A 54,662-nucleotide genomic window follows, 5' to 3' on the forward strand; every position below is an offset into this window, starting at 1 on the left:
CCCCACACAAACTACCTTAGTCGGGGCGGCGGGGGCGCCAAGTCTAACTAACCCCCCCCGCGGGGGGGGGGCCCCCGGGGGGGGGGGGGGGCCGGGGGGGGCGCCCCCCCCCACCACTGGACTCAGTTCGGCCAGCTGCTCTCGATGCCCTGGAGGACCGTGGCGGTGTCCCGCCCGTTGATCCACTCGACCATGCCCTTCCAGAAGGTGCCGTTGCCGACGGCCGCCGGCATCAGGTCGGACCCGTCGAAGCGGAAGACCGAGCTGTCGTCCTGGAGGAGTTCCGCGGACAGCTTGTCGATCGGGTTCGCGACGTTGGCCAGGTCGAGCTTGTTGTTCGCCGACACCCAGTCGCCGATCTTCGCGCGGCTGTTGGCGTGCTCACCGGAGGCGAGGTACGTCTGCACCGCCTGCACCTCGGGACGGTCGTTGAACGCCGTCACGAACTCGCCGCCGCCCAGGACCGGCTTGCCCTTGGCCGGGTCGATGGCCGGGAAGTAGAACGCGAACACGTCGCCGTCCTCGGCCACCCGGGTGCCCTGCGGCCACTGGTTGGCGTAGAACGAGGCCTGCCGGTGCAGCGCGCACTTGCCGGCCGTGATCGGCACACCGGCCTCCTGGAACGAGGTGGTGGCGATACTGCGTACGCCGCCGAAGCCGCCGTTGACGTACTTCTCGTTCTTCAGGATGGTGCCGGCGCGGTCGAGCGCCTCGGCGACCCGGGGGTCGTTGAAGGGGATCTCGTGCTTGGTCCACTGGTCGTAGACCTCAGGCGTCTGCGTACGCAGCATCAGGTCTTCGATCCAGTCGGTGGCCGGCCAGCCGGTGGCCTCACCGGACTCGATCCCGGCGCACCACGGCTTGGTGCCGCTGTCCGCGATCGTGTCACTGAGCTTGATCATCTCGTCCCAGGTGTTCGGGACGGCCCAGCCCTTCTCCTGGAACATCTTCGGCGAGTACCAGACGAAGGACTTCACGTTCGAGCCGAGCGGCGCGCCGTAGAAGGTGCCGTTGACCGTGCTGTAGGTCAGCCAGTCGGCCGGGTAGTTCTCCTCGGCCATCGCCTTGGTCTCGGCGCTGGCGGCCTTGATCTGGTCGCGCTCGGCGAACCGCTGGATCAGACCGGGCTGGGGGATGAACGCCAGGTCGGGGGCGTTGCCGCCGTCGACGCGTACGGGCAACTGCGCCTCGAACTCACCACTGCCCTCGTGGTTGATGTCGATGCCGGTGCACTCTTCGAACTGCTTCCACGACTCGTCCAGCCGGTCGGCCTCGATGTCCCGGATCGACGAGTAGATCGTCACCTTCTTGCCGTCGTGGCCCTGGTACTTCTCGTACGGGGCGCACTCGGCGGAATCGGCGTTGGTGTTGTTGCCGCTACTGCTGCTGCTACCGGTACCGCAGGCGGTGGCGCCGAGCGCCAGCCCGAGCGCGCCGGCGATCACGAGGGCCTGGCGTGGCCTGGCAAAGACTGCCATGCCGTCCTCCTTCCTAGCCGGCGCCGGCCGGGATCGCATCCGGTGACCTGGCGCCGGTCCGATGGGCGTTTTCACATGTAAGCGCTTGCATCTCGCGCGGTCCAGCCCTGGGCGGGACACGACCGAGTAACAATCCCGAAACCTGTCGTCCCTGCCTGGGCGCACCCCCACCGGGCCCGGTCTGCTCAGAGTTGACCAAGGGGTTTGCGCCCTCAGAACTGCCCTTCGGAGACCAGAACCTCTTGATCAACGCGGGTGTCGCGCGCGGTACCGGCTTGATCTGGAACCGGAGCCCGGACGGGGTCAGCCGTTCAGTCGCCAGATCGAGTAGTTCAGCGCTGCGGCGAAGGTCACCCAGGCCCAGTAGGGCAGCAGCAGGGCGGCTGCGGCGGTGCTGACCCGTCGGAACAGCAGGACGGTCACGCCGATCGCCAGCCACAACAACACGATCTCGGCGAAGGCCAGGCCGTACTGCCCGGCGCCGAAGAACAGCGGGGTCCAGGCGGCGTTGAGCACGAGCTGCACCGCCCAGGCGAGCACGGCCGGGCCGAAGCCCACCCGACGCCAGACCAGCCAGCCGGCCAGCGCGACGGTCACATAGAGCACCGTCCAGACCGGGCCGAACAGCCAGGACGGTGGTGCCCAGGCGGGCTGCTCGATGCTGCGGTACTCGTCCGCCGCGCCGACGGCGGCGAGGTTGCCGATGACGGCCGCCGCCGTCACCGCCGCTGCGAAGCCGGCCAACGCCCACCACTGCCGGGCACCGCCTCGCGGGGTGTCGCTCGCACTCGTCCGCATGCGCACAGCTTCTCCACGGGTCGGGACGGCAAACTTGCCGGGGCGGGCCTCCCCGTGGGCTGGCGAGACCTGCCGGCGGGGAGGCGCGCGACGCAACCCGGATCGGAAGGAGCCTGCCAGCGGGGAGGCGCGCGACACGGCCGGGACCGGAAGGGGCTACCGGCCGAGCGGCGCGCTATGCAACCCCGGATCGGAAGGGGCCTGGCAGCCGAGCGGCGAGCGACGCGGCCGGGGCACCCAAGCGCCGGGGCACTCAAGCGCCGGGACACAAGTACGCCGGGGTCGCCGTGGCCGGTGGCTCCTGTCGGGAGGACGGAGTTCCGGTCACGACGACCCCGGCGGGTCCGGGACAGGCGACGCGTTGCGCCGCCACGTCAACTGAAGATGCTCACACCACCCGGGCCGACCAGAAGCCCGACGACGATGAGGACGATGCCCCAGAGAATCTGCCGGCGGAACAGCGCGAGGATGCCGGAGACGACCAGTACGACTGCGAGAATCCAGAGAATCAGCTCCATGTTTGCTGAATACCCCCCACTCCTACGCCGGAAACCTGCGGCTGATCAAGGTCGTCACCGAGATGGAAGACGCTGTACGCCTGCTTGATCACCGGGTGCGCGACGTTGCGTACGCGTACCCCGCCGGGCGTGGTCCCGCGCTCGGAGCCGTGGTGCGCGTGCCCGTGCAGGGCCAGCGCGGTGGGCGCCGAGTCGACCGCCTGCCCGAGCTGGTAGCAGCCCAGGAACGGGTAGATCTCCAGCGGCTCCCCGGCCAGGGTGTCCGGCACCGGCGAGTAGTGGGTCAGCGCCACCAGCGTGTCGCAGTCCAGCGCGCGCAGCGCGGCGGCCAGTCGATCCGCGCTCTCGGTCGTGGTGCGGACGAACGCCTTCATCTCCGGCTCGCCGAAGTCACTGGCACACCGCCCGGCGAACCCGCCACCGAAGCCCTTCACCCCGGCGACGCCGAGCCGACCGCCGGGACAGTCGAGCACCACGCCGTCGCCCTCCAGCACGGTGATCCCCGCCTCCTGCAACACGCCGACCACCTGCGGCACCTGGTCGCACTGATGGTCGTGGTTGCCGAGCACGGCGATCACCGGTACGCCCAGTCCGCCGAACTCCCGTGCCACGCACCGGGCCTCCGCCTCGGTGCCGTGCCGGGTCAGGTCACCGGCGAGCAGCAGCGCGTCGGCCTTGTCCGGCAGTTCCTCCAGGGCCGGCCGGAAACGGCCGACCACGTCCTCGTCCACGTGTACGTCGCCCACCGCGGCGATCCGGATAGCCATCGCGCCTCCCTCAGGGCAGTTGCTCGATCTCTGTGGGCGCCTGCGCGCGAATCACCCCGATGTCGCTGGTGACCGGTTCCTCGGGGAAACGCTCGGCCACCCGGCGCAGGATCTCGTCCCGTCGGTGGGCGCTCTCCACCTCACCCATGAGCACCAGACCGCGCTCCGTACGGACCACGGAGATGCCCTGCTCGGCGACGGCCGGATCCTCGGCGAGCAGCCGGTGGATCTCCGCCTCGACGTACTCGTCCGGCGGCCCGGCACCGGGGTCGCGGTACGTGGTCACGGTGTTCCCCTCCCGTCGGCCGTGCCGGCGTCGGGCACGACGTCCAGCCTGTCCAGCAGCACCAGGAACGCCTCCGCGTACGGCGAGTGCTGCGTCTCCTTACGTACCCGTTCCCAGTCGATCTGCTCCCGCAACGACCGGGCCAGCGGCAACCCTCGCGCGAAGTCGCAGTAGTGCTGCGAGAAGCTGAGCAGCTTGTGCACCATCAACTGGGTGGCCGACAGCACCGGCATGTGGATGGCGTCGACCGGCCGTACGACCGTGTCGCCGAAGGTCTCCTCGGTCACCGGCGTCTCGATCGGGCGGTGGATCAGGTCCACCATCCGTCCGCCGTCGAAGACCTTGACCAGCCAGTCCTCCGGGGGCCGCTCGGCGGTGAACCCGGCCGCCACGAGTGCCTCCAGGGCGGCGTCGACGTCGGGCTCACGGATCAGGAAGTCGACGTCGTGCTCGCTGGAGTGTCCGCCGTGCGCGTACACGGCGAAGCTGCCGCCGAGCGCGAACGGGATGTCCGACTGCTTGAGCACGGCGGCGACCTTCTTCAGTGTGTGCAGGAGAGTCTCGTCGTCGCGCTCGGCCATGTCGCCTCTCCCGTCGAACTCGTTCAGTCGCTACCGGTGGGATGCCGGATCGGTACCCGGCAATCCGGTCGCCCACACCTGCATCGCTCGTGCAAGGGCGCGATCAGTCGCATACCGGGACGAACCTTCCGGTCGCCGTGCGAGGGTCGGATATCCTGTCGAGAGTGGCCAGATCGACGGGTACCCGGTGCGGCACGGCCCGACTGCGCACCGTGGCCCTGATCGGCGTGGACGGCTCGGGCAAGACCACTCAGGCGCACCGGCTCGCCGAGGCGCTCACCGCCGCCGGTCACCCGGCCACCTACCACCGCAATGCCGGTGGGCGCCGCTGGCTGGGGCGGGCCGCGAACCGACTCGGTCGGGCGGACGCCCAGGGACTGCTCGGGCGCGACGCGATGCTCCTGCTGGAATCCGTGCTGCGCTGGCTCGCCATCGCGATGGCCCTGCTCGGCAGCCTGTGCACCGGCCGGGTGGCGGTGATGGACCGCTACGCCGCCTGCCAGTACGCCAGCCTCCGGGCGCACGGGGGTCGGCGTTGGGAACGGCTGGTGCGGGCCGCGTACCGGGTCTTCCCGCAGCCGCAGGTGACGTTCCTGCTGACGGTGCCGCCGAACGAGGCGTACCGGCGGATCGAGCGGCGCGGCACCGACGAGGAGAGCCTGCCCTACCTGACCGCCGCGGACCTGGCGTACCGCACGTTGCCGGAGTCACCGAGCTTCGTGCCGGTCGACGGGGACCGACCGGCGGACCAGGTGGCCCGGGACATCCGCGACCATCTCGCCGCGTGGCTTCCGGCCGACGACGAGCCGGACGAGCCGGGTCCGCAGCGGTACCGACCGTGGCTGCCCGGACCGGTGACCGCGCTGGTGCCGATCCAGGCCCTGCCGTGGGCGGCCGGGTCGGCCCCGGTGCAGGTCCGGCCGTGGTCGATCCGACCGCCGGCGATTCAGGCCCGGCCGTAGACCGGTACGGCGGCGCCGCTGGTCGGGGCGGACTCGTCGGAGGCCAGGAAGCGGACCACGGAGGCGATCTCGGTCGGCTCCACCCAGCGGGAGTGGTCGGCGTCCGGCATCGCGGTCCGGTTGGTGGGCGTGTCGATGACGCTGGGCAGCACGGTGTTGCAGCGCACGCCCGCCGCCCTGTACTCCACCGCGACGGCCGAGGCGAAACCGAGCACGGCGGCCTTGGCGGTCACGTAGCCGGAGACTCCCGGGAACGGCGCGAGAGCTGCCCGGGCCGCCACGCACACCACCGCGCCGCCGCCGGCCGCGACCAGGTGCGGCAGGGCCGCCCGGGTGACCAGGTGGGTCGGTCGGAGGTTGAGGGTGAGCATCCGCTCGAACTCCTCGATCGGCGTCTCGTGCACCAGGCCGCCGCTGGCGTACCCGCCGACCAGGTTGACCAGGGCGCGCAGCGGCGCCTCGGGGTCACCGGCGGCCACCTCGACGACGCGGGCGACGTCCTGCGGGTCGGTCAGGTCCGCGACCGGGCGTACCGGCGCGTCGCCGTCGGGCCCGGCCTCGGGCGACGGCGCCCGGCGTTGCGGCGCGACCACCCGCCAGCCTGCCTCGATGAACACGGTGGTCACCGCCCCGCCCAGCCCGCCCGTGCCTCCGGTGACCAGCACACTGCGTCGCGTCATGACCCCACGCTAGTGCCGCCGTCCGGTCGGCCCCCGGCCGGCCCCACCCGACCGGACGGACCCGGCCCGCCGGGGGAGGCGGCCCCCTCGGACGGGTGGGAGGCTGTGGGCGTACGCCCGGCACGTGTCGTCCCTCGGATGGGCGCGTCGTGGTTGACGCTCACGACTTGTGAAAGTAAGTTTCATACGTGGGGAAGAGTTCGAAGATTTCCGCAAGTCACGAGCCGGGTGGACTGATCGTCCACATCAGCGGCCTGCTCCCGTCGCTGTCACCGGCCGAGCAGCGGGTCGCCCGCCTGGTGGTCGCCGACCCCGCCGACGCGGCCCGGCGGACCATCACCGACCTCGCCACCGCCGCCGAGACATCGGAGGCCACCGTCATCCGGTTCTGCCGGTCGGTCGGCATGGACGGCTACCCGCAACTGCGGATCCGGCTCGCCGCCGAGGCGGCCCGGCGGATCGAGCCGCCGGACGCGCGGGTGGTCGGCGGTGACATCCCGCCCGGAGCCGACTTCGCCCAGATCATCGCGACCATCGCGTTCAACGACGCGCGGGCCGTGGAGGAGACCGCCGAGCAGCTCGATCCGGCGGTCTGCGAGCGGGTGGTGGACGCCATCGTCGGCGCCGGCCGGATCGACATCTACGGTGCCGGGGCGAGCGGCTTCGTGGCCTCGGACTTCCAGCAGAAGCTGCACCGCATCGGCCGCACCGCCTTCTACTTCCCGGACGTGCACACCGCGCTCACCTCGGCGGCCCTGCTCGGCCGGGGTGACGTCGCGGTCGGCATCTCGCACACCGGCACCACGTCGGACGTGGTGGAGGTGCTGGAGCAGGCACGGGCCCGGGGCGCCACCACGGTGGTGCTGACCAACTTCCCCCGCTCACCGGTCACCGAGGTCGCCGACCACGTCCTGACCACCGCGGCCCGCGAGACGACCTACCGTTCCGGTGCCACCGCCAGTCGGCTCGCCCAGCTCACCGTGGTCGACTGCCTCTTCGTCGGGGTGGCCGCGCGCAACCGCCCCCGGGCGCGCAAGGCGCTGGAGGCGACCGCCGAGGCGGTCCGCTCCCACCGGGTCGGGTCCACCCGGAGGCGCACATGACCGCCGGTGCGGTGGAGCCCGACGCGGCACCGGCCACCGTCCGTCCGACGGTCCGGGTCGGCGCGCCGACCGAACGACGCAACCCGCTCAGCGTCGACCTGGACCTGATGTCCACCCGGGACGTCCTCTCCGTGATCAACGAGGCCGACCGGCGGGTGTCGACCGCGGTGGCCGCCGTCCTCGACCGGATCGCCGAGAGCGTCGACCTCGCCGTGGAGGCGCTGCGCGGCGGACGCCGGGTGCACTACTTCGGGGCCGGCACCTCGGGTCGGCTGGGCGTGCTGGACGCCGCCGAGCTGGCCCCCACCTTCAACTCGCCCCGCGACTGGTTCTGCGCCCACCTGGCCGGCGGCCCGGACGCCGTGTGGCGGGCGGTGGAGGACGCCGAGGACGACGACACCCGAGGTGTGGCCGAGGCGAGCGACTGCGTACGTCGCGGTGACGTGGTGGTCGGACTCACCGCCAGCGGTCGTACCCCGTACGTCCTCGGGGCGCTCGCCGCGTCCCGGTCCGCAGGCGCCTCGACGGTGCTGCTCTGCGCGAACCCGGACGCCCCGGCCGCCCGGTCGGTGGACGTCTTCATCGGCCTGGACACCGGGCCGGAGGTGGTCGCCGGGTCGACCCGGATGAAGGCGGGCACGGCCCAGAAGATCGTGCTGAACAGCTTCTCCACCGCGGTCATGGTGCGCCTGGGCCGGGTCTACTCGAACCTGATGATCGACATGGTGGCGACCAACGCGAAGCTCCGGGGACGAATGCTCTCGATCCTGGTCGAGTCGACCGGTTGTGCCGAGGACCGGGCCCGTCAGGCACTCGACGAGGCGGACGGCGATCTGAAGACCGCCCTGGTCAGCCTCGTTTCGGGGGTGGAGGTGACCACCGCGCGGGCGGCTCTGGCCCGTTCCGCCGACCAGGTGCGCGGCGCGCTCGCGCTCCTCGCGTCCTGATTCCGCCCCGGTTCTATGCCCGTCCCGGGCCCCGGCACGGGCCGGGCATAGAACCGGGGCACGGATTGTTCATCTGGGCGTCGGGTAATACCACCGGCGTGGATGAACCGACTGGTCCGCGTACGCGTATCAGCCAGTGACCAGGATCGCAGCACGGCGGTGACCCGGGTCGCTGTGTCGGTCGGCCAGGCAGTGTTGCCATGGACCGGTACGGACGGCGATCCGTCTATCCGTCCACCTCACGAGGTGCCTGCCGACCCCAGTCAGGCAGGGTGCTGACAGCAAACGTGGACCGTGCTCTCAGCGGATTATCAGGCATTCGTGACACTTTCGACCCACGACATGGAATCCCTGACACGTCTCATCTGTTGTGTAGATGCCGGCTCCGGTGGGCACAGCGGAAGTGCGGGGAGGGCCGATGGGCGTGGGGATGGCAAGGAACCGGGCAACCGGCGCGAGCGAGGGGACCGTGGGCAACGTGGACAAGAACATCGGAATGCGCACCGACGAGGTCGCCGAGGAGCGCGACCTGGTCGGAGTCTACCTGCACGAGATCTCCCGGACGCCACTGCTGGACGCCGCCAAGGAGGTCGATCTCTCCAAGGCGATCGAGGCCGGCCTCTATGCCGAGCACCTGCTCGGTGAGGACCGGATTCCCGACGGTGCCACCCGGGACGACCTGGCCCGGCTGGTCGCCGAGGGCGAGCGGGCCAAGGACCTGTTCATCCGGGCCAACCTCCGGCTCGTCGTGTCGATCGCCCGCCGTTACGTCCGCTCCGGGATGCCGATGCTCGACCTGATCCAGGAGGGCAACACCGGTCTGGTCCGGGCGGTCGAGAAGTTCGACTACGAACGCGGCTACAAGTTCTCCACCTACGCGACGTGGTGGATCCGTCAGGCGATCAGCCGGGCGATCGCCCAGCAGGAGCGCACCGTGCGACTGCCGGTGCACCTGGTGGAGGACGTCAACCGGATGCGCAACGTGGCTCGCCAGCTCACCCGTGAGCTGGGCAGCGACCCGGAGCCGGAGCAGATCGCCAAGGCACTCGGCGTGACCGTCGAACGGGTCAACGAGCTGGTCCGCTGGTCGCAGGACACCGTGTCGTTGGACACGCCGGTCGGCGACGACGGCGACACCAACCTGGGTGACCTGGTCGCCGACAGCGACGCACCGTCGCCGGAGGAGATCGTGCTCACCGGGCTGGAGCGGCAGCGGATCGAGGGGCTGCTCAACCACCTCGACGACCGCTCGGCCGGGATCATGCGGGCCCGCTACGGGCTGGAGGACGGTCGGGAGCACTCGCTCACCGAGGTGGCCTCGCGGTTCTCGCTGTCCCGTGAGCGGATCCGGCAGTTGGAGATCCAGGCGCTCGGGCGGCTGCGCGAGCTGGCTCGCGCGGAGGGCCTACAGGCCGCCTGAGCTGGTAAGAATGACGGCGAACGGCCGGCGTCCGATAGGGGGACGCCGGCCGTTCACCGTCTGTGGGTACGCCGGGTCGACGACTCAGCGCACCCGTCCGTAGCCGTACGGGGGCATCAGGTCGACGGAGCGCTTCTCCACGTTGCGACCGAAGGTGGGGGCGTGGATCACCTGACCACTGCCCACGTAGATCGCGACGTGCCCGAGACTGCGATAGAAGACCAGGTCACCGGGGCGTAGGTCGCCACGGCTGATCTTCGCCACCGTGCCCCACTGCATCTTCGTGTTGTGCGGCAGCGACTTGCCCGCCGCCCGCCAGGCGGCCGAGGTCAGCCCGGAGCAGTCGTAGCCGTTCGGCCCGTCCTGCCCCCAGGCGTACGGCTTGCCGAGCGCCCCGTACGCGAACCGGACGGCGACACCGGCCTGCCCTGACACCGACGGCGCGTCGTTGGCGCTGCCGGAGTTGTTGGTCGGGCGTTCGGTCGCCCGGCCGTACGCCTGCCGGCGCATCTCGTACAGCTTGGCCAGATCCCGCTCGATCCGCCGTTTCGCGGCGGCCAACTCCCGGGACTGGGCGGCCTGCCGGCTGAGCGTGACGTCCAGCCGGGTCTTCTCGTCGAGCAGCCGCTGCTGGTCGGCGGTGTAGCTGGCGACCGTCGCCTGCCGTTGCCGGGTCAGGTGGTCCAGCGTGCCGAGCCGGTCGAGCATGGACGTCGAGTCGTCGGTGCGCAGCAGGGCCTCGGCGGCGCCGAGGTTGCCGGTCTTGTACGCGGTCACGGCCAGTCGGCCGACGTCCGCCCGGCTCTGTGCGGCCTGCTGCTCCAGCGGACCGATCCGCTCCTGTAGCCGTTCGACGGCGGTCCGGTTGTCCTTGATCTTCTCGCGCAGCTCGTTGTGTGACTCCACCACGTCCTGCAACTCGGCGGAGGACTTGTCGATCCGCCGGGTCAACTCGGCGGTCGACGGTTCGGCCCGGGCCACCGTGGCGGGCGCGACCAGCGCCAGCGAGCAGGCGGCCACGGCCAGGGCGCGCAGCGTGTTCGTCAGGGACGACAAGAGCTCGATGCTCCTCTCCCAGGGCCGGCGCGGGCCTGCTGACGCTCCGCGACGGCACCGGACCGGTGCCGTCCGGGTGGACGGCGGTCGACCGGGCCGACCTGCCCAAGGTAGTACGGGAACAGAGTTACCGGCAGGGATTGTCGGGACATGTGAGGAGCGTGTGGCGAATCTGATTCGCCCTGAGGGCGTATGTAGGCTTATCTGGGCAGATGCCGTACTGGTCGCTCTCGGCATATGACGTCGGTTCCGTCGGCGCTATAACCGATAAGACGGACTTGGACGGCTCTTTCCGGCGACGGTCGCCCGGTACAGCGGCGTGACCACCGGAAACAGGCCGGTGCGGCGGGCGTGCCCGGTCGACAATGGGCGCACAGCCGGGATTCCCGTCAGCCGGCGTCGTGGATCGGTGGACCGGTCCGGCGACGCCCGGTGGTGGGGGAGGAGGGGCCGTGAATCCGGACGGTACGACGACACGACCGCCACGTTCCGCGCCCGGTGACCCCGGCCCGAACCCGCGTCTGCTCTACGCCCGACCCGGGATCGTCGTCACCGCCGACCGGTTCACCGTCGGGCGCAGCAGTTGGCGGGTCGCCGAGCTGACCCATCTGCACACCACCCGGGGGGACCAGGATCCCGTGGCGGCCCGGGCCGTGCTGGTCTCCACCGTGGTGATCGGCGGCATCGGTCTGATGCTCGGCTTCACCGGCGGGCTGCACCGGCTCACCGCCGAGGCGTACCTGCTGTTGGGGGCGGTGTTCCTGGTGCCGGTGCTGCTCGCGGTGGCCGGGGACCGCTGGCGCCCGCCGCCGTACGAGCTGTGGGGGCGGCGTGGTGAGTCCGAGGAACTGCTGTTCAGCAGCGACGACGAGCAGCAGTTCGGCCAGGTGAGCCGGGCGTTGCGCCGGGCCCGGGAGATGCACGGTTACGGCGGGTGGGAGGACCCGCTGGCGAGCGCCGACCCGTGGCGGCCACGCCGTTGAGGGCCATGCCACGCCGTTGAGGGCCCTGCCGCGCGGCTAGCCGGCCACCGGCTCCGGCGTCTGCTGCTCCCGCTCCTGCTGCTCGGCCAGGTACAACGCGCTCACCTTGCGTTCGGCCCAGAAGGAGACGAAGGGCACGGTGCCGGCCAGCATCACCAGGACCATCCGCTTCAGCGGCCAGTTGACCCGCCGGGACAGGTCGAACGCGGCGACCAGGTAGAGCATGTAGAGGAAGCCGTGCGCCTGGCCGACGGTCTCCACCAGGATCGGGTTGTCGAAGCCGTACTTGAGCGGCATGCCGATCACGACGAGCAGGATCAGCACCACGCCGACGATCCAGGCGATCACGCGGTAGCGGGTGAGGGCAGCGCGCACGTCCGTCAGTCCTTCCGGCCCGGCTCAGCCGGGGTAGTCACCGGGCTTGGCGCCCGGATTGGCGTTCAACCATGACAGGTAGCGGTTGTAGGCGGCCAGGTCGGCGTCGTCGGAGACCTCGCCGACGGCGGTGGCGCGGGCCACCCGTACCGGTCGGCGGATCCCGGGTCGCGGCCGATCCGGCTCCGGCCCGGCGCCGACGGCGCCGGCCTCGTCGGCGCCGCACGCCGCGTCGGCCGAGGTGTCCGGTGCGGCCGTGGCGTCGCCGGCCTGCTCGACGGCGGTGTCCTGCTCCCGCAGCGTGTGGCGCACCTCGCGCCACCACACGAAGACCACGAAGCCCGCGAAGATCGGCCACTCCACGGCGTAGCCCCAACTGATGGCGTTGCCGGCGGCGGCCCGGCTGACCTGCCACCAGCCGAGGCCGAGGAAGGTGGTCACCAGCACGACCATGGCCACGTGGCGGGCGATCCACGCCGGGGTCCAGAGCCGCTTCATGGCAACGAGGGTACCGGGACCGACCGCGCTCTCCGACGCGGTGTCGTAGTGGCGGCCCTGGTTTGGCCGCATCCGACGTGGGCAACCGTACAGACGCCAGCCCAGCACGGACGAGGGGGCGCGAGATGACCGCATCAGGACGATCGGACGGGTTTCCCACCGGAGGCACCGAGGTGAGCCCCGAGCAGCGGATCCCCGAATGGGGCGACGACGACCGGGCGACCACCGCCCCGCTCGACGGGGACCTGCCCGGCGTCGACCCGGCCGAGCTGAGCGAGGACGACCTGATCCGCGAGGTGCAGAGCCTGCACCGCACCCGCCTGGACACGTTGCGGCACGCCACCGACTCGGCGTTGGCCAACCACCTGCGGCGTACCGCCGAACTGGAGACCGAGTACCTCGCCCGGCACCCCGGGCGGGAGGTCGACCCCAGCCGACTGCGGGACGCGTGATGGCGTACGCGGAACGCGGGGTCTCCGCACCCCCCGAGGTGGTCTTCAACACCGCGACCGATCCGGACCGGGTCGCCGCCTGGCTGCCCGAACCCCTGCTCGCCGGCGACTCGTCCGACCAGGGCGACGGGGACCGGATGCGGGCCCGCTGGGACGGTCACGGCACCGACTGGTGGGCCGAGCTGCGGGTGGAGCCGGTCGACGCCGGTGGTGCCCGGGTCCGTCTGGACATCTCCGGCGGCGGTGCCGAGACCGACCGGCTCGCCGACGAGGCCCTGACCAAGCTGGCCCGCGAGGTGGACGACAACCTCCAGGCCGGCTGACCCGGCCGGACACCGAACGACCGAGCCGTCCCGACCGGGGCGGCGCACCCCCGCATGAGACGAAGGAGGCCGGGTGAGCGAGCTGAAGCAGAAGGTGGCGCGGTTGCGTCAGGCGTACGCCCCGCACGAGCACCGCCCGCTGGGCGGGTACCTGGCGGCGATGGGCACCTACGCCGCGGTGACCGGGGCCATCGCCGGGCTGGTCAAGGCGACCGGGCGTCCGGTGCCGGAGCGGCCCGCCACCTCCGACGTGGTGCTCCTGGCCATCGCCACCCACAAGCTCAGCCGGCTGCTGTCCAAGGACGCGGTGACCAGTCCGCTGCGCGCGCCGTTCACGCAGTACGACCGGCCGATCGGCAGCGGCGAGGTGATGGAGCAGGTACGCGACTCCGGCAGCTCCACCCGGCACGCCATCGGCGAGCTGTTGAGCTGCCCGTTCTGCCTGGCGGTCTGGGTGGCCACCGGGTTCACCGGCGCGTTGGTGCTCACGCCGAGGCTGACCCGACTGGTGGCCACGGCGCTGACCGCGGTGACCGCGTCGGACTTCCTCCAGATGGCGTACGCGATGGCACAGCGGGGAGCCGAGGGCGACCACCGGGAGTGACGTCCGGCCCGGTGTCCGTCGGTGGCGTGTGCCACCGGCGGACACCGGGCCTCGTCAGCGACGGTGTCGGAGCGGATACGTCAGCGCTGCATGCCGGACCAGCCGCGCGGGGACTCCGGTTCCCGTTCGTCCTCGTCGGCGCCGGTGATGATGTCCCGGTCCACGGCCGTGCGGTCGTGCTCGTTGGCGAAGTCCGGCTCGGGAAGGGTGTCGGTGCCCTCCGGGGGTTGGCCGAGCGCGGGCATCCGGTCGTCCTGGTCTTCCTCGGGCTGCGACATCGCGTTCCTCTTCTCGTCGGCGGCACCGGCCGGGGCGGTGCCGGACGTCATCCCGCCGTACCACCCAGCAGGTCGGTCACCTCGTCGACCGCGTACTCGCCCTGAGGCAGCGCGTTGAGCCGGGAGAGCAACTGCGCCGGCAACTCCGCGGCGACCGCCCGCCGGTAGATGTCCACCTGACTGATCCGCTCCTGACCGTGGTAGAGGTCGTCGAGCAGGTCGACGAGGGGGCGGGTGTCCACCTCCTCCGTCTCCACCTCGTCCGGTACGGCGGCAGCCGTACCGGGCAGGTCGGTGACGGCCGGGTCGATGCCCGCGGTGTCGACCACGGGCACGTCGGCCAGGATGGCGTCGGGCAGCCGCGCCTCGGTCGTCGGTGCCGTGGGCGCCACGGGCGCCCCGGTCACGGGTACGTCATCGGTCACGCCCGCCACCTACCCCCGCCCCACCCGGCCAAACTCCCACCACACCGTGGCGATCATGAGGTCGGCGGCGTTGTCGCCGGTCGCGCCGCACGCCGACCTCCGATCGACGGGTGCGGGTCAGGCGGGGGCGGGCAGGGTGCGCGAATGGTGGGCGCGGCGGGTACGCACGGCGGTGGCCAGCGCGTCGAGCACCTCGTCGGTGGTGTCCCAGCCGATGCAGGCGTCGGTCACCGACTGGCCGTAGGTCAGCTCGCGGGTCGGGTCCAGGTCCTGGCGGCCGGGCTCCAGGAAGCTCTCCAGCATGATCCCGACGATGCCCTGCTGACCGGTGGCGATCTGCGCGGCCACGTCGGCGGCCACGACGGGCTGGTTGCGGTGGTCCTTGCCGCTGTTGGCGTGGCTGGCGTCCACCACCAGCCGCTCCGGCAGCCCGGCGGCCCGCAGCAGCTCCAGCGCTCCGGCGACCGACTCGGCGTCGTAGTTGGGGCGACCGCCACCGCCGCGCAGCACCAGGTGGCCGTCCGTGTTGCCCCGGGTGTGCATGATCGCCGGGGTGCCGGAGACGTCGATACCGGGGAAGACGTGCGGTACGCCGGCCGCCCGGATCGCGTCCACCGCCGTGGAGATGCTTCCGTCGGGGCGGTTCTTCATGCCGATCGGCATGGACAGGCCGGAGGAGAGCTGGCGGTGCACCTGGCTCTCCACCGTGCGCGCCCCGATCGCGCCCCACGCCACCGTGTCGGCGATGTACTGCGGGGTGATCGGGTCGAGGAACTCGCAGCCCACCGGCAACCCGAGCCGCAGCACGTCGAGCAGCAGTGCCCGAGCCAGCCGCAGGCCGGTGTTGACGTCGCCGGAACCGTCCAGCCCCGGGTCGTTGATCAGGCCCTTCCAGCCCACCGTGGAGCGCGGCTTCTCGAAGTAGACCCGCATCACCACCAGCAGGTCGTCGGAGACCCGGTCGGCCGCCTCGCGCAGCCGGTGCGCGTAGTCCAGGGCGGCGGCGGGGTCGTGCACGGAGCACGGCCCGACCACCACCAGCAGGCGGTCGTCGGCACGGTCGAGCACCTGTCCGACCGCGCGTCGCCCGGTCAGCACGGCCGAGGTGAGGCCGGCGTCCAGGGGCAGCTCGTGCAGCAGCAGGGCCGGGGTGGTCAGCGGCACGACGCGGTCGATCCGCTGGTCGATGACCCGGTGGTTCTCCGGGGTCGTCACGGTGGGCATCCTCTCGCCGACCGCACCCGGGGCCGGTGCCCAGGTCGAGCCGGCTGCTCGTACGCGAAAGGGCAGGAACGAAAGCTCCTGCCCGGCCGGCTCGAATTCGGTGACGTCAGATCATGGTGAGGTCACCGGCCGAGCCGGCTGCCTAAACCATCGATACGACCGCGTCACGGCGGTAAGAGTACCTGACGGTGCGCGGATGCTCACCTTCTCGTCGCCGAAGTCTCGCCTCAGGTTCACCCTCATCGATGGAGCGCTCGGTAGTTTCGGCGCGACCGACAGCCGTCTCCCGAGGGGTTCCGATGGATCGTCGTACCGTTCTGCGTACCGCCGTCGCCGGTGGCGCCGCCGCCTTCGCCGGCGGCCTCTGGGCCGGCGCTGCCGTCGCCGCCCCTGCTCAACCCGGTGTCGGGCCGTACGGGCCGCTGCGCGCCGCCGACGCCAACGGCATCATGCTGCCGACCGGATTCACCAGTCGGGTGATCGCCCGATCCCGACAGGTGGTACCCGGCACGTCGTACGTGTGGCACGACGCACCGGACGGCGGCGCCTGTTTCACCGCCGGTGCCGGCTGGATCTACGTCTCGAACTCTGAGATCACGCCGGGCGGCGGGGCCTCGGCGGTCCGGTTCCACGCGGACGGGAGCGTCGCCTCGGCGTACCGGCTCCTCTCCGGCACCAACCAGAACTGCGCCGGGGGTGCCACCGGTTGGGGCACCTGGCTCTCCTGCGAGGAGGTCAGCCGGGGACACGTCTACGAGACGTACCCGCAGGGCGGCACCACGGCGGTGCGGCGGGCGGCGATGGGCCGCTTCAAGCACGAGGCCGCCGCCTGCGACCCGGACCGGCGGGTGATCTACCTGACCGAGGACGAGACCGACGGCTGCTTCTACCGGTTCCGACCGACGACGTGGGGCGACCTCTCCGCCGGCACGCTGGAGGTGCTGGTCGCCGGCAGTGGCACCAGCGGCCCGGTCACCTGGGCCCGGGTGCCCGACCCGGCGGCGTCGACCACACTCACCCGTCGCCAGGTCTCCGGCGCCAAGGGCTTCGACGGCGGCGAGGGCTGCTGGTACGCCGACGGCACCTGCTGGTTCACCACCAAGGGCGACAACCGGGTCTGGGCGTACGACGCGGTGCGGCAGCGGATCGACCTGGCGTACGACGACTCGCTGGTCTCCGGCACCGCCCCGCTGACCGGGGTGGACAACATCACCGGCACCCGGTCGGGTGACCTGTACGTCGCCGAGGACGGCGGCGACATGGAGGTCTGCGTGATCACCCCGGACGAGGTGGTCGCGCCGTTCCTGCGGATCACCGGCCAGTCCTCCTCGGAGATCTGCGGGCCGGCCTTCTCGCCCGACGGCACCCGGTTCTACCTCTCCTCGCAGCGCGGCACCTCCGGCTCCTCCTCCGGCGGCATCACCTACGAGGTCCGTGGGCCGTTCCGCACCCGATTTTTGTAAGGAAGGGTCCCCTGCTATCGCCTCGTGCATAGCAGGGGACCCTTCCTTACATCCACGCGTGCGCGGGATGGGCCGGGGGTAAGGAAGCGACATGACTGACGCGCAGAGCGACCAGGAGCGAATCGAGTCGCGGGCCCACCTGCTGCCGGAGGAGGCAGCGGTCGGCAGCGACGACCCCCAGGCACAGGCCGACGCGATCCTGACCGAGTCGGACCTTCGCGAGGCCGACCGCAACGCCGCACCGGACACCGTCCTGGAACGGCGTACCTCCGAGCAGACGGTGACCCCGATCGAGCCGCCGGACTGACCGCGCCGGGACGCGGCCGTCCGCGACACGGTCGCGCCGCGTCCCACCCCCGCCCGAGCCCGGAGATCGGATAGCGTCGGGGCCATGCCCGACAGTGGTTATCCCTGGCCCATCTCGACGACCCGACTGGACAACGGCCTGCGCGTGGTGGTCAGCGAGGACCGCACCGCCCCGGCGGTCGCGGTCAACCTCTGGTACGACGTCGGCTCGCGGCACGAGCCGGCCGGTCAGACCGGTTTCGCACACCTCTTCGAGCACCTGATGTTCGAGGGCTCGGTGAACGTCGCGAAGACCGAGCACATGAAGTTGGTGCAGGGCGCGGGCGGCTCGCTCAACGCCACCACCAACCCGGACCGCACGAACTACTTCGAGACGGTCCCCGCCGAGCATCTCGAGTTGGCGCTGTGGCTGGAGGCCGACCGGATGGGTGGCCTGGTGCCGGCGCTGACCCAGGAGACGCTGGACAACCAGCGGGACGTGGTCAAGAACGAGCGCCGTCAGCGCTACGAGAACGTGCCGTACGGCGACGCCTGGCTGCGACTGCTGCCGCTGCTCTATCCGCCGGGGCATCCCTACCACCACGCCACGATCGGCTCGATGGCCGACCTGAACGCCGCCGACCTGGCCACCTTCCAGGCGTTCCACCGGACGTACTACGCGCCGAACAACGCGGTGCTGACCGTCGTCGGGGACACCAGTGTCGACGAGGTCACCACGCTGGCCGAGAAGTACTTCGGTGCCATCCCGCCCCGGCCGGAGATCCCGTCCGCACCGGACGGCCTGGTCGTCGCGCACAGGGGCGAGCCGGTGGCGGAGACGGTGGTCGCGGACGTGCCGGCCCCCCGGGTGTACGTGGCGCACCGCACGCACCCCTTCGGCACCGCCTCGTACGACGTGGTGACGGTGCTCGCCACCGTGCTCGGCAGCGGCCGGGGCAGCCGCCTCTACCAGCGGCTCGCCGACGGTGAGCGGATCGCCCAGCCGGATCTGGTCGGGGCGTACGGGGTGGACCTGGCGCACGCGCCGGCACCGCTGATCGCCACCGCCACCGCCCGCCCCGGCGTGGACGCCGAACGGCTGGCCGCCGGGCTGGCCGAGGTGATCGACGAACTCGCCACCGTGCCGGTCACCGCCGCCGAACTGGACCGCGCCAAGGCGCTGCTGACCACCGCCTGGTGGCGGCAGATGTCCACGGTGGACGGACGGGCCGACGCGTTGGGCCGGTACGCCACCCAGTTCGGTGACCCCCGCGTGCTCGCCGACCGGCTGCCGGGCTGGCTCGCGGTGACCGCCGAGCAGATCGCCGAGGTGGCCGCCGACGTACTCGCCCCCGCCGACCGGGTGACCCTTACCTACGTGCCCGAGGAGAACCGGTGAGCGCGAGGAGTGAGCGGCGCGGACCGGTCAGGTGCCGTGGCCTGGTGTGCGCGAGCCCCGCAGTCGCGAACGAAAGGAAAGCCCAGTGACCCTGATCGCGGATCGTCCGGGACCGGGTGCGGCCCGTCCGTACCGGTTCCCGCAGGTGGTGCGTCGGAGTGTGGCGGGCGGGCAGGTCGTCGCCGCGCACCTGCCCGGGCAGAACCTGGCCGTCGCGTTGCTGCTGCTCGACGCGGGCGCGGGCCGGGAGCCGGTGGGCAAGGAGGGGCTGGGCGGGGTACTCGCCAAGGCGCTGGAGGAGGGCACCGGCCAGCGGGACGCCACCGCGTACGCGTTGGCCATCGAGGCGCTCGGCACCGAGTTGGTGACCGGGCTGGACTGGGACACCTTCCAGGCCAGCGTGCAGGTGCCGGTGGACCGGCTGGGCGCGGCGGTGGAGTTGCTCGCCGAGGCGGTGCGGACGCCGAGGCTGGACCCGGACGACGTACGGCGGGTCCGCGACGACGAGGCGACCGCGTTGCGGATGGACTGGGCGAATCCGGGTCCCCGGGCCGACGCGGTGCTGCGCGCCGACCTGTTCGGTGCGGACAGCCGGTGGGGCCGCCCGATGTACGGCGACCCGGATTCGGTGGCCGGACTGGACGTGGAGGACGTCACGGTCTTCCACTCGGAGTGGTTCATCCGTCCGGGAACCCTGGTCGTCGCCGGTGACCTGGACCGGCTCGACCTGGACGCGCTGGCCGCGACGGCGTTCGCCGGCACCGGTGGCGGACCGGTGGACCGGGGCGCGCCGATCGAGGTGCCGCTGCGTGCCGGTCGCCGGGTGATCCTGGTGGACCGGCCCGGTTCGGTGCAGTCCACGCTGCGGCTCGGGCATCCGGCGCCGCACCGGGCCCACCCGGACCACGTGCCGATCGCGCTGGCCGGCACGGTGCTCGGGGGCGCCTTCACGTCCCGGCTGAACCACCTGATCCGCGAGGTACGCGGCTACACGTACGGCATCCGGGGTGACTTCGCCTCGTCGCGGCGGTTCGGTCGGTTCGGGGTCAGTTCCGGGGTGCAGACCGCCGTCACCGCGCCGGCTCTGGTGGACGCGGTCGGGGAGATCGCGCGTACCCAGGCGGGCGGGGTGACCGAGGAGGAGCTGGCGGTGGCCCGGTCCTGGCGGGCCGGGCAGCTCTCGGTGGAGTTGCAGAGCCCCCGGGCGATCGCCGGTGCGCTCACCACGCTGGTGGTGCACGACCTGCCGGACGACTACCATGCCCGGCTGCGCGAGTCGCTGCTCGCCGCCGACGTGGCGGAGGTCTCGGCGGCGGCAGCCGCACACCTGTTCCCGGAGTCGCTGACCCTCGTCGTCGAGGGCGACGCGGCGGTGATCAGGGACGAGATCGTGGCGGCGGACCTGGGCGAGGTGATCGACGCCACGCGGTGAGCGGGCGGTCGGAGGGTCCGGGCGGTGGGAAAGCGTTCCCGCCGCCACCGGCCCGATGGGTAGCCTCGCGGGCATGAGGATCGGCATTGTGGGCGCGACCGGGCAGGTCGGCGGCGTCATGCGGCAGGTGTTGGCGGATCGGGACTTCCCGGCGGAGCAGGTGCGGTTGTTCGCCTCGGCGCGGTCGGCGGGGCGGACGCTGCCGTGGCGCGGCGAGGAGGTCACGGTCGAGGACGCGACCACGGCCGACTACTCGGGGCTGGACATCGTCCTCTTCTCGGCGGGCAAGGGCACCGCCAAGGAGTTGGCCCCCCGGGTCGCCGCCGCCGGGGCCGTGGTCATCGACAACTCGTCGGCGTTCCGGATGGACCCGGAGGTGCCGCTGGTGGTGGCCGAGGTCAACCCGCACGCCGCCGCGAACCGTCCCCGGGGCATCATCGCCAACCCGAACTGCACCACGATGGCCGCGATGCCGGTGCTGCGCCCGCTGCACGCCGAGGCGGAGTTGGTCAGCCTGGTCGTGTCGACGTACCAGGCGGTGTCCGGTGCCGGGCTGTCCGGCGTGGCCGAGCTGGACGAGCAGGTCCGCAAGGTGGTGGAGAGCGCCTCCGGTCTGACCTTCGACGGCGCGGCGGTGGAGTTCCCGGCTCCGCGCTCGTTCGCCCGGCCGATCGCGTTCAACGTGTTGCCGCTGGCCGGTTCGATCGTCGACGACGGCTCCGCCGAGACCGACGAGGAGCAGAAGCTGCGCAACGAGAGCCGCAGGATCCTGGAGATCCCCGAGCTGAAGGTCTCCGGCACCTGCGTCCGGGTGCCGGTGTTCACCGGGCACTCGCTCCAGATCAACGCGCGGTTCGCCCGGCCGATCAGCCCGCAGCGGGCCCACGAGCTGCTCGCCGACGCCCCCGGCGTGGCACTCTCCGACGTGCCGACCCCGTTGCAGGCGGCCGGGCAGGACCCGACGTACGTGGGCCGGATCCGCGCCGACGAGACGGTCCCGCACGGGCTGGCGCTGTTCTGCGCGAACGACAACCTGCGCAAGGGTGCCGCGCTCAACGCCGTGCAGCTCGCCGAGCTGGTCGCCGCCGAGCGCTGAGCGTTACTGCCTGCGGTCGTGGGGTAGTCACCGGGTTGCCCCACGACCGAGAGGGAGGCGCCATGACAACGGTCGGAGACTTCATGACGACCCGGTTGGTGACGATGGACGGCGACGCCACGCTCGCCGCGGCGGCGCAGGAGATGCGCGACTCCGCCATCGGGGACGTGGTGGTGTGTGACGGCGACAACGTGGTCGGCATCGTCACGGACCGGGACATCACGGTTCGGGGCGTCGCGGAGGACATGGACCCGAACAGCACGCGACTCGACCAGATCACCTCGAAGGACGTGATCACGGTCAGTCAGTACGACGACGCCGTGGCCGCCGCCGACCTGATGCGGACGTACGCCGTACGGCGGTTGCCGGTGGTCGAGGACGGCCGACTGATCGGTCTGGTCTCGATGGGTGACCTGGCCGTGGAGCGGGAGCCGCAGTCGGTGCTGGCCGACATCAGCGCCGACGACCCGAACAACTGACGTCTGCGCGCGTTCGACGCCGGCTCCCACCTCGGGGGTCGGCGTCGACGCTGTTCGACCGCCTCGGCGCAGGCCGCGCCGCCCACCTCGCCGGCCCACGGCAGCGTAGGGGACCAGCGGGTCGACTCACCCGATCCGGGCGAGGTTGACCCCGGCGCGCGTGGGGACCCGGTCTCAGCGGGACGAGCGACCGGGAGGAGTGCGGCGATGTCGGACGCGACCACACGGTTCTTCGAGGACCTCGACCACCGGGGGTACGAGCCCCTGCTGGCGAAGTCGTCGGGTGCCCTGCGCTTCGATCTGCACGAGGGGCCCCGGACCAGCCACTGGCTGCTGCGCATCGACCGGGGGAACATGACGGTCTCCCGGGAGGACCTGGCGGCCGACACCGTGGTCGGGACCAGCCCGGAGCTGTTCGAGGACCTGGTGACCGGCCGGGAGAACGGGCTGGCGGCGCTGCTGCGCGGGGACATGACGGTGTCCGGCGACGCACGGCTGGTGATCCAGGTGGACCGGCTCTTTCCCGGGCCGCCCCAGGCGCAGGGGCCGCGCCGGTACCGGAAGGGGGTCCGCTGATGGCACCCAGCCACACCGTACGGATCCTCGACGGCAGCACCTTCGTGGTCTGCGAGGCGACCGGCGACATCGAGGCGACACCGACCGAGCCGACCGGGTTGTTCTCCTTCGACACCCGCTACCTGTCGAAGTGGGTGCTCACCGTGAACGGTGAGCGGCTCAACTCGCTGTCCTACGACGATCTCCAGTACTTCGAGTCGCGCTTCTTCCTGGTGCCCGGTCTGGCCACGCACTACGTGGACGCGAAACTGTCGATCATCCGCGAGCGGGCCGTCGGGGGCAGCTTCCGGGAGAACATCACCATCCTCAACCACGACGAGAAGGCCGTCGACCTCCAGGTGCGGATGGACGCGGCGTGCGACTTCGCCGACCTGTTCGAGGTCAAGGACGAGATCCTGAACAAGAAGGGCGAGACGTACGCCGAGGTGGAGTCGGACCTGCTGCGCATCGGCTACCGGCGCGGCAACTTCCGGCGGGAGACCGTCATCTCCTCCTCCGAGCCGACCCGGTACGACCGCAACGGCTTCTCGTACACGATCCACCTGGAGCCGAACGAGCAGTGGCACACCACCATCGACGTGCAGACGCTGGCGCTCGGTCCGGACCATCGGGACCTGCGGATCGGGTTGCAGGTGCACGGCACCGAGCGGCTCGCCCTCCAGCACGACCTGGAGGAGTGGATCGCCAAGGCGCCGAAGGTGAACAGCGAACACGGCCGGGTCGCGGCGACGTACCAGCGGTGCATCGTCGACCTGGCCGCGCTGCGGTTCGCGCCGCTCTCGCTCGGTGGACAGACGCTGCCCGCCGCCGGTCTGCCCTGGTTCATGACCATGTTCGGCCGGGACAGCATCCTGACCTGCCTACAGACGCTGCCGTTCACACCCGAGCTGAGCGCGACCACGCTGCGGATCCTCGGCGCCCTCCAGGGCACCCGGTGCGACGACTTCCGGGAGGAGGACCCGGGCCGGATCCTGCACGAGATGCGCTATGGCGAGAGTGCCGCGTTCGAGGAGCAGCCGCACTCGCCGTACTACGGTTCGGTGGACGCCACGCCGCTGTTCGTGGTGCTGCTCGACGAGTACGAGCGGTGGAGCGGGGACGCGGCGCTGGTCAAGGAGTTGGAGCAGGAGTGCCGCCGGGCGTTCCGGTGGATGGACGAGTACGCCGACCTGGTCGGTAACGGCTACATCTGGTACGAGCGCCGCAACACCGACACCGGCCTGGAGAACCAGTGCTGGAAGGACTCCTGGGACTCCATCTCGTACGCCGACGGCAGCCTGCCGCCGTTCCCCCGGGCCACCTGTGAGGTGCAGGGGTACGCGTACGACGCGAAGATGCGCGGTGCCCGGCTGGCCCGCGAGTTCTGGGACGACCCGGGGTTCGCCGACCAGTTGGAGCGGGAGGCGGCGGCGCTCAAGGAGCGGTTCAACCGGGACTGGTGGGTCGAGGACGGCGGCTACTACGCGTTGGCGCTGGACCCCGACGGTCGGCAGTGTGACGTGCTCACCTCGAACATCGGTCACCTGCTGTGGAGCGGGATCGTCGACGAGGACCGGGCCGAGCGGGTCGCCCACCACCTGGTCGGGCCGCGACTCTTCTCCGGCTGGGGGGTACGCACGCTGGCCGAGGGCGAGGTGCGCTACAACCCGATCGGCTACCACAACGGCACGGTCTGGCCGTTCGACACGTCGTTCTGTGCCTGGGGTCTGCGCCGGTACGGCTTCGCCGAGGAGGCGGCCACGATCGCCAGCGGCATCCTGGACGCCGCCCGCTACTTCGACGGTCGGCTGCCCGAGGCGTTCGGCGGCTACCAGCGGGAGCAGACGAAGTTCCCGGTGGAGTACCCGACGGCGTGCAGCCCGCAGGCGTGGTCGACGGGTGCCCCGCTGTTGCTGCTGCGCACCATGCTGGGCCTGGAGCCGCACGAGGGTCACCTGGCGGTCGAGCCACGGCTGCCGGTCGGCATGGGTCGGATCGAGGTGCTGGACATCCCGGGCCGGTGGGGTCGGGTGGACGCCTTCGCCCGAGGCCGGCTCGACCTGCACAAACTGGCCGACTGACAGGCCGGCAGCACTGTCCTACCAGCGCGTAACCTACTAGCGGTAAAGTTAGCGGATGCCGGAACTCGTGTACCCACCCGTGATCGCCGCCTGCAAGACGATGTTCCGCGTACTCGACCTGAAGCTGACCGTGGAGGGGTCGCACCACGTGCCCCGCTCCGGTGGGGTGGTGCTGGCCAGCAACCACGTCAGCTACCTGGACTTCATCTTCTGCGGGCTCGGGGCGTTGGACTCCCGGCGACTGGTCCGGTTCATGGCGAAGGACGCGGTGTTCCGGCACCGGGTGTCCGGCCCGCTGATGCGCGGCATGCGGCACATCCCGGTCGACCGGCAGGCGGGTGCCGAGTCGTACGCCGCCGCCGTGCGCGCGTTGCGGGCCGGCGAGGCGGTCGGCGTGTTCCCGGAGGCGACCGTCAGCCGGTCCTTCACCCTGAAACCGCTCAAGAGCGGAGCCGCCCGGATGGCCCGCGACGCCGACGTGCCGGTGCTGCCGGTGGCGCTCTGGGGCGGCCAGCGCCTCTGGACCAAGGGCCGACCGCGCACGCTGGCCCGGCGGCACACGCCGATCACCATCGCAGTCGGCGAGCCGATGCTGCCCGGCGCGTACCCGGACACCGCCGCGATGACCGCCGACCTCGCGGCCCGGCTCGGCGCGTCGGTGGACCGGGCCCAACGGGAGTACCCGGACCAGCCCGCCGGGCCGGAGGACCGCTGGTGGCTGCCGGCCCACCTGGGCGGTACCGCGCCGACCCCGGAGGAGGCCGCCGCCATCGACGCCGCCGAGCGCGGCGCCCGCAGCTCCTGACCCCGGCCGGGCTCAGGCCGCGCTGATCACCGTAGCCCGGAGGCCGCGTCGTACGGCATCGGATCGGCGTGCCGGGGCCGGTAGTAGTCGTCCCGGGAGTGGAACTCGACCGGCAGCGACCCGGGCAGCACCACCCGTGCCGGGCCGGACAGCAGCGTACTGCGGGCGACCCGGGCCAGCGCGTCCCGCTCCGGCGGTGACAGGTCCACCAGCTCCGGTCGGGTGAGCCGGAACACGGCCACCGCCCGGCGGATCTGCCGGGCCACCTCGCCCAGCTCGGTGCGCTGCCCGACCAGACCGAGCGCCGGTTGCCGGATGGTCCGCAACGCGTCGCAGACCACCAGCAACTGCATCGCGTCGTCGGTACCCGGCAACCACTCCAGCCGGGACGGCCACTGCCAGCGGATCTGCCCGCTGACCAGACGCGGCGTCCGGCCACCCGGGCCGGACCGCGAGCCGACCAGAGCGAGGTGCGACCGCGTCCCGACGTAGACCATCCGGAGGTCGGTCACGGTGAGCGTGACCGGGGCTGGCAGCGTCCAGGACCGGGTGGCGTCGGTGGGGCCCAGCAGGTAACCCGCCACGTCCAGCCGGTGGCGGCCGAGCACCTGCTCGCCGGGCTCCGGCACCAGCTCGTGCCGCCGGTCCAGGACCGGTCCGGCGTCGTCGTCGTGCACCGCGTCGAAACGATGCGGGGCGATGAAGAACGGGGACGCGTCATCGTGCATCGGGTCGGGACCTCCGGTGCGGGCGGTGGCATCTGATCACGAGCCTCGCCCAACCGACACACCCTGTCATGACGCCCGTTAGGGGGTCGGCCAATCGGTCGACGCATGCGACCGATAGATGCCTATTTCCTCTGGTCGGACGAGCCCGTCCTCGATCGCCCGGGCGAGCAGTGCCGCCTTGGTGGCCGCCGGCCGTCCGGCCCGGGTGTACTTGATCCGTGCCCGGTCGACGTACTGCTTGACGGTGTGTTCGCTGATCCGCATCCGGCGGGCCACCGACGCCTTGGACATCGACTGGAACCACAGCAGCAGCGCCTCGCGCTCCTTGTCGGAGAGCACCGGCCGGTCCGGCCGGGGGTCACCGACCATCGCGCCGGCCAACGACGGCGCCACGTACGGGCGATCGCTCGCCGCGTCCAGCACCGTCGCCACGCAGTGCTCCCGCCCCTCGTGCTTGGCGAGGAACGCCACCGCCCCGGCGTCCAGGGCGGCGAGCATGGTGCGCGGGTCGGAGTGCTCGGAGTAGACCACCACCCGCCAGCCCGTGGCGCAGAGCTCGGCGAGCTTGTCCAGCACCAGACGGCCGTGCAGGCGCAGGTCGAGCAGGACCACGTCGGCCTCGGGCGCGGCCCGCAGCACCTCGTCGGGATCGTCGCCGGTGGCGAGCACGGTCAGTCGCGGCTCGGTGGCGAGCCAGGCGCGGACCCCGTCGATGACCACCGGATGATCGTCCACGATGGCCACCCCGACGGGGCGGTGTGGCGTCAACGGCGCCACCGCGTCTGCGTCCATCTGATCTCCCCGTCCCGTTCGTTGACCTGCTCGACCTGCGCGTCGCTCTCCTCCGGCGGCGGCCCGGTGCCCTCCGGGCCGCCCCGGTCCGGTGTGACCAGGCTGACCACCACCTCGTCGGGGCCGGCGACGACTGTCATCCGGGCCCACTCCTGTGCCTCGGCGAGGACGGCGATGAGCGGATCGGCCAGGCTCCGGCGGACCCGCACCGGCAACGGTGGCGGTGCACCAATTGTGACCAGGTCGATGGGCAGACCGTTACGCTCCGCCAGGTCCGCCGCGGCACGGAGTTCGTGAAAGAGCGGGTGCGGTACGTCGTCGGACTCGGCGATCAGCCGCCGCAACTGGCCGGCGGCGCGTACGCAGCGGCGCTGCACCTCCGGGTCGGCCGGGTCGGCCCGGCCCTGCGCCAACTCGGTCAGCACCTCACCGGCCGCCGCGCTGGCCACCGCCAGCCGCTCCCGCCGTTCGCGTCGGGCGTGCTCGGCGGCCTCCCGTTCGGCCACCATCGCGTTCGTGGTCGCGACGGTGGCGGCCCGCTCGCGGGAGAGCAGCGACAGGGCCACCGCGCCGACGAAGACCGCCGCCGGCAGCGAGGAGGTGCCGTACAGGGCCATCGTGGAACGGGCCAGGTCCGCCGCGCCGGTCGCGCCGTACAGCGTGACGGCGGACATCGCGATCACCGCGTGCGCCACCAGCAGGGCGAGCAGCCAGCGCACCCGCCGCCCCCAGAGCACCACCAGGAAGAACCAGGCGAGCGTGCCCCAGACCCAGTTGGCGGGACTGAACAGGTGCGCCCGACCGACCGCGGCGAAGACCACCACGTCGACCGCCAGCAGCAGCCCGGCCAGTGGTGCCGCCGGCAGTGGGCGGTCGTGCAGCAGGCGTACCCCGGCGAGGACACCGACCGCCGTCACCAGCAGCCAGCCGCCGAGCACCACCGGTGGCGCCGCCAACTCGGACCAGGCGGACAGCACCGCCGGCAGCCCGATCGCCAGGTGCCAGACCAACGCGATGCTCACCGCGACGACCCGGGCACCCCGGTCGGAGATCCGCGCCACCGCAGCCGCCGCCCGCCCGGCGTCGACACCGTCGAGCCCTCCGGCGGTACGCGCCACCGGCCGCACCACCGCTGCGGGTGCCGTCCCCGCCTCAGCCGACATCCGACCACTCCAACCGGATCCGGGTGCCGCGACCGGGGGCGGAGTCCACCTCGGCCCGCCCGCCGATGGTGGCCATCCGGCCGTGGATCGACTCGCGCAGACCGTACCGGTGGGCCGGGACCGTGGTCGGGTCGAAACCGGGACCGTCGTCGACCACCTCGACCGCGACGGTGCCGGTGATGCGCCGCAGCCGCACGGTGGTGGCGGCGCCGGGTGCGTGCCGCAGCACGTTGGACAGTGCGGCGTGGGTGCTCTCGGCGAGTGCCTCGGCGACCGGCGCGGGTGCCGGGCACGGCGGCAGGTCGGCGTTGACCGGCAGGCCGGGCAGCCGGGCGAACACCGCGCGCAGCCGTTCGTCCACCCGGGCCGTGCCGTCCGCCGGCACCGACCGGGCGTCCGCCAGGGCGGCGAGGGTACGCAGGTCGGTGGCGCACCGTTCACGCAGTGCCGGGGACGGACCGGGTACCGCGCCCTGGCCCACCATGGTCAGCGTCGCCAGGACGGTGTCGTGCAGGTCGCGGTTCTGCTGCCGTTCCGACTCCCGGGCGGTACGCGCGAGCAGCGCCTCCCGGGTGGCCTTCTGGCTCGTCACGAACTCGGCGTCGGCGCGGGCCATCCGGCGTCGCATCACCGCGGTCATCATCGCCGTGCAGGCGACCTGTGCCAGCAGCGTCGCGGAGTGGGCACTGGCCTCGACGGGGTCCCCGGTCGCGTACGCGCCGGTGGCGTAGGCGGCGGTGACCAGCAGGCCGGCGGCGATCGACCAGCGGGCCGGGGCGGTCGCCTGCGCGTTGATCACCGTGGTGCTGGCCAGCACCGCGATCCAACTCGCCTCGCCGGGCAGCACCTCGGGAGCGACCAGGACCGGCATCGCCAGGCACGCGGCGGTGGTCAGGGCCACATCCCCGGCGACCACGGCGGGAGCGATGCCGTGCCGGAAGGCGCGCAGCGAATACCAGACGGCCCAGGCGGTCAGCACCGCCACAGCCGGGATCAACAACTCCACCCGCACCGGCGGGGTCCGGACGGAGAGTGACACCACGGCGACGAATAGGCCGCAGGAAAGGCGGAGCAGTGCCGGTAAGCGGGTGAAGATCAGCGTGAACGCACCGGTGGCGGGGCGCTCCACCGAAGCGGGTGGCGTGATCGAAGCGGTGTGGGCCGACATCGGGGGAGGGCGTCCTTTGCGACAATCGACCCGATCCGGGTCCGCGCTGCGGAGATCGACGCCGGAGAATAGCACGCGACAGCGATCTCGGTGACCGAGCGTGTCGAGGCTGTTGCTGCTGGGCGAGTGGCCGTCGCCGTCGACCGGCGACCCCGGTCCGGATCACCTGTGTTCCCACCGTAGTCGATGCGGGTCCGAGACAGAAATATGAATTCTTCCCGCCTTTTCCTGCCTCCCGGCTGCTTCTTCGGGGCGCGATCCCGCGCATCGCGAATTCGCGCATGTTACATTGATGAACATCTCTATTTCGGGAGGTGGCATGAAAATCCGACTCAGGGTCGGGGCCGTACTCACCGCCGGGCTGGTCGCCGGTGCCGTCGGCGTCGGTGGTCTCGCCGGTGCGGTGCCCGCCGTCGAACGCCCGTCCGCCGCCAGCGCCGGAGCCCCCGGCCTGCTCGCCGTCGGCGACTTCGACTTCACCCGCCCGGAAACGGTCGCCACCGGGCTCCAGGTGCCGTGGGGCATGGACTTCCTGCCCGACGGCAGCGCCCTGGTCGCCCAACGTCCCACCGGCCAGGTGGTCCGGGTCCGCCCCGGCCAGCAGCCGGTGCCCGTGGTCACGATCTCCGGAGTGACCGCGACCAGTGAGGGGGGCCTGCTCGGTCTCGCCGTCTCGCCGACCTACGCGCAGGACGGCTGGATCTACGTCTACTTCACCACCGCGACCGACAACCGCATCTCCCGGTTCCGGCTCACCGCCGTGCAGGACCAGCAACCCATCCTCACCGGGCTCACCCGGGCCTCGATCCACAACGGAGGCCGGATCGCCTTCGGCCCCGACGGCATGCTCTATGTCGGAGTGGGTGACGCCGGACAGACCGCCACGGCTCAGAACCCGCAGAGCCGCAACGGCAAGATCCTGCGGATCCGGCCGGACGGCACCGTCCCGTCGGACAACCCGACGGCCGGGTCGCCGGTCTACAGCCTCGGCCACCGTCACGTACAGGGTCTTGCCTGGGACGCCCAAGGCCGACTATATGCCAGCGAGTTCGGCCAGAACACCTGGGACGAGGTCAACCTGATCGTCGCGGGCGGCAACTACGGCTGGCCCACGGTCGAGGGCCGGGCCAACGACCCCCGGTTCCGTGACCCCCTGCTCGTCTGGACCCCTGCCGAGGCGTCACCGAGCGGCGTCACCATCGCCGGGAACCGGCTCTTCGTGGCCGGGCTGCGCGGCACCCGACTGTGGAACGTGCCGCTCAACGGATCCGGCGGCGTCGGCACCCCCACCGCCGAACTGTCCGGCACCTACGGACGCCTACGCACCGTCGAGTACGGTCCGGACGGGTGGCTCTGGGTCACCACCAGCAACCGTGACGGCCGGGGCACCCCGGCGTCCACCGACGACCGGGTGCTGCGCTTCCCGCCCCGCGACGGCACCACCCCGCCGCCGACCACGCCCCCTCCCACCACGCCCCCTCCCACCACGCCCCCTCCCACCACGCCGCCGCCCACGACGCCCCCGCCGACCACGCCGCCGCCCACGACCGGCCCGGCCGCCTGCACGGTGAGTTGGACGGCCAGCCAGTGGAGCAACGGCTTCACCGCCGACGTACGCGTCACCAACCGTGGGTCCGCCCTGACCGGTTGGACGCTGACCTGGTCGTTCCCCGGTAACCAGCAGGTCACCAGCGCCTGGAACGCCCAGGTGACCCAGTCCGGCCGGACCGTCACCGCCCGCAACGTGTCCTGGAACGGCAGCCTGCCCACCAACGGCACGGCCACCTTCGGTCTCCAGGCGACCTACTCCGGCACCAACGACCGCCCCGGCGACTTCCGCCTCAACGGCACCGCCTGCCAACTGGGCTGAGGCACTTCGGCAGCACATCCTGCCGGATCAGCTCATTCCGGCCCGCGTCCCCGGGCGACCGGCGCCACGGCGCCGACCCGGGCAGCCCACCCCTCCGCGGTGGGCTGCCCGGGACCATCCCCGTCGCCGGGCGACCGCCCACGTGTCCCAGGACCGCCCGCGTCACCGGCGGCCCCTGCGGCTGTCCGCCGGTCTCCCGGCGACGCGTGCCGCCTCGCCCAGCACGCCGACGCCCACGTTGATCAAGAAGTTTGGTTACGCAGGGACAGCTCTGAGCGTGCAAACTCCTTGGTCATCTCCGGTGACGCAACCGTCGGCGGTGCGTCGCCCGGTATGGGGGACGGTCTGTGGGGGAGGGTCACCCTCCCCGGGATGCGCAAGCACGCCATCGCCCCGGCGCGGTCCGACAGACTCGGAAAGGTGATCAAGAAGTTCGGGCGCGGAGGGGGACGACGGAGGGCGCAGACCTCTTGGTCAACTCCGATGGGGTCCAGCCTGTCGGGGGGGGTGTTGGGGGTGTTGGGGGGTGTCGGTTTTGTGCAAGACGGGCGGGGGTGGGGGCGATAGCGTCGCTGGTGTGGCCGGGGTGTCGGACCTTCGGGCCGAGGTGCAGGCGTACGAGGACGAAGCGGAGACTGTGGTGACGCGCGAGCTGGTGTGGACCGGATTCATTTCGATCGACGGGATCGTGGACTCGCCCGGCGGGACGGTCGAGGGGCACCCCGCCGGGGGATGGGTGTTCCGGACGGAGTTCGACCCCGAGTCGTACTCGCTCAAGGGTGAGGAACTCGCCGAGACGACCGCGCTCATGTTCGGACGCCGCAGCTACGAGGCGTTCGCCCCGATCTGGCCGCAGTCCGAGGACCACGTGGCCTACCGGGATCTGCCGAAGTACGTGGTGTCCTCGACGCTCGGCGAGGACGCGCTGGTCGGCGACTGGGGTGACCAGCACATCCTGCGGTCGACGGACGACGTGGCCGCGCTCAAGGAGACCGAGGGTGGGGCGATCTTCGTACACGGCAGTGCGGAACTCGCACGCCGCCTGGCCGAGGCGGGGCTCGTCGACCGGTACAACCTGCTGGTCTTTCCGGTGTCGCTCGGCGACGGCAAGAGCGTGTTCCCGCGGCGTGAGCAGCGGGAGCAGCGGCTAGCGCTGCGCGAGTCCGCCGCCTACGGCAACGGCGTGCTCAAGGCCGTCTACGACGTCGTCCGCTAGCGCCGGGAGCGCGATCGCGCCGCCGGCACCGCTGCGGAGCTGACCGGCGGTACGCCCCACGTACCGTCGCAACGCCCGCGCGAGATGCGGCTCGTCGTAGTAGCCGAGCCGGTCCACGACGGAGCTGACCTGCGTGCCCGCCGACAGCAGTTCGGCGGCGGCCCGGACGCGTCCGATCTGCGCGACGGTGCCCCGGGTGAGGCCGGTGGCGGCCCGGAAGCGGCGCTCCACGGTCCGGCTCGCGGTGGCCGGCAGCCGTCCCTCCAGCACCGCCCGCACCAGCGGGTCCCGGACGATGACGCCGCTGCGGACGAGCCGTGCCACCAGGGCCTCGACGTCGTCCACGCGCGGGGTGTGCCAGCGCTCGCCGTCGAGCCAGAACCGCCCGGAGGTCGTGTCCGGCAGTTCGATTCCCGAGTTCCGCAGGGTCGATGGGGGTGCCACCCGCAGCACGGTCCCGACGGCGAACTGCACCCCGACGAACCGGGCGTCCGGCGGCACGGGGGCCGATCCGGCCCGGTCCTCCGGGCCGACGACCGCCGCGAACGGCACACCCCGGGACTCCCAGAACACCAGCCCCCAAGTCTCGCAGGCGACCGACGTCATCTGCGAGACCTGGGTGCTGCGGCTGGTCCACACCGAGGAGACCCACGGTGAGTCCGAGGAACGCGACGTGTTGACCAGCCCCACGGCGGCAACACTACGACGTGGCTGTCAGTCCACTGAGCCGCCGGTGTTCCGGATCAACTGGCGGAGCACCTTGAGGGCCGTCACGTTCCGGGCCCACTCGTGCGGCGTGACCGGATCGTACCGGTTGTGAGCACCAGCACCGGCGGTACGCCCTTCCACCGCAGCGGCGCCTGCGGGTTGCGGACCTCGGTCGGCCAGCCATGCAGCCCATCGTCGAGCCCCACGCCTGGAGGTTGACCTTCATCGCCGGTGCCACCTCGGCCAGTCGGTCCCGGTACGTCTGCACCTGGTCGACGTCGCGCACCGGCAACCGCCAGTCCTGGCAGAAGATGGCGAGGCTCGGGTCCTCGACCGGCTCCTGCCCCGTGATCGCGGTGCGCGCCGTCGTGGGGCGGGCGGCGTCCGGCGCGGGGCCGGGCTCGCCCGCCGACAGGCCCGCCAGCCGCTCCGACAGTTGCGTCCAGTACGGGCCGAAGAACGTCCACTGGAGGTCGCCGAGCAGGTCGACCGGGCTCATCGGTTGCGACGTCGACGGGGCAAGTCGTCCAGGCCCGGGGCGGATGAGCGTGACCGCTTGGAACGACAGCGCACCTGTCTCGGGCTGGATCAAGGTGACGTGTCCACCCCCGCGTGGTACCGCGGTACCACGCCGGATGGGCACCGTGGTCGGATGGCGGGCCGCCCGGCCGTCCGTAACGTCGGCCCGGTGATCGAAGTCCACGACCTGACCAGGAGATACGGCGGCGTCTCGGCAGTGCGGAACGTGTCGTTCCGCCTGGAACCCGGTGTCCTGCACGGGATCGTCGGCCCGGCCGGTGCCGGCAAGTCCACGACGCTGCGCCTGATGGTCGGGCTGGACCGGGCCACGTCCGGCCGGTGCCTGTTCGACGGCCGGTTCTACCGTGATCTGGCGTACCCGCTGCGGGAGGTCGGCGTCCTGCTCGCCCCGCCGCCGGCTCACCCCGGCCGCACCGGCCGCGACCACCTGCGGATCCTCGCCCGGACCCACGGGATCCCGGACCGCCGCACCGACGAGGTCCTGGAGATGACCGGGCTGGCCGACGTCGCGCGGCTGCGGGCCGGCGTCTATTCCCCCGGCCTGCGGCAGCGACTCGGCCTGGCCGGCGCGCTGCTGGGTGACCCGCCGGCCCTGCTGCTCGACGATCCGGCGGCCGGACTGGACCCGGACGGTGTCGCCTGGCTGCGCGCCCTGCTCCGCACGCTCGCCCGCGAGGGCCGGGCCGTCCTGGTCACCGGCCGCCTGACCGGGGAACTGGCCCGCGACATCGACCGGCTGATCATTCTCGGGCGAGGCCGGGTGCTCGCCGACGCTCCGGCGGCCGAGGTGATCTCACGGAACACGGCCCCGGCGGTGTGGGTCCGCCCGGACCGCCCGGACGACCTGGAGAAGCTGCTGCGCGGGCACGGTGCGGCCGTCGCCCTGCGACCGGACGGCCGCCTGGAGATCACCGGGCTGACCTCGGCCGACATCGCCGGGCTGGCCGCCCGCGCCGGGATCCTGCTGATCGAGAACACCCCGGTGCACGCCTCCCTCGATGACGTCTACCTGGCTCTGGCCCGCGGCCGATGATCCGCCTCGTCGCCGCCGAGTGGCTGAAACTCCGTACCCTGACATCGTTCTGGATCTGCGCGGGAACCGCGCTGGTCCTCACCCCCGCAGCCGCGGCGCTGTCCGGGCTCCTGGCCGCTGCGGTCCTCCAGACGGTGATCATCGTGTTGGCGGCTGTCGTGCCCGGTTCGGAGTACGCCACCGGAACCATCCGGACGACCTTCCTGGCCACACCCCGCCGGATCGCCGTGATGACCGCGAAGGCCCTGGTGGTGACCGTGGTCGCGGCGGTGCTCGGGGCCGTGTGCCTGATGCTGGCGTACGCTGTCGTGATGCCGGTCGATGTGCGCTACGGCACAGTCGTGGGCCGGTCGGCCGTCGATATCGGATACTGCGTGCTCGTGGCGCTGTTCGCGTTCGCCATCACGCTCGCCGTCAAGCACACGGCGTCCGCTGTCAGCCTCGCCCTCAGCGCAGTCCTGCTGGTCAGATTGGTGCTGATGGTGGTGAGCATGATGTTCGGGGCCGACCCGTCGACGGCTCTCTGGAACCTCTGACCCGTGGAGCCCGACGCCGGGATCCGGGTCTTCTGGGCCGACCATCCCCACCTGGCCACCGTCATCGTCGTCGTGGTCAGCCTCACGGCCGGCCTCGACTTCGACATGCTGACCGGCGACATGACCCGCGCCAGTTGGTGGGCGGTGGCCGTCAACACGGTGATCTCGCTGGCGCTGATCTGGCGGCGGTCGTGGCCGTGGGCGGTGCTGGCGGTGACCGTGACCGGCGACGTCCTGTCCGGCGACACCCAGTTGATCGCGTTCGCCGTGGTGATGTATGCGCTGGTGGTACACCGCTCGTTGCAGGCTGCGACGATCGGCGCGGTGCTCTCGGTGGCCGTGCTCGGGGTGGTCACCTTCCAGCACGAGGGCCGCTACGGGCTCGGCCCCTTCATCGGCCTCTACGGGCTCGCGGTGATCATTCCGGTGCTGGTCGGCGCGACCGTCGCCACCCGCCGCCGGCACGTGCGGTCGCTGGAGGACCGGGCCGCCCGGCTGGCCCGTGAGAAGGAGCAGGAGGGCAAGCTGGCCGCCGCCCGTGAGCGCGTGCGGATCGCCCACGACATGCACGACATCGTCGCCCACAACCTGACCATCATGGTCCGTCTGGCCGACGGCGCGACCGCGGTCGCCGACACCGACCCGGAGCGTTCCCGCAAGGCCGTGCAGCGGGTCGCTGCCCTGGGACGGGAGGCGATGACCGACATGCGCCGGCTGCTCGGCGTGCTGCGCGACGACAGCCCGGACACTCCTGGTGACCTGGAGAGCCTGATCGAGACGTTCCGGATCGCCGGCCTGCCGGTGACCCTGCGCCGCCACGGGCCGGATCCGTCCTCACCGGGTCTGCAGCGGGTGGTGTTCCGGGTCGTGCAGGAGTCGCTGACCAACGCGCTGCGCTACGCCGACAGGCCCACCGACGTCCTGGTCGACCTGGACTACGGCGACGACCAGATCCGGATCGTGGTCGCCGACGACGGCCGGGGCACCACGCCGGCCCCGTCGGTCGGCAGCGAGCAGGGTCTGCACGCGATGCGCGAACGCGTCGCCATGTACGGCGGCACCGTCGAAGCCGGCCGTCAGGTGGTCGGGTGGACCGTACGAGTAAACCTGCCCCATCCCGCAGAAGGCGCCGATGTCTGAGATAACCCTGCTGCTCGTGGACGACCAGGAACTGCTGCGCGAGGGCATGGCCATGGTCCTCGGCGCGGCACCCGGCCTGCGTATCGTCGGTGAGGCCGGCGACGGCCGGGCCGGTGCCCTGCTGGCCCGGGAACGCCGCCCCGACGTGGTGCTGATGGACGTCCGGATGCCGATCATGGACGGGATCGAGGCGACGCGGGACATCGTCGCCCACTGTCCCGGCACCCGGGTCCTCATCCTGACCACCTTCGACCTGGACGAGTATGCGTTCACCGGCCTGCGCGCCGGGGCCAGCGGCTTCCTGCTCAAGGACGCGCCCTCGGCCGACCTGATCGACGCGGTCCGCACCGTCGCAGCCGGCGCGGCGGTGGTCTCGCCCCGGATCACCCGCGCCCTGCTCGACCACTACCAGGGCGGGCGGGCCCCCGACCCGGCGGGCACGAGCCTGCTGGAGGAGCTGACCGCCCGGGAGCGGGAGGTGCTGGTCGCGATCGGCCGTGGACTGTCCAACCCGGAGATCGCCGGGGAGTTGTTCCTGTCCGAGTCGACGGTGAAGACGCATGTCGGCCGGGTGCTGGCCAAACTCGGGGCCCGCGACCGGGTGCACGCGGTGATCTGGGCGCACACGAACGGGCTCGTCTGAGTCGTGTGGTACCGCGGTACCACACAGGATGAGCACCGTGGTCGGATGGCTGCCCGGCGGGGCGTCCGTAGTGTCATTCCCGTGAACGAGGTCGATGAGAACGGCCTCTGAACAGGAGAAACCCGCCCCGCGTCTCGCCGGAAGAGGAATGTGTCATGACCACCAGAACCCGCGTCAACCCCCTCGTGATCTGGGCGCCGGTCTCGGTCGCCTTGCTCGTCGCCGCGTTCGTGGCCTGGATCGGCTGGCCGGTCGGGCCCGCCCGGCTGCCGGAAGGCACCTCGACCGTCGACGTCTATCTGATCAGTGACGAGCTGAGCAAGCCGGCCGAGCGCGGCCAGACCGACGGCTGGTTCGGCGGTCTCGGCCTGCCGTGCGGCACCGACGCGTGGTACGTCGAGGCGAACAACACCGCGATGTGCGCGGCGCTGGACGGCCCGAAGGGCACCGTCGTCGTGAACACCAGGGACAAGCAGATCTCGCTGCCCGACGCGTCGCAGACCGCGCTGAAGGTCTGGGCCACCGAGGCCGACGCCGGCACCGAACAGCACACCACCCGCGTCCTGCTGGTGCAGGACAGCACCGCGGTCGCGGTCGTCGCCCTGGCCAGTCCGGCCACCGCTGCCCCGGTCGACTAGCCCCACACCCGACCCGCTTGACGGGCGTCACCGACGTCCGTGGCCCAGTCGCGCCTCTTTTCAGAGACAGGAAGTCCGATGAACACCAAAATCTCCCGAATCAGTGCCCTCGCCGCCCTCGTGCTCGTCTCCGCCACCGCCCAGGCGTGCTCGTCCGGGACGACCACGACCACCACCGCGCCGACCGCCCCCGCCGGCACCGTCGCCCCCAAGCGCGTGGAGCCGGTCGTCAAGAGCGCCCCGCGGAGCACTCCGGCCGGCAGGAAGCCGAAGCTGCCGGAGGCGCAGTCCCTGGTCACGGTCACTGCCGCGGGCTCCGGCGCCTCGATCACCGACCTGGGCAAGGGCTACCTGAGCGCCTCGAAGAACGGCACGGCGCTCCAGTTCCACCTGATCCACGCCGACGACAAGACCAGCGACTATCAGTTCAGCCTGGCCGGCCCCAAGAATCTGTGCCTGGAACAGGCCCTCGACCCGTTCGGCAGTCTCCGGCTGAAGCCGTGCGACATCGAGAAGTCCGAGCAGCTATTCGTGATCACGCCGGCCGCCGACGGCCACTACATCGGCAGCAAGCACGCCGAGTACCTCTACCAGGGCGTCGGCGATGTCGCGTCGTTCGACGTCACCCCCGACTTCGAGCCCGGCCACTGGACCTTCGTCGTGAAGGGCTCCGAGCCGCTCGACTGACCGGGTCGACCTGCCCGATGCCCGGCCCACCACGGCCGGGCATCGGGTGTTTCCCCAAGATCAAGATCAGATTCTTCATGCCCCATCTCCCTTTGGGTCCTTCTCCGCCGCTCGGGCTCGCGAGGGCCATCTCATCGAAGGGCGGCTCTAAGAAAGATCGCAAGAAGGGTAAGAAGAAGCGGGTCAACCCGGCTGCCTGGTGGTGCGCCCGGCAGGATTCGAACCTGCGGCCTTGGGATTAGAAGTCCCCTGCTCTATCCGCTGAGCTACGGGCGCGCTGTGATATCGCGCGAGAAGGGTACCGCCGCACGGGCCCGGCGCGACGGAACGGGTGCCCGGTCAGCGTCGCACGTGCCATAGACGCCGCGCACCTGCGAATCTGCGCCATCGGCCGGCTCAGGCGGATCGGCGGCTCAGGGGGCGGCGTGCGAGGCGGACTCGCTGTCGGCCGGGCGGCGTGGGGCCGGTGGGGGAGGGGGCGTCGGTCCGGCGTCGAGGAAGGCGTCCGCCCAGCGGCCTACCTCGGTGAGGACCTTGTCGCGTACGGCGGGGCCGGACAACGTCAGGTCGTGCAGGCCGCCGTCGAAGCGGGCGAGCGTGACGTGCTGACCGAGGCGGGGTGCCCAGCGGACCATGTGTTCGACGTCGAGGACGGCGTCGGCGAGGGTCGCCGAGTCGTGCCACTTCGCGCCCCGGAACGAGCGGGTCGAGCAGGCCAGCAGCACCGGCACCGGGATGTCCAGTCCGGCGCGCAGGCGGCGTTGGCCGGTGCGGACGGCGTTGAGCCAGCCGGCCCGGACGGGGAATCCGGCGAGCGGCTTCCAGGCCAGGTCGTAGCTCCATTCGCCGCGATGGTCGGCGTGCAGGCTCTCGCCGTACACGGTGCCGAGGCCGAAGGGGAGGACTCGGTGGGGTGCCCGACGGCCCAGGCGCGCGACGGCGGCTGCGAGGGGTCGACGCACGACCCATGGGGCGTTGAGATCGAAGAATGGGCTGTTCAGGAAGACGCCGTCGACCAGTCCGGTGTCGCGGCGGGCGTCCGCCCAGAGCGAGACGATCAGCCCGCCGGTCGAGTGGCCCATGGCCAGCAGGGTGTCGTGTTCGTCCTCGGTGCGGATGATCTGGGCGGCGGCGTCCAGTTCGGGGAAGTAGTCGGTCAGGTCGCGGCAGAAGTTGGCGGTCTGGTGGGGGAGCAGGCTGCGGCCGTACTTGCGCAGGTCGAGTGCGTAGAAGTCCCAGCCCCGGGCGGCGAAGAAGTCGGCCACGTGGGTCTGGAAGAAGTAGTCGACGAAGCCGTGGACGTAGAGCGCCGCGCGCCCGGTGGGTCGCTCCGCCCGGCGGCGGACCAGGGTGGCGACCACCGGTCCCTCGTCGTCGCGGCCAAGGTCGATGGTGTGCCGCTCGTAGGGCGGGCCCAGCACGTCGGGTTCCACCGGACCGACGGTACGCCGGGAAGCTACCGCACGGTAGTAGCCCCCGTCCGGCATGGGACGAGGGCTACTGTCGTGCGGCGGATCAGTCGCCGTGGGCGTCGCGGTCGGTCGGTTCGTGCGAGGTCGCGGCCCGCCCACGATCCGGCCCGTACGGCGAGATCTGGTCCACCGGGACCGTCCGGTGCTCCTGCTTGGTCGCGGAGCCACCCCCCGGGATCGGTCCGTCGCTGTCCTGGACCAGCCGGGTCTCGCCGCTGCGGCGCATCTCCGGTTGCTGCACGTTGGGCATGCCGTTCACCTCTCCCTGTTCAGCGCCGCCGGCCGGACGCGTGCCCGGCCGGCGACACGGTCACCTCTCGTCGGTCTTCGTCCCGGCGGTGGCCAGTTCCTCGGCCAGTTCCTCGACCGGGGTCGGCTCGCCGGGCGGGGTGGTGACCCGCAGGTGCTTGTTGTTGCGCGGCTCCTGGCGGGTCTTGGAGTCGTTGAGCTTGCGGCGCAGGTCGTCACGGGCGTCGTTGAGCGCCGCGCGCAGGTCCTCCTCGGAGGAGGTGGTGACGATCTTCTGCCGACCGGCGATCCAGCACTCCAGCGTGACCCGCTGACCCTTGGCCTCCCGGTCCTTGACCGAGAGTTCGAGTTCGGTGGAGTCGGCGTGGAAGCCGGCCAGACGGGCGTCGAGCGTGGCGAACTGGGTCACGATCCAGTCGCGGTCGGCCTGCGAGAAGCCGGCACCCATTCGCAGACACTTCTCCACGGTGGCCGGGTTCTCGCTCATCGCTGCACCTGACCAGGGACGCGGGCGGAACAAGCGATGGTCATCATCATGATCGCTGACCTTTCGTTCGACGTCGCAGGTGCGGTTGGCGAGTTCCTACCCAGGCGGACCACTCCGGAACCTGACGGTTTCCTGTGCGAATCGATCGTCCGCCGTCGGGCGCGGGCCGGGCAGGGGCGGTCGGCCTAGCACACCGGGACCTTGATCAGGCGTTCGTCCACAGGCCGCCAGGTTGTCCACAGGTACGACCGGAGGGGCTGCCCGAGTCAGCCGACGGGCCCGAGGCTGGGCGGCGAGTCGGTACCAGCCGATCCGGATCTCCGCTGGAGGAACGATGTTCGACACCTACGTGACCGTCGTCGGGAATGTCCTGACGGCCCCCGAGTGGCGTCGCACCACGCAGAGCAACACCCTGGTGGCCAACTTCAAGGTCGCCTCCACCGCCCGCCGCCTCGACCGGGACAGCGGGCGGTGGGTGGACGGCAACAGCCTGCGCGTACGCGTCAACTGCTGGCGCAAGCTCGCCGAGGGAGTGGCCTCGTCGGTGATGGTCGGTGACCCCGTGGTGGTCTGCGGTCGCCTCTACACCCGCGACTGGACCGACGACGCCGGCAACCACCGCACCCTCTACGAGCTGGAGGCGGTGGCGGTGGGACACGACCTGTCCCGGGGGCGCGGGCGCTTCCTGCGCAACAAGCCGAACCTGGCGACCAGCACCGTCTCCGACGCCGAGGCCGAGCAGCGGGTGCACGGCGAGCCGACCGAGCCGGTGTCGGACGACGACGCGCCCGCCCTGCCCGAGGACGGGGCGCTCGACGACGACTTCGAGCTGTCCGAGTACGTCCCGGCGGGCAGCGGCTACCCGCAGCACCTGGGCGGCGTCGGCCTGCCCGACCGCAGCGACCGGCCCGGCGGCTCGGACCCGTCGTCGGTCACCGCGCAACGGCGACGGCTCGCCGCCGACCTCCTGCCGCCCGACCCCTTCGACGACCTGCCCGGCACGGGCGACGTCGGCGGGGCGGACGGCCTTTCCGGCATGGGCGGTGGCACCGGGGCGGACGGCTTCTCCGGCACGGGCGACCTCCGGATCGCGGGCGGCCTCGCGGGCGATCTCCCGGGCTCGGACGGCTTCTCGCCCACGGGCGATCTCCCGGGCACGGGTGACGGCACGCCGGGTGGGTCCGAGTCCGGCGAGATGGGCGGCGACGTCGCGGAGTCGACGACGGCCTCGCCGGACGTTCCGGCCGAGTCCGGCACCGGCGGGACGGTGACCGGGCGTGGCCGACGCGGGCGGGGTCGCGCGCCGCAGCCCGTCTGACCTGGGCGGCTCGGTCGAGCGGCGGTTGCGGTGGCCGGGCTCGGCTAGGCTGGCCGGCCGGAGGTGGTGCGGGTGCGACACGCGGGTGCGGTGGCGAACGCGGCGGGACTCGTCGCCGGGTACGCGTTGGACGCGTACTTCGGTGACCCGCGTCGCGGCCATCCCGTAGCCGGCTTCGGCCGGGCCGCCGCCGCCCTGGAACGTCGGCTCTATCGGCCGCACCGCCTGGCCGGTGGCACCCACACCGCGCTCTGTGTCGGGGGTCCGGTGCTGGCCGGGGCCGCCCTCACGTACGCGACGCGGCGGCAACCGCTGGCCCGCGCGGTGCTGGTGGCCGGTGGCACGTTCGCGGTGCTGGGCGGGCAGAGCCTGCGGCGCGAGGCGCGGACCATGGGACGGGCGCTGCGCGGCGGCGACCTGCCGGCCGCCCGGGCGCGGCTCGGGCACCTGTGTGGCCGGGACCCGTCGACCCTCGACGAGTCGGAACTGGCCCGGGCCACGGTCGAGTCGGTGGCCGAGAACACCTCGGACGCCGTGGTCGCCCCGCTGTTCTGGGGTGCCGTGGCCGGGCTGCCGGGCCTGCTCGGCTACCGGGCGGTGAACACCCTCGACGCGATGGTCGGTCACCGCAACGCGCGCTACGCCCGGTTCGGCACCCCGGCCGCCCGGCTCGACGACCTGCTGAACCTGGCGCCGGCCCGGCTGACCGGCCTGCTGACCGTCGCGCTGGCCCCGGCCGGCAAGGGCGACCGGGAGCGGGCCTGGCGGGTGTGGCGTCGGGACCGCGCCGACCACCCGAGCCCCAACGCCGGGCAGTGCGAGTCGGCGATGGCCGGCGCGTTGGGCGTCCGGCTCGGTGGGCGCAACGTCTACTTCGGTCGGTCCGAGGTGCGGCCGTTCCTCGGTGACGGTCCCCGTCCGGAGGCCCGGCACCTGCCTCGGGCCGCCCGGATCTCCGGTGCGGTCGGCCTGGCCGCGCTGGGCCTCGCGGCGGTGTATCCGGTGACCGTCGGTCGGCTGGTCGGCGCGGTGGCCCGACGACTCGCGGGCGTGCGGTGAGCGGTGGCCTGCTGGTCGCCGGGACCACCTCCGACGCCGGCAAGAGCGTGCTCACCGCCGGCATCTGCCGCTGGCTGCACCGGGAGGGCGTCCGGGTGGCGCCGTTCAAGGCGCAGAACATGTCGAACAACTCGGCCGTGGTCGTCGGGCCGGACGGCCGGGGCGGTGAGATCGGGCGGGCGCAGGCGATGCAGGCGGCGGCCTGCGGGCTCGCCCCGGACCTGCGGTTCAATCCGGTGCTGCTCAAGCCGGGTAGCGACCTGAGCAGTCAGGTGGTGCTGTTGGGCGAGGCGGTCGACACGATGACCGCCGGCTCGTTCCGGACCCTGCGTCCCCGGTTGTCCGAGACCGCGTACGCGGCGCTGGCCGAGTTACGGTCCGCGTACGACGTGGTGATCTGCGAGGGGGCGGGCAGCCCGGCGGAGATCAACCTGCGTGACGGCGACTACGTCAACATGGGGCTGGCCCGGCACGCCGGGTTCCCGACGATCGTGGTCGGCGACATCGACCGGGGCGGCGTGTTCGCCGCCATGTTCGGCACGCTGGCCCTGCTCGAACCCGCCGACCAGGCCCTGATCGCGGGTTTCGTGGTCAACAAGTTCCGAGGTGACCTCGGTCTGCTGGCTCCCGGGCTGGACACGCTGCGGCAGCTCACCGGCCGCCCGACGTACGGCGTCCTGCCCTGGGCGCTGGACCTGTGGCTGGACGCCGAGGACTCGCTCGCCTACGGCCGGGTGCTCGGCCGCCCGGCCGCCCCGCGCGGCACCGAGTGGCTCGACGTGGCGGTGGTGCGGCTACCCCGGATCAGCAACGCCACCGACGTGGAGGCGCTCGCCACCGAGCCCGGCGTGCGGGTCCGGTTGACCGTCGAACCGGCCGAACTGGCCGCCGCCGACCTGGTCGTGCTGCCCGGGTCCAAGTCGACCGTGGCCGACCTGGCCTGGCTGCGCGAGACCGGCCTCGCCGACGCGGTCACCGCGCACGTGGCGGCCGGTCGGCCGCTGCTCGGCATCTGCGGCGGTTTCCAGATGCTGGCCCGGGCCATCCACGACCCGGTGGAGAGCCGCCGGGGCAGCGTCGACGGCCTCGGACTGCTGCCCATCGAGATCACCTTCGACCCGCGCAAGACCGTCCGCCAGGCGGTCGGCACCGCCGCCGGGGAGCTTCCGGTCCGGGGCTACGAGATCCACCACGGGTACGTCTCCGCCACCGACCCGGAGGCGATCCCGCTGCTGTGGGACACGACCGGTGCCGGCGAGGGGATGGTGTCGGGGGTGGTGCACGGTACGCACTGGCACGGCACCTTCGAGTCCGACGAGTTCCGCCGCTGGTTCCTCGACCGGGCCGCTCGGATGGCCGGTCGGACCGGCTTCCGGGTCGCCCCGGACACCTCCTTCGCCGCCGCCCGCGAACACACCCTCGACCTGCTCGGCGACCTGGTCGAGGAACACCTGGACACCGCCGCCCTGCGTCGGCTCGTCGAGTCCGGCCCACCGGCCGACCTGCCGTTCATCCCGCCCGGCGTGCCCGGCTAGCGCCACCGCTCGCACCAATCGCGGCGAGGTCGTCGCCCGGCACCGGCGGTGCGGTGAATCAGTAGCGGACGTCGGCGGGCTGGTCGGAGATGGGCATTCCGGCCGAGCGCCACGCCTCCACGCCGCCGATCATGTCGGTCGCCTTGTGCAACCCGAGGGCGCGCAGGCTGGCCGCCGCCAGGCTGGAGCTGTAACCCTGGCGGCACACCACGACGACCTCCATGTCGTAGCTGGTGGCCTCGGGGATGCGCCAGTCGCTGGCCGGGTCCAGCCGCCATTCCAGGACGGTCCGGTCGATCACGATGACGCCGGGCAGGTCGCCCTGTTCCCGCCGCTGCCCGTCGGTGCGGGTGTCGATCACGAGGGCACCCCGGGCGGCGGCCCGCACCGTCTCCTGTGGGGTCAGCCGGTTCATGCCCGAGCGGGCCTGCTCCAGCAACGCCTCGACGCCGGGACTCATCACGGAATGGGACACGGCACGATCATGCCGTGCGGCGCTCCGCCGCGCGGTCCGAAGCGGTGCGGGACAACCCGATCGGTAACGTCGGTGTCCGTGGTGGTGGTCTTCGAGTCGTACGCCGGGCTGGCGAGGCGGGTGCTGGCGGCACCGGCCCGGTTGGGGCGTACCCGGCTGGTGGCCGTGGACGGGCCGAGTGGGGCGGGCAAGACGCTGTTCGCCGCGTGCCTGGCCGACGCGCTCGACGGCCTCGGGCCGGAGGCGGTACGACCGCCGGTGGTGCACACCGACGACCTGCTCGACGGGTGGGACGACCAGCTCACCTTCTGGGCCCGGCTGGAGCGTGACGTGTTGCGGCCGGTGCGGTCCGGCCGGGCCGGGTCGTATCGGCGCTACGACTGGGTGCGCGGATGTTTCCGGCCCGAGCCGGTGTCGGTGCCGGTGGCGTCGGTGCTGATCGTCGAGGGGGTCAGCACGTCCCGGGCCGCCGCCGGTCCGGATCTGACGCTCGCCGTCTTCGTCACCGCCCCGCGACCGCTGCGACTGGCCCGCGCGGTGGCGCGCGACGGCCCGGAGATCCTGCCGGAGCTGCGCCGGTGGCACGACACCGAGCAGGCGCACTTCGCCGCCGACGACACGCAGGCGCGGGCCGATCTGGTGGTCGACGGTGACCCCGGGTTGCCGCACGATGACCGTCACTACTATCTGGCTCGGCCGGGAACCGCAGGTCGGGGCGGCATACCATGCCGGTCATGACCTCACCGATCATGACCGAGTCCGAGTTGCGGGAGGCCGTGACCCGGGAACTGCCCGGCGTCCGGGCCGACCTGGAACGCCTCGTCCGTATCCCGGGCATCGCCTTCGAGGGATTCGACCACTCGCACGTGGAGCGCTCCGCCGAGGCGGTGGCCGAGCTGCTGCGCGGCTGCGGTCTCGACGTCGAGATCGTGCGGGCCGGCGGCCAGCCTGCGGTGATCGGCCGTAGGGCGGCCCCGCCCGGCGCGCCCACCGTCATGCTCTACGCCCACCACGACGTGCAGCCGGTCGGGGACCGGACGCTGTGGGAGTCCGACCCGTTCGAGCCGGTCGAGCGAAACGGGCGGCTCTATGCCCGGGGTGCCGCCGACGACAAGGCCGGCATCATGGCGCACGTCGCCGCGTTGCGGGCCTTCGGCGACCGCCTACCCGTCGGCGTGGTGCTGTTCGTCGAGGGGGAGGAGGAGTACGGCTCCGACTCGCTGGAGCAGTTGCTCGCCGACCACCGCGAGACGATCGCCTCGGACGTCATCGTGATCGCCGACTCGACCAACTGGGACGTCGGCGTACCGGCGCTGACCACCTCGCTGCGCGGCATCGTCAACTGCTTCGTCGAGGTGCGCACCCTGGACCACGCCGTGCACAGCGGCATGTTCGGCGGAGCGGTGCCGGACGCGCTCACCACGCTGGTCCGGTTGCTGGCCACGCTGCACGACGAGGCCGGGAACGTGGTGGTGGAGGGGCTGGTCGGCCGGGACGAGGCGAGCGTCGACTACCCCGAGGACCGGTTCCGGGCCGAGGCGGGGCTCGCCGAGGGCGTACGCCTGATCGGCTCCGGCCGGATCACCGACCGGCTCTGGACGCGGCCCGCGCTGGCCGTGCTCGGCATCGACGCCCCGGCCACCGCCGAGGCGCCGAACGCGCTGGTGCCGGCCGCCAAGGCGAAGCTGAGCCTGCGGCTGGCGCCGGGCGACGAGCCGAAGCAGGCGTACCTCGCGCTGCGTGACCACCTGGAGCGGTACGCGCCGTGGGGCGCCCAGGTCGACGTCACCTTCGAGCACGACGGCGCGCCCTGCGTCATCGACGCCTCCGGCCCGGTCTACGACGCGGTCCGCGCGGCCTTCCGCGCCGCCTGGGAGGGCACCGATCCGGTGGACATCGGCGTCGGCGGGTCGATCCCGTTCATCGCCACCTTCCAGGAGATGTTCCCGCAGGCCGCGATCCTGGTGACCGGGGTGGAGGACCCGCACGCGCGGGCGCACGGGCCGAACGAGAGCCTGCACCTGGGCGAGTTCGCCCGGGTCTGCCTGGCGGAGGCGTTGTTGCTGGCCAAGGTGGCCGAGGCGGGCACGGCACCGACTCGGTGACTTTCGCGCGAATGGTGGCTGTTTCCGGCGTGTCGGACGCGCGGCTGTTGTAGCCTCTCGAACATGCGTACGAACGAGGTGATGGCCCGTCTGGAGGCCGCCGTCAGCGCTCTGGGGGACGTCGACGTCTCCGCGTGGCCCGAGGCCACGCTCAAGGAACAGCTCGCCGAGCTGTCCGCCGCTCTGGTCGCCGTGGACGCGTCGTTGTCCCGCATCGCCGAGGAGGTCCGCGCGCGCGGTCTGCGGGTCGAGGAGCCGGTCCCGGCCTGACCCGCCGGAGCAGCTCCCGCGCAGGTGACACCCGCTGTCGGGGGTGGCTGGCAGGATGAGGACGTGCGTTTCCTCGACCTGGCTGCCACCTCCGCAGCCGTCGGTGCCGTCAGCGGCCGACGGGCCAAGGTCGAGCTGCTCGCCGACGCCCTGCGCCGGCTGGACCCGGACGAGGTGGCGGCCGGAGCCGGTTGGCTCGCGGGCGAGCTGCGCCAACGACAGACCGGAGTCGGCTGGGCCGCACTGCGCGACCTGCCACCACCGGCGGCCGAGGCGACGCTGACCGTGGCCGGGGTCGACGCGGCCATCGACGAGATCGCCGCGGTGCACGGCGCGGGCTCGCAGGCCCGCCGCCGCGATCTGGTGGCCGCGCTCTACACCGCCGCCACCACCGAGGAGCAGCGCGTGCTGACCGGCCTCTTCCTCGGCGAACTGCGGCAGGGCGCCCAGGCCGGGCTGCTGGCCGACGCGATCGCCCGGGCCGCCGAGGTGCCGGTCGGCGCGGTACGCCGGGCCCTGCTGCTCGCCGGTGACCTGCGGGCGGTCGCGGTGGCCGCGCTCGACGGCGGTGCCCCGGCACTGGCCGAGTTCGGGTTGCGGGTCGGGCGACCGCTCGCCCCGATGCTGGCGCAGAGCGCCGCCACGGTCGACGAGGCGCTCACCGCCACCGGCACCCCCGCCGTGGTCGACGTGAAACTGGACGGCATCCGCATCCAGGTGCACCGCAGCGGCGACGACATCGCCGTGTTCACCCGCAGCCTCGACGAGATCACCGGCCGGGTGCCGGAGGTGGTCGCCGCCGTCCGCGCCCTGCCCGCCCGCGAGCTGGTGCTCGACGGGGAGGCGATCGGGCTGGACGCCACCGGCCGACCGCTGCCGTTCCAGCAGACGTCGAGTGCCGCCGCCCGGCGGGGCGGCGGGGCGTCCGTCGCTCCGGCGGTCCGTGCCGCCGCCGCCCGGACCGGCGAGACCGTGCTCACGCCGTACTTCTTCGACCTGCTGCACCTCGACGGCACGGATCTGATCGACCTGCCCGGCCGCGAGCGGTGGGCCGCGCTCGCCGCCACGGTCGACGCGTCGGTGCTGGTCGGGCGGATCGAGGTGGACGGGCCGGAGCAGGCCGGCGCGGCGTTCGCCGCCGCGCTCGACGCCGGGCAGGAGGGCGTCGTGGTGAAGTCGCCCGACGCACCCTACGACGCGGGTCGGCGCGGTGCGGCCTGGGTGAAGGTGAAGCCCCGACACACCCTCGACCTGGTGGTGCTCGGCGTGGAGTGGGGCAGTGGCCGGCGCAGCGGCTGGCTGTCGAACCTGCACCTCGGTGCGCGTGATCCGGCCACCGGCGGGTTCGTGATGCTCGGCAAGACCTTCAAGGGGCTCACCGACGAGCTGTTGCGCTGGCAGACCGAACGCTTCCTGGAGCTCGCCGTGGAGCGCGGGGACTGGCTGGTGCGGGTCCGGCCCGAGCAGGTCGTGGAGATCGCCTTCGACGGGGTGCAGACCAGCTCACGCTATCCGGGTGGGGTGGCGCTCCGGTTCGCCCGGGTGGTCCGCTACCGCGACGACAAGACCGCCGCCGAGGCCGACACCATCGACGCCGTACGCGCCATCCACGCCGGCCGCGCGGGCGGCTGACCGGCTCAGGCCGGGCTGGTCGGGGCAGAGCTGCTCGCGGCGGAGCTGCTCGGTACCGGGTCGGCGGCCCGGTCGCGGGGACGGTCGTCGTCGCTGATCCCGGCCAGTCGGCGGGCCTCCCGGCGGGCGATCCAGCCGTAGCCGAACAGCGTCATCGCCGCGAAGATCCACCACTGCACCACGTACCCGAGGTTCTGCCAGTTGTTGGCGTGCCCCACCGGCACCGCCCGGAACACCGGGTCGGCGGCCGGGGTCTGCTCGTCGAGCAGCACGTACGCCCCGTGCACCGGGTACGGCATCTGCGCGGCGAGCTGCGGAACGGCGACCCGACGGGTCTCCAACCGGCCCTCGCGGCGGGCCACGTTCCCGGAGCCGCTCTCGCTGGCGTGCACCCGGCCCTCGACGGTCACCTCACCGGGCGGTGTCGCCGGCACCTCGGGCTGCGCCATCGCCCCGCCCGGCGCCGGTGGGATCCAGCCCCGGTTGACCAGGACGGCGGTGCCGTCGGCCAGCACCAGGGGGGTGAGCACCTCGAAGCCGACCTTGCTGTCCACCGTCCGGCCCCGGACGAGGACCACGTTGTCGGTGTCGTACCGGCCGGTGGCGATCACCCGGATGAAGGTCCGGTCCTCGGCCGGTGCCGGGCCGACGCTGCCGGGGCCACCGCTCGGCGCGGGCACCGCCTCACGCAACGGCACCGGGTCCATCCGTAGGCCGGCGTCGATGCGCTCGTTGACCGCCGTCCGACCGTGGTAGCGGTCCAGTTGCCAGTTGCCGAGCATCACCATGATCGAGGCGAGGACCAGGGTCAGCGCGAGGATGCCCAGCCAGCGCGGTGTCAGCAGGAACCGGTACACGCCACGAGGCTACCCGTATGACGGGCGCCACTGCGCCGCCCCGCCGGTCGACGTGACGGCCGGGAGACGGGCCGGTCGACGACGGAGCGTGTCGGCTCCGGGGCGGTCCGCTCCGGTCGGGCGGATCGAAGCGGATCGGGACGCCGGGCGGCGCCTACGGGCGTCCGGCGTGGGTTATCGTCACGCGCACGGGGCGCGCCGACGGTCGGCGCGCTCTCCGCTCGCGAGGAGTCGATGATGACCGTCGTGCCGCGTCTGGTGCTCAGTGCCCCCTCGTCGGGGCACGGCAAGAACGCGTTGGCGATCGGCATCCTCGCCGCGTTCGCCGACCGCGGCCTCGACGTGGCCGGGTTCAAGATCGGTCCGGATCCGGTCGACGCCGCCTACCTCGGGCTCGCCGCCGGTCGACCCGGACGCACCCTCGACCCCCGGCTGATGGGCACCGACCGGCTCGCGCCGCTGCTGCTGCACGGTGCCGCCGACACCGGGCTCGCCGTGGTGCAGGGCAGCATGGGCCTCTACGACAGCCTCAGCGGACGCTGCGAGACCGAGTCGACCGCGGCGGTCGCCACCGCTCTGCGCAGCCCGGTCGTGATGGTGGTCGACGTCGCGGCGATGGGTCAGTCGGTGGCCGCCCTGGTGCACGGCTTCCGGGCCTACGACGAGCAGCTCTGGATCGGTGGCGTGATCCTCAACCGGGTGGCCTCGGCCCGGCACGAGACGCTGCTGCGCGAGGCGCTCGACGACATCGGCGTACCCGTCTACGGCGCGCTGCGTCGCCAGGACCTGCCGGCCGTGCTGCCGAGTCGACGGCACGGGGTGATGCCGGTGCTGGAGAAGGGCGGCGAGGCCACCCGGGCGGTCCGCCGACTCGGTGAGGCGGTGGCCGCCACCGTCGACCTGGAACGACTGCTCGGGCTGGCCCGGTCGGCCCCCGAACTGGCGGTGTCGCCGTGGTCGCCGCAGCCGGAGGAGGCCGTCGCCCCGCCGCTGCCGGCCGGTGCCGGACGCCCTCTGGTCGCGGTGGCCGGTGGACCGGGCGGCAGTTTCAGCCACGCCGAGACCGCCGAGCTGCTGCGCGCCGCCGGTGCCGAGGTGGTGACGCTCGACCCGTTCGTCGACGAGGTGCTGCCGACCGGCACCCGGGCGCTGGTGGTCGGCGGCGCGCTGCCCGAGTCGTACGCCGCGCAGCTCTCCGCCAACCGGCGGCTCTGCATCGCGGTGGCCGAGTTGGCGCGTACCGGTCGGCCGGTCGTCGCCGAGGGGACCGGGCTGCTCTGGCTGGCCCGGGAACTCGACGGGTTGCCGATGTGCGGCGTGCTCGACGCGATCGGCAGCATCCGGGACGGTCTGGTGGTCGGCTACCGCGAGGCGACCGCCCAGAGCGACAGCGTGGTGGCGAACCGGGGCGAGGTGGTGACCGGGCACAAGGAACACCGTGCGGTGCTCACCCCGCGGGGTGGGCCACGTCCGGCGTGGGGCTGGGCGGGTGGCGCGCCGGAGGGCTTCGTCTGGCGCGGCGTGCACGCCTCCCAACTCGTCCCGCACTGGGCCGCGTACCCCCGGATCGGCGCGCGCCTGGTCGCCGCCGCGGCCACCGAGCCGGCCGCGATTCCGGCCGGTCCCGACCTGGGTGTCCCGATCGCGCCGGCCAGTGTGGTGGCAGCCGAACCGGCCGCCGGAGCGCCGGCCTGAGCGGCGCTCCGGCGTGTGCCGGTCCTCAGCCGACTATCCGGTCCGACGGCGGTACGAAGTCCCGCGTCGGGGTGCCCTTGAGGGCGTCGCGGAGCGTGTTCGACACCGCCGCGATCGGGATCTGCGACTGACCGTCGCCGACCGCGTTGAACGGGTTGTCCGGATCGGAGATGAAGCTGGCCGCGGCCAGTTCCGGGGTGTAGCCGACGAACCAGGCCGACCGGGTGCTGTCCGTGGTACCGGTCTTGCCGGCCACCGGGCGGCCCACCGTGCCGCGCACGCTGTCCGCGGTCGACCAGCCACCGCAGCTTCCCCTGGCCGGGGTGTCCCCGGTGGGACAGCGTGCCGCGTCGGTCGCGGCCCGTGCCGCGTCGGCGTCGACCACCTGGCGGCAGCGCGGCTTGGCGATCTCGCGTTGGATGCCGCCCGGGGTGGTGAACATCGCGGGCGTGCCGTCCCGGTTGTAGATCGCGTTCACCGGGATCGCCTCGCAGTAGCGCCCGTCGGCGGCGATGGCCGCGTACGCGTTGGCCATCTCCAGCGGGGTGGCGTCGGAGACGCCGAGCGTGAACGCGCCCCACTTGTTCGCCTTCGCCGGTGAGGCGTGGTCGCGGTCCACGTCGGTACGCCAGCGCAGCCCCAACTGCTCGGCGAGCCGGACGGCCTTCTCCGCCCCGACCTGCTCCTCCAGCCAGACGAAGTAGGTGTTCACCGACTTGCCGAAGCCGGACCACATGGTCTGCGTACCGCTCATCGCGCCGCTGGCGTTGGAGGGCTGCCAGCCGTCGTAGATCTCGGAGCGGTAGCTGTGCGGCGCGTTGAAGGTGGTGTTCAGCGTCATGCCGGCGTCCAGCGCGGCCAGCATCGGGAACATCTTGAACGTCGACCCGGCCTGGTAGCCCGGCAGGTCACCGCCGCCCATCAGCGGCGCCACCGTGTTCGGGTAGTTGGCCCGGACGTTCGGGCCCGCCTCCGGGTTGGAGCTGAGCGGGTTCTCGTCCACCTTCAGCGAGTAGGTACGGTTCACCGCCATCGCCTTGACCCGGCCGGTGCCCGGCTCGGAGACCACGATGCCGTTGGCGAACGGGCTGCCGGTGTTGCCCTCGGTGCCGACGTTCTTCTCCGCCGCCTCCTGGACCTTCGGATCCATGCTGAGCACGATGCGGTAGCCGCCCCGCCGCAGCTTGTCCAGGCGTTCCAGGCGGTTCTTGCCGAACGCGGGCTGGGCGCTCCACCAGTTCTTGAGGTAGTCGCAGAGGAAGCCCCAACTGTTCCACTTCTCCGGCACCGCCGCGCAGTCGTTGGGCGGGTAGGTCAACCGCAGCCGGATCGGCTCGCCCTTGGCCGCCTGGGCGGCGTTCGGCGACAGGTAGCCCAGCCGCGCCATGTTGTCGAGCACGTAGTTGCGCCGCGTGGTGGCGTCCTTCTGGTCCGAGCTGGCCGGGTCGTACTGCGACGGGGACTTCACCAGACCGGCGAGGGTGGCCGCCTCGACCGGGGTGAGTTCCTTCGGCGTCTTGGAGAAGAAGATCTCGCTGGCGGCGTAGATGCCGTACGCGCGGTGACCGAAGTACGCCGAGTTGAGGTAGCGCTCCAGGATCTCCTCCTTGCTCAACTCCTTCTCCAGGTCGACCGCCATCCGCATCTCCTTGACCTTGCGGATCGGCGTCTGCGCGGTGGCCTCCTGCACCTCCTTGGGCGTGGTGGCGCTGTCCCGCAGCGCCATCCGCACGTACTGCATGGTCAGCGTGGAGGCGCCCTGGGAGACGCCGCTGGAGCGGGCGTTGGCCACGAAGGCACGGCCGACGCCCTTCGGGTCGACGCCGTGGTGCTGGTAGAAGCGGTTGTCCTCGGCGGCGACGATCGCCTGCTGCATGTGCGGGGAGATGTCGGCCACCTTGGTGTACTGCCGGTACTCCTCGAAGAACATGGTCAGCAGGGTCTTGCCGTCGGGCGCGTACAGGTAGGAGGTCTCGGCGGGCAGGGCGGTGGCCAGCAGGCGGGTCTTGCTCTCCACGGCGTGCGCGGTGGCCTTGGCGCCGAGGCCGGTCACGGCGACCACGGGGTACGCGACGGCGGCGACGACGACACCGGCGATCAGCCCGGCGCGGAGGAGAGGAACGAGTCGACCTGCGGCGGCAAGGGGTCGATTACTCACACCGACAAGTTATGACATTTCCGATTCGTACATGAGAAATACTCATGAAGTGATCAGTGGTGATGCGGAGCACGCCACCCGCTGCTGTCGCCCGCGCCGCCTTCCCGGCAGGATCGCGGGCATGCACGGTCCGCTCACCGGAGCGTCCCACCCGACCCCCGGACCCGACCTCGCGCACCACGGTGACGCGGAGGTCGGCGACGGCCTGGTCGACCTCGCCGTCAACGTCCGGCGCGCCCCGATGCCGACCTGGCTGGCCGACCCGATCAGAGCCACCCTGGCCGACCTCGCCGGCTACCCGGACCCGCGTCCGGCCCGCGCCGCCGTCGCCGCCCGACATCGCCGCCCGCCGGAGGAGGTGCTGCTCACCGCCGGTGCCGCCGAGGGCTTCGTGCTACTGGCCCAGGCGCTGCGCGGGGTACGCCGACCGGTGGTGGTGCACCCGCAGTTCACCGAACCGGAGGCCGCGCTGCGGGCCGCCGGGCACACCGTGGAGCGGGTCCTGCTCGACGCGGCCGACGACTTCCGGCTGCACCCCGACCGGATCCCGGCCGACGCCGACCTCGTCATGATCGGCAACCCGACCAACCCCACCTCGGTCCTGCACCCCGCCGCCGACCTGGCCGCCCTGGCCCGCCCCGGCCGGGTCCTGGTGATCGACGAGGCGTTCGCCGACACCACCGCCGCGCCCGACGTACCCGGCGAACCCGAGTCGCTGGCCGCCCGGCGTGACCTGCCCGGGCTGCTGGTCGTCCGCAGCCTCACCAAGACCTGGGGACTCGCCGGACTCCGGATCGGCTACCTGCTCGGCGAGGCGACGCTGCTGGCACGGCTCGCCGCCGTACAGCCGCTCTGGGCGGTCGCCACCCCCGCCCTGGCCGCCGCGTCCGCCTGCGCCACCGACGTCGCGGTCCAGGCCGAACGCGCCATCGCCGCACAACTCGCCGCCGACCGCGCCCACCTGGTCGACCGGCTGTCGACCCTGCCCGGCGTACGCGTCGCCGGCCGCCCGGCCAGCGCCTTCGTCCTCGTGCACCGGCCCGGTGCCGACCGGCTCCGCGCCGACCTGCGCGAACACGGCTGGGCGGTACGTCGGGGCGACACCTTCCCCGGACTCGGACCAGACTGGCTGCGG

At 72.3% G+C, this 54,662-nt stretch carries 58 protein-coding genes, 1 tRNA gene and 1 pseudogene (1 of these 60 only partly in view); 34 read left to right on the top strand and 26 right to left on the bottom strand.

Going from position 1 to position 54,662, the window contains the following annotated elements; all coding sequences use genetic code 11:
* Positions 1-122: 122 nt before the first annotated feature.
* The 6 genes from ACIBMZ_RS04205 to ACIBMZ_RS04230 all read right to left on the bottom strand — a co-directional run bounded on the left by ACIBMZ_RS04205 (position 123) and on the right by ACIBMZ_RS04230 (position 4,455).
* Positions 123-1,478, bottom strand: coding sequence for an ABC transporter substrate-binding protein (locus ACIBMZ_RS04205; protein ID WP_396690839.1), 1,356 nt, complete (start codon positions 1,476-1,478; stop codon positions 123-125).
* A gap of 303 nt (positions 1,479-1,781) precedes the next feature.
* On the bottom strand, positions 1,782-2,276 hold the full coding sequence (locus ACIBMZ_RS04210) for a TspO/MBR family protein (protein ID WP_396690841.1): 495 nt from the start codon (positions 2,274-2,276) through the stop codon (positions 1,782-1,784).
* Between the two features lie 374 nt (positions 2,277-2,650).
* A complete protein-coding gene (locus ACIBMZ_RS04215) occupies positions 2,651-2,794 on the bottom strand; it encodes a GPGG-motif small membrane protein (protein ID WP_162854360.1) in 144 nt (47 codons plus the stop codon).
* Positions 2,785-3,561 carry a metallophosphoesterase gene (locus ACIBMZ_RS04220; protein WP_396690844.1) on the bottom strand — a complete coding sequence of 259 codons (777 nt, stop codon included), beginning with the start codon at positions 3,559-3,561 and terminating at the stop codon, positions 2,785-2,787. The genes ACIBMZ_RS04215 and ACIBMZ_RS04220 overlap by 10 nt, the downstream gene beginning before the upstream one ends.
* 10 nt (positions 3,562-3,571) lie before the next feature.
* Positions 3,572-3,847, bottom strand: a complete 276-nt coding sequence (locus ACIBMZ_RS04225) for a hypothetical protein (RefSeq protein ID WP_396690846.1) — start codon at positions 3,845-3,847, stop codon at positions 3,572-3,574.
* Positions 3,844-4,455, bottom strand: coding sequence for a nucleotidyltransferase (locus ACIBMZ_RS04230; protein ID WP_396691022.1), 612 nt, complete (start codon positions 4,453-4,455; stop codon positions 3,844-3,846). The genes ACIBMZ_RS04225 and ACIBMZ_RS04230 overlap by 4 nt, the downstream gene beginning before the upstream one ends.
* A 137-nt stretch (positions 4,456-4,592) precedes the next feature.
* On the opposite strand from ACIBMZ_RS04230, the gene ACIBMZ_RS04235 reads away from it, so the two are divergent.
* Entirely contained in the window at positions 4,593-5,390 is a 798-nt protein-coding gene (locus ACIBMZ_RS04235; RefSeq protein ID WP_396690847.1) for a dTMP kinase, read from the top strand.
* Here the strand turns inward: ACIBMZ_RS04235 and ACIBMZ_RS04240 are convergent.
* Positions 5,375-6,070, bottom strand: coding sequence for an SDR family NAD(P)-dependent oxidoreductase (locus tag ACIBMZ_RS04240; protein WP_396690849.1), 696 nt, complete (start codon positions 6,068-6,070; stop codon positions 5,375-5,377). The two genes, ACIBMZ_RS04235 and ACIBMZ_RS04240, sit on opposite strands and share 16 nt — an antisense overlap.
* Before the next feature lie 188 nt (positions 6,071-6,258).
* Here ACIBMZ_RS04240 and ACIBMZ_RS04245 point away from each other — a divergent pair, with 188 nt between their 5' ends.
* From ACIBMZ_RS04245 to ACIBMZ_RS04255, 3 genes are all read left to right on the top strand, one after another.
* Positions 6,259-7,173, top strand: a complete 915-nt coding sequence (locus tag ACIBMZ_RS04245) for a MurR/RpiR family transcriptional regulator (protein ID WP_396690851.1) — start codon at positions 6,259-6,261, stop codon at positions 7,171-7,173.
* Positions 7,170-8,120 (top strand): N-acetylmuramic acid 6-phosphate etherase, encoded by a 951-nt coding sequence (locus ACIBMZ_RS04250; RefSeq protein ID WP_396690853.1) that lies wholly within the window; start codon positions 7,170-7,172, stop codon positions 8,118-8,120. Before ACIBMZ_RS04245 ends, ACIBMZ_RS04250 begins: the two co-directional genes overlap by 4 nt.
* Positions 8,121-8,550: 430 nt before the next feature.
* Positions 8,551-9,540, top strand: coding sequence for an RNA polymerase sigma factor RpoD/SigA (locus ACIBMZ_RS04255; RefSeq protein WP_396691024.1), 990 nt, complete (start codon positions 8,551-8,553; stop codon positions 9,538-9,540).
* 84 nt (positions 9,541-9,624) lie between these two features.
* Here ACIBMZ_RS04255 and ACIBMZ_RS04260 read toward each other — a convergent pair whose 3' ends face one another.
* A complete protein-coding gene (locus tag ACIBMZ_RS04260) occupies positions 9,625-10,596 on the bottom strand; it encodes an NlpC/P60 family protein (protein ID WP_396690854.1) in 972 nt (323 codons plus the stop codon).
* 452 nt (positions 10,597-11,048) lie between these two features.
* Between ACIBMZ_RS04260 and ACIBMZ_RS04265 the strand changes: the two genes are divergently transcribed.
* A complete protein-coding gene (locus ACIBMZ_RS04265) occupies positions 11,049-11,579 on the top strand; it encodes a DUF6232 family protein (RefSeq protein WP_396690856.1) in 531 nt (176 codons plus the stop codon).
* Positions 11,580-11,615: 36 nt separating this feature from the next.
* Here the strand turns inward: ACIBMZ_RS04265 and ACIBMZ_RS04270 are convergent, their stop codons facing one another.
* A complete protein-coding gene (locus ACIBMZ_RS04270; RefSeq protein ID WP_396690858.1) occupies positions 11,616-11,954 on the bottom strand; it encodes a DUF3817 domain-containing protein in 339 nt (112 codons plus the stop codon).
* 24 nt (positions 11,955-11,978) lie between these two features.
* Positions 11,979-12,452 (bottom strand): hypothetical protein, encoded by a 474-nt coding sequence (locus ACIBMZ_RS04275; RefSeq protein ID WP_396690860.1) that lies wholly within the window; start codon positions 12,450-12,452, stop codon positions 11,979-11,981.
* A gap of 125 nt (positions 12,453-12,577) precedes the next feature.
* Between ACIBMZ_RS04275 and ACIBMZ_RS04280 the strand changes: the two genes are divergently transcribed.
* From ACIBMZ_RS04280 to ACIBMZ_RS04290, 3 genes are all read left to right on the top strand, one after another.
* Positions 12,578-12,904 (top strand): DUF6158 family protein, encoded by a 327-nt coding sequence (locus tag ACIBMZ_RS04280; protein ID WP_396690862.1) that lies wholly within the window; start codon positions 12,578-12,580, stop codon positions 12,902-12,904.
* Positions 12,904-13,227 (top strand): hypothetical protein, encoded by a 324-nt coding sequence (locus ACIBMZ_RS04285; protein WP_396690864.1) that lies wholly within the window; start codon positions 12,904-12,906, stop codon positions 13,225-13,227. The genes ACIBMZ_RS04280 and ACIBMZ_RS04285 overlap by 1 nt, the downstream gene beginning before the upstream one ends.
* 73 nt (positions 13,228-13,300) lie before the next feature.
* Positions 13,301-13,831 (top strand): DUF1360 domain-containing protein, encoded by a 531-nt coding sequence (locus ACIBMZ_RS04290; RefSeq protein WP_350692312.1) that lies wholly within the window; start codon positions 13,301-13,303, stop codon positions 13,829-13,831.
* Between the two features lie 80 nt (positions 13,832-13,911).
* On the opposite strand, the gene ACIBMZ_RS04295 is transcribed toward ACIBMZ_RS04290, so the two are convergent.
* The 3 genes from ACIBMZ_RS04295 to ACIBMZ_RS04305 form a co-directional block, all read right to left on the bottom strand.
* On the bottom strand, positions 13,912-14,109 hold the full coding sequence (locus ACIBMZ_RS04295; RefSeq protein ID WP_396691025.1) for a hypothetical protein: 198 nt from the start codon (positions 14,107-14,109) through the stop codon (positions 13,912-13,914).
* A gap of 47 nt (positions 14,110-14,156) precedes the next feature.
* A complete protein-coding gene (locus ACIBMZ_RS04300; protein ID WP_387261674.1) occupies positions 14,157-14,420 on the bottom strand; it encodes a hypothetical protein in 264 nt (87 codons plus the stop codon).
* A gap of 231 nt (positions 14,421-14,651) precedes the next feature.
* On the bottom strand, positions 14,652-15,758 hold the full coding sequence (locus tag ACIBMZ_RS04305; RefSeq protein WP_396690866.1) for a 3-deoxy-7-phosphoheptulonate synthase: 1,107 nt from the start codon (positions 15,756-15,758) through the stop codon (positions 14,652-14,654).
* 299 nt (positions 15,759-16,057) lie between these two features.
* Here ACIBMZ_RS04305 and ACIBMZ_RS04310 point away from each other — a divergent pair, with 299 nt between their 5' ends.
* The 9 genes from ACIBMZ_RS04310 (at position 16,058) to ACIBMZ_RS04350 (ending at position 25,353) form a co-directional block, all read left to right on the top strand.
* A complete protein-coding gene (locus ACIBMZ_RS04310; protein WP_396690868.1) occupies positions 16,058-17,221 on the top strand; it encodes an alkaline phosphatase PhoX in 1,164 nt (387 codons plus the stop codon).
* 91 nt (positions 17,222-17,312) lie between these two features.
* Complete coding sequence (locus ACIBMZ_RS04315; RefSeq protein WP_396690870.1) at positions 17,313-17,528, top strand: hypothetical protein; 216 nt, start codon at positions 17,313-17,315, stop codon at positions 17,526-17,528.
* Positions 17,529-17,612: 84 nt separating this feature from the next.
* On the top strand, positions 17,613-18,905 hold the full coding sequence (locus ACIBMZ_RS04320; protein WP_396690871.1) for a M16 family metallopeptidase: 1,293 nt from the start codon (positions 17,613-17,615) through the stop codon (positions 18,903-18,905).
* An 85-nt stretch (positions 18,906-18,990) separates the two neighbouring features.
* Positions 18,991-20,337, top strand: a complete 1,347-nt coding sequence (locus tag ACIBMZ_RS04325; protein WP_396690873.1) for a M16 family metallopeptidase — start codon at positions 18,991-18,993, stop codon at positions 20,335-20,337.
* Positions 20,338-20,410: 73 nt separating this feature from the next.
* Complete coding sequence (locus ACIBMZ_RS04330; RefSeq protein ID WP_396690875.1) at positions 20,411-21,433, top strand: aspartate-semialdehyde dehydrogenase; 1,023 nt, start codon at positions 20,411-20,413, stop codon at positions 21,431-21,433.
* A gap of 62 nt (positions 21,434-21,495) precedes the next feature.
* Positions 21,496-21,912 carry a CBS domain-containing protein gene (locus tag ACIBMZ_RS04335; RefSeq protein ID WP_396690877.1) on the top strand — a complete coding sequence of 139 codons (417 nt, stop codon included), beginning with the start codon at positions 21,496-21,498 and terminating at the stop codon, positions 21,910-21,912.
* Positions 21,913-22,119: 207 nt separating this feature from the next.
* Positions 22,120-22,488 carry an SCP2 sterol-binding domain-containing protein gene (locus tag ACIBMZ_RS04340; protein ID WP_396690879.1) on the top strand — a complete coding sequence of 123 codons (369 nt, stop codon included), beginning with the start codon at positions 22,120-22,122 and terminating at the stop codon, positions 22,486-22,488.
* On the top strand, positions 22,488-24,548 hold the full coding sequence (locus ACIBMZ_RS04345; protein ID WP_396690881.1) for a glycogen debranching N-terminal domain-containing protein: 2,061 nt from the start codon (positions 22,488-22,490) through the stop codon (positions 24,546-24,548). Before ACIBMZ_RS04340 ends, ACIBMZ_RS04345 begins: the two co-directional genes overlap by 1 nt.
* 55 nt (positions 24,549-24,603) lie before the next feature.
* The gene (locus tag ACIBMZ_RS04350) at positions 24,604-25,353 is read left to right on the top strand and encodes a lysophospholipid acyltransferase family protein (protein ID WP_396690883.1); all 750 of its coding nucleotides are present in this window, start codon (positions 24,604-24,606) and stop codon (positions 25,351-25,353) included.
* Between the two features lie 26 nt (positions 25,354-25,379).
* Here ACIBMZ_RS04350 and ACIBMZ_RS04355 read toward each other — a convergent pair whose 3' ends face one another.
* The 4 genes from ACIBMZ_RS04355 to ACIBMZ_RS04370 all read right to left on the bottom strand — a co-directional run bounded on the left by ACIBMZ_RS04355 (position 25,380) and on the right by ACIBMZ_RS04370 (position 29,204).
* Positions 25,380-26,081 (bottom strand): hypothetical protein, encoded by a 702-nt coding sequence (locus tag ACIBMZ_RS04355; RefSeq protein WP_396690885.1) that lies wholly within the window; start codon positions 26,079-26,081, stop codon positions 25,380-25,382.
* Between the two features lie 78 nt (positions 26,082-26,159).
* Positions 26,160-26,873 carry a response regulator gene (locus tag ACIBMZ_RS04360; protein WP_396690887.1) on the bottom strand — a complete coding sequence of 238 codons (714 nt, stop codon included), beginning with the start codon at positions 26,871-26,873 and terminating at the stop codon, positions 26,160-26,162.
* Entirely contained in the window at positions 26,846-28,036 is a 1,191-nt protein-coding gene (locus ACIBMZ_RS04365) for a hypothetical protein (protein WP_396690889.1), read from the bottom strand. The genes ACIBMZ_RS04360 and ACIBMZ_RS04365 overlap by 28 nt, the downstream gene beginning before the upstream one ends.
* A complete protein-coding gene (locus ACIBMZ_RS04370; protein ID WP_396690890.1) occupies positions 28,026-29,204 on the bottom strand; it encodes a sensor histidine kinase in 1,179 nt (392 codons plus the stop codon). Before ACIBMZ_RS04370 ends, ACIBMZ_RS04365 begins: the two co-directional genes overlap by 11 nt.
* Before the next feature lie 319 nt (positions 29,205-29,523).
* Here ACIBMZ_RS04370 and ACIBMZ_RS04375 point away from each other — a divergent pair, with 319 nt between their 5' ends.
* Both ACIBMZ_RS04375 and ACIBMZ_RS04380 read left to right on the top strand, forming a co-directional pair.
* Positions 29,524-31,074, top strand: a complete 1,551-nt coding sequence (locus tag ACIBMZ_RS04375) for a PQQ-dependent sugar dehydrogenase (protein ID WP_396690891.1) — start codon at positions 29,524-29,526, stop codon at positions 31,072-31,074.
* 640 nt (positions 31,075-31,714) lie between these two features.
* Positions 31,715-32,290, top strand: coding sequence for a dihydrofolate reductase family protein (locus tag ACIBMZ_RS04380; RefSeq protein ID WP_396691027.1), 576 nt, complete (start codon positions 31,715-31,717; stop codon positions 32,288-32,290).
* On the opposite strand, the gene ACIBMZ_RS04385 is transcribed toward ACIBMZ_RS04380, so the two are convergent.
* Positions 32,222-32,980: a helix-turn-helix domain-containing protein gene (locus ACIBMZ_RS04385; protein WP_396690893.1), complete on the bottom strand. Its 759-nt coding sequence runs from the start codon at positions 32,978-32,980 to the stop codon at positions 32,222-32,224. The two genes, ACIBMZ_RS04380 and ACIBMZ_RS04385, sit on opposite strands and share 69 nt — an antisense overlap.
* 10 nt (positions 32,981-32,990) lie before the next feature.
* On the bottom strand, positions 32,991-33,497 hold the full coding sequence (locus ACIBMZ_RS04390) for a hypothetical protein (RefSeq protein ID WP_396690895.1): 507 nt from the start codon (positions 33,495-33,497) through the stop codon (positions 32,991-32,993).
* A 189-nt stretch (positions 33,498-33,686) separates the two neighbouring features.
* Here ACIBMZ_RS04390 and ACIBMZ_RS04395 point away from each other — a divergent pair, with 189 nt between their 5' ends.
* From ACIBMZ_RS04395 to ACIBMZ_RS04420, 6 genes are all read left to right on the top strand, one after another.
* Positions 33,687-34,571 (top strand): ATP-binding cassette domain-containing protein, encoded by an 885-nt coding sequence (locus ACIBMZ_RS04395; protein WP_396690896.1) that lies wholly within the window; start codon positions 33,687-33,689, stop codon positions 34,569-34,571.
* Entirely contained in the window at positions 34,568-35,107 is a 540-nt protein-coding gene (locus ACIBMZ_RS04400; protein ID WP_396690898.1) for a hypothetical protein, read from the top strand. Before ACIBMZ_RS04395 ends, ACIBMZ_RS04400 begins: the two co-directional genes overlap by 4 nt.
* A gap of 3 nt (positions 35,108-35,110) precedes the next feature.
* Complete coding sequence (locus ACIBMZ_RS04405; RefSeq protein WP_396690900.1) at positions 35,111-36,247, top strand: sensor histidine kinase; 1,137 nt, start codon at positions 35,111-35,113, stop codon at positions 36,245-36,247.
* A complete protein-coding gene (locus ACIBMZ_RS04410; protein ID WP_396690902.1) occupies positions 36,240-36,890 on the top strand; it encodes a response regulator in 651 nt (216 codons plus the stop codon). Before ACIBMZ_RS04405 ends, ACIBMZ_RS04410 begins: the two co-directional genes overlap by 8 nt.
* A 155-nt stretch (positions 36,891-37,045) precedes the next feature.
* The gene (locus ACIBMZ_RS04415; protein ID WP_396690904.1) at positions 37,046-37,528 is read left to right on the top strand and encodes a hypothetical protein; all 483 of its coding nucleotides are present in this window, start codon (positions 37,046-37,048) and stop codon (positions 37,526-37,528) included.
* A 78-nt stretch (positions 37,529-37,606) separates the two neighbouring features.
* The gene (locus tag ACIBMZ_RS04420) at positions 37,607-38,215 is read left to right on the top strand and encodes a hypothetical protein (protein WP_396690905.1); all 609 of its coding nucleotides are present in this window, start codon (positions 37,607-37,609) and stop codon (positions 38,213-38,215) included.
* Positions 38,216-38,415: 200 nt separating this feature from the next.
* On the opposite strand, the gene ACIBMZ_RS04425 is transcribed toward ACIBMZ_RS04420, so the two are convergent.
* The 4 genes from ACIBMZ_RS04425 to ACIBMZ_RS04440 all read right to left on the bottom strand — a co-directional run bounded on the left by ACIBMZ_RS04425 (position 38,416) and on the right by ACIBMZ_RS04440 (position 40,423).
* Positions 38,416-38,491 (bottom strand) — tRNA-Arg (locus ACIBMZ_RS04425).
* Between the two features lie 137 nt (positions 38,492-38,628).
* On the bottom strand, positions 38,629-39,648 hold the full coding sequence (locus ACIBMZ_RS04430) for an alpha/beta hydrolase (RefSeq protein ID WP_396690907.1): 1,020 nt from the start codon (positions 39,646-39,648) through the stop codon (positions 38,629-38,631).
* Positions 39,649-39,730: 82 nt separating this feature from the next.
* On the bottom strand, positions 39,731-39,937 hold the full coding sequence (locus ACIBMZ_RS04435) for a hypothetical protein (RefSeq protein ID WP_350700231.1): 207 nt from the start codon (positions 39,935-39,937) through the stop codon (positions 39,731-39,733).
* A 60-nt stretch (positions 39,938-39,997) separates the two neighbouring features.
* The gene (locus ACIBMZ_RS04440) at positions 39,998-40,423 is read right to left on the bottom strand and encodes an HPF/RaiA family ribosome-associated protein (protein WP_350700232.1); all 426 of its coding nucleotides are present in this window, start codon (positions 40,421-40,423) and stop codon (positions 39,998-40,000) included.
* A 334-nt stretch (positions 40,424-40,757) separates the two neighbouring features.
* Between ACIBMZ_RS04440 and ACIBMZ_RS04445 the strand changes: the two are divergent.
* From ACIBMZ_RS04445 to ACIBMZ_RS04455, 3 genes and pseudogenes are all read left to right on the top strand, one after another.
* Positions 40,758-41,196: pseudogene (locus tag ACIBMZ_RS04445) on the top strand (single-stranded DNA-binding protein); the annotation flags it as partial.
* 617 nt (positions 41,197-41,813) lie between these two features.
* Positions 41,814-42,800: a cobalamin biosynthesis protein gene (locus ACIBMZ_RS04450; protein WP_396690909.1), complete on the top strand. Its 987-nt coding sequence runs from the start codon at positions 41,814-41,816 to the stop codon at positions 42,798-42,800.
* The gene (locus ACIBMZ_RS04455; RefSeq protein WP_396690911.1) at positions 42,797-44,335 is read left to right on the top strand and encodes a cobyric acid synthase; all 1,539 of its coding nucleotides are present in this window, start codon (positions 42,797-42,799) and stop codon (positions 44,333-44,335) included. The genes ACIBMZ_RS04450 and ACIBMZ_RS04455 overlap by 4 nt, the downstream gene beginning before the upstream one ends.
* A gap of 58 nt (positions 44,336-44,393) precedes the next feature.
* On the opposite strand, the gene ACIBMZ_RS04460 is transcribed toward ACIBMZ_RS04455, so the two are convergent.
* Positions 44,394-44,795, bottom strand: coding sequence for a rhodanese-like domain-containing protein (locus ACIBMZ_RS04460; protein WP_396691029.1), 402 nt, complete (start codon positions 44,793-44,795; stop codon positions 44,394-44,396).
* A 93-nt stretch (positions 44,796-44,888) separates the two neighbouring features.
* Here ACIBMZ_RS04460 and ACIBMZ_RS04465 point away from each other — a divergent pair, with 93 nt between their 5' ends.
* The 4 genes from ACIBMZ_RS04465 to ACIBMZ_RS04480 all read left to right on the top strand — a co-directional run bounded on the left by ACIBMZ_RS04465 (position 44,889) and on the right by ACIBMZ_RS04480 (position 48,817).
* Complete coding sequence (locus tag ACIBMZ_RS04465) at positions 44,889-45,548, top strand: uridine kinase (protein WP_396690913.1); 660 nt, start codon at positions 44,889-44,891, stop codon at positions 45,546-45,548.
* A gap of 11 nt (positions 45,549-45,559) precedes the next feature.
* Positions 45,560-46,915, top strand: coding sequence for a dipeptidase (locus tag ACIBMZ_RS04470; protein ID WP_396691031.1), 1,356 nt, complete (start codon positions 45,560-45,562; stop codon positions 46,913-46,915).
* Positions 46,916-46,978: 63 nt separating this feature from the next.
* Entirely contained in the window at positions 46,979-47,185 is a 207-nt protein-coding gene (locus tag ACIBMZ_RS04475; protein ID WP_117230950.1) for a hypothetical protein, read from the top strand.
* Positions 47,186-47,248: 63 nt separating this feature from the next.
* Complete coding sequence (locus tag ACIBMZ_RS04480) at positions 47,249-48,817, top strand: ATP-dependent DNA ligase (RefSeq protein WP_396690915.1); 1,569 nt, start codon at positions 47,249-47,251, stop codon at positions 48,815-48,817.
* Positions 48,818-48,822: 5 nt separating this feature from the next.
* On the opposite strand, the gene ACIBMZ_RS04485 is transcribed toward ACIBMZ_RS04480, so the two are convergent.
* A complete protein-coding gene (locus tag ACIBMZ_RS04485; RefSeq protein ID WP_396690917.1) occupies positions 48,823-49,674 on the bottom strand; it encodes an SURF1 family protein in 852 nt (283 codons plus the stop codon).
* 237 nt (positions 49,675-49,911) lie between these two features.
* Between ACIBMZ_RS04485 and ACIBMZ_RS04490 the strand changes: the two genes are divergently transcribed.
* Positions 49,912-51,369, top strand: a complete 1,458-nt coding sequence (locus tag ACIBMZ_RS04490; protein ID WP_396690918.1) for a cobyrinate a,c-diamide synthase — start codon at positions 49,912-49,914, stop codon at positions 51,367-51,369.
* 25 nt (positions 51,370-51,394) lie between these two features.
* On the opposite strand, the gene ACIBMZ_RS04495 is transcribed toward ACIBMZ_RS04490, so the two are convergent.
* Positions 51,395-53,527 (bottom strand): transglycosylase domain-containing protein, encoded by a 2,133-nt coding sequence (locus ACIBMZ_RS04495; protein ID WP_396690920.1) that lies wholly within the window; start codon positions 53,525-53,527, stop codon positions 51,395-51,397.
* Positions 53,528-53,648: 121 nt separating this feature from the next.
* Here ACIBMZ_RS04495 and cobC point away from each other — a divergent pair, with 121 nt between their 5' ends.
* On the top strand, positions 53,649-54,662 hold the 5' portion of the coding sequence (gene cobC, locus ACIBMZ_RS04500; RefSeq protein ID WP_396690922.1) for an Rv2231c family pyridoxal phosphate-dependent protein CobC. Its footprint extends 69 nt past the window's final position; only the first 1,014 of its 1,083 coding nucleotides appear in the window; the start codon lies at positions 53,649-53,651; its stop codon lies beyond the right edge, outside the window.

The sequence above is a fragment of the Micromonospora sp. NPDC049900 genome (assembly GCF_044461025.1).
Taxonomy (GTDB): Bacteria; Actinomycetota; Actinomycetes; order Mycobacteriales; family Micromonosporaceae; genus Micromonospora.

Excerpts from the sequence above, each read along its gene's own strand:
- ACIBMZ_RS04205 (WP_396690839.1), bottom strand. The coding sequence starts at position 1,478 with ATGGCAGTCTTTGCCAGGCCACGCCAGGCCCTCGTGATCGCCGGCGCG.
- ACIBMZ_RS04210 (WP_396690841.1), bottom strand. The coding sequence starts at position 2,276 with ATGCGGACGAGTGCGAGCGACACCCCGCGAGGCGGTGCCCGGCAGTGG.
- ACIBMZ_RS04215 (WP_162854360.1), bottom strand. The coding sequence starts at position 2,794 with ATGGAGCTGATTCTCTGGATTCTCGCAGTCGTACTGGTCGTCTCCGGC.
- ACIBMZ_RS04220 (WP_396690844.1), bottom strand. The coding sequence starts at position 3,561 with ATGGCTATCCGGATCGCCGCGGTGGGCGACGTACACGTGGACGAGGAC.
- ACIBMZ_RS04240 (WP_396690849.1), bottom strand. The coding sequence starts at position 6,070 with ATGACGCGACGCAGTGTGCTGGTCACCGGAGGCACGGGCGGGCTGGGC.
- ACIBMZ_RS04250 (WP_396690853.1), top strand. The coding sequence starts at position 7,170 with ATGACCGCCGGTGCGGTGGAGCCCGACGCGGCACCGGCCACCGTCCGT.
- ACIBMZ_RS04255 (WP_396691024.1), top strand. The coding sequence starts at position 8,551 with ATGGCAAGGAACCGGGCAACCGGCGCGAGCGAGGGGACCGTGGGCAAC.
- ACIBMZ_RS04275 (WP_396690860.1), bottom strand. The coding sequence starts at position 12,452 with ATGAAGCGGCTCTGGACCCCGGCGTGGATCGCCCGCCACGTGGCCATG.
- ACIBMZ_RS04280 (WP_396690862.1), top strand. The coding sequence starts at position 12,578 with ATGACCGCATCAGGACGATCGGACGGGTTTCCCACCGGAGGCACCGAG.
- ACIBMZ_RS04285 (WP_396690864.1), top strand. The coding sequence starts at position 12,904 with ATGGCGTACGCGGAACGCGGGGTCTCCGCACCCCCCGAGGTGGTCTTC.
- ACIBMZ_RS04295 (WP_396691025.1), bottom strand. The coding sequence starts at position 14,109 with ATGTCGCAGCCCGAGGAAGACCAGGACGACCGGATGCCCGCGCTCGGC.
- ACIBMZ_RS04305 (WP_396690866.1), bottom strand. The coding sequence starts at position 15,758 with ATGCCCACCGTGACGACCCCGGAGAACCACCGGGTCATCGACCAGCGG.
- ACIBMZ_RS04310 (WP_396690868.1), top strand. The coding sequence starts at position 16,058 with ATGGATCGTCGTACCGTTCTGCGTACCGCCGTCGCCGGTGGCGCCGCC.
- ACIBMZ_RS04315 (WP_396690870.1), top strand. The coding sequence starts at position 17,313 with ATGACTGACGCGCAGAGCGACCAGGAGCGAATCGAGTCGCGGGCCCAC.
- ACIBMZ_RS04320 (WP_396690871.1), top strand. The coding sequence starts at position 17,613 with ATGCCCGACAGTGGTTATCCCTGGCCCATCTCGACGACCCGACTGGAC.
- ACIBMZ_RS04330 (WP_396690875.1), top strand. The coding sequence starts at position 20,411 with ATGAGGATCGGCATTGTGGGCGCGACCGGGCAGGTCGGCGGCGTCATG.
- ACIBMZ_RS04335 (WP_396690877.1), top strand. The coding sequence starts at position 21,496 with ATGACAACGGTCGGAGACTTCATGACGACCCGGTTGGTGACGATGGAC.
- ACIBMZ_RS04340 (WP_396690879.1), top strand. The coding sequence starts at position 22,120 with ATGTCGGACGCGACCACACGGTTCTTCGAGGACCTCGACCACCGGGGG.
- ACIBMZ_RS04345 (WP_396690881.1), top strand. The coding sequence starts at position 22,488 with ATGGCACCCAGCCACACCGTACGGATCCTCGACGGCAGCACCTTCGTG.
- ACIBMZ_RS04350 (WP_396690883.1), top strand. The coding sequence starts at position 24,604 with ATGCCGGAACTCGTGTACCCACCCGTGATCGCCGCCTGCAAGACGATG.
- ACIBMZ_RS04355 (WP_396690885.1), bottom strand. The coding sequence starts at position 26,081 with ATGCACGATGACGCGTCCCCGTTCTTCATCGCCCCGCATCGTTTCGAC.
- ACIBMZ_RS04360 (WP_396690887.1), bottom strand. The coding sequence starts at position 26,873 with ATGGACGCAGACGCGGTGGCGCCGTTGACGCCACACCGCCCCGTCGGG.
- ACIBMZ_RS04365 (WP_396690889.1), bottom strand. The coding sequence starts at position 28,036 with ATGTCGGCTGAGGCGGGGACGGCACCCGCAGCGGTGGTGCGGCCGGTG.
- ACIBMZ_RS04370 (WP_396690890.1), bottom strand. The coding sequence starts at position 29,204 with ATGTCGGCCCACACCGCTTCGATCACGCCACCCGCTTCGGTGGAGCGC.
- ACIBMZ_RS04375 (WP_396690891.1), top strand. The coding sequence starts at position 29,524 with ATGAAAATCCGACTCAGGGTCGGGGCCGTACTCACCGCCGGGCTGGTC.
- ACIBMZ_RS04390 (WP_396690895.1), bottom strand. The coding sequence starts at position 33,497 with ATGAGCCCGGTCGACCTGCTCGGCGACCTCCAGTGGACGTTCTTCGGC.
- ACIBMZ_RS04400 (WP_396690898.1), top strand. The coding sequence starts at position 34,568 with ATGATCCGCCTCGTCGCCGCCGAGTGGCTGAAACTCCGTACCCTGACA.
- ACIBMZ_RS04410 (WP_396690902.1), top strand. The coding sequence starts at position 36,240 with ATGTCTGAGATAACCCTGCTGCTCGTGGACGACCAGGAACTGCTGCGC.
- ACIBMZ_RS04415 (WP_396690904.1), top strand. The coding sequence starts at position 37,046 with ATGACCACCAGAACCCGCGTCAACCCCCTCGTGATCTGGGCGCCGGTC.
- ACIBMZ_RS04420 (WP_396690905.1), top strand. The coding sequence starts at position 37,607 with ATGAACACCAAAATCTCCCGAATCAGTGCCCTCGCCGCCCTCGTGCTC.
- ACIBMZ_RS04435 (WP_350700231.1), bottom strand. The coding sequence starts at position 39,937 with ATGCCCAACGTGCAGCAACCGGAGATGCGCCGCAGCGGCGAGACCCGG.
- ACIBMZ_RS04440 (WP_350700232.1), bottom strand. The coding sequence starts at position 40,423 with ATGAGCGAGAACCCGGCCACCGTGGAGAAGTGTCTGCGAATGGGTGCC.
- ACIBMZ_RS04460 (WP_396691029.1), bottom strand. The coding sequence starts at position 44,795 with ATGAGTCCCGGCGTCGAGGCGTTGCTGGAGCAGGCCCGCTCGGGCATG.
- ACIBMZ_RS04470 (WP_396691031.1), top strand. The coding sequence starts at position 45,560 with ATGACCGAGTCCGAGTTGCGGGAGGCCGTGACCCGGGAACTGCCCGGC.
- ACIBMZ_RS04475 (WP_117230950.1), top strand. The coding sequence starts at position 46,979 with ATGCGTACGAACGAGGTGATGGCCCGTCTGGAGGCCGCCGTCAGCGCT.
- ACIBMZ_RS04490 (WP_396690918.1), top strand. The coding sequence starts at position 49,912 with ATGACCGTCGTGCCGCGTCTGGTGCTCAGTGCCCCCTCGTCGGGGCAC.